Consider the following 57,671-nt stretch of genomic DNA (forward strand, 5'->3'; position numbering starts at 1 on the left):
CCACATTGGATAATTAGGGTATTCGGGTAAAAAACGGTCACCTCGGAACAGCTGAAACGGATTCCAAGGTACTTGAAGCATTTCCGCAGTTTCTGTCACTACAACACCAAGCATTATCAAGAAGCCGGTCAACATGACGGTTGAAAATGAACTTCTCAGCTGCGTGCCCATTACGAGTAAGAACGCGAAAAGAAAAGCACCCGCCCCGATGAACAGCAATGCGAGACGTCCCGCATATTGCCATGCTGGGATTATGGTGAATGCGTCTCCAGTTTCCAGGAAAACAGGATAATTCCAGTCATTGAATGAATCCGCGATCAATGAAGGAACAGTCCATCCTACTAGGAATACAATCCCCACAAACAGAAATGTGACCCATAGGAGACTGGTATACTTAGTAAGAAGGAACGATCTTCTTAATACCGGCTGTGTCCGTATCGTAAGCACCGTCTGTTGCTCTTTTTCATTCGTGTAAGTGCTTCCGAACAAGAGAAGAAGCAACAACAGCCCAGCAGGTCCGAGCAATATCATTGCCAGCTTATTCAGTTGCAAGAACGGAGAAATTGGGTACGTTTCGTTAGCATACGGCAATTGATGCTCGATCAGATATTTGTTTTTCACGATAGCCTTCTCTCTTTCTAGACCTTGCAACTTACTAAAGGAGCCTCCAGCCTCCTCTAATGTCTCTAAATTCGCCAGAAACTCTTTCTCCTGCTCAGGGATGTCTCCCCAGCGCTTTTCATAAATCGCACTTTTCCAATGAAAGATAGCATTCGCCATGTTATTTAAACTAGTAAACTGATGCCTTTGTTCTTCCGTCAAGCTGTTCTCCCGGTCAAGCGGCCTCAGCTTTGCATATAATTGATCGGTCTCCATCACAATTGGAAAAATTTTTTCTTCCGCTTCTCTGACCATCAAATCCTGCTCTAACAAGTTTTGATAAAAGACCCACCCAGCACACAACAAAACGACTAACAGCAACCAAATAAGCTTCTTCTGCCGCCAAATTTTCTTTAGCTCAAACTTCAACAAGCTCATTGGACTTCGTCTCTTCCGTAAAGATTTTCCGGTATCGTTCTTCGGAGCCGAATACTTTCTTGTCGATATCAATTATCGTGACACCTTGAAAGCCAAATAAGCGCAACACCCGATCGAGTTCGGCATCAGCTTGATAGACATGCAACCTCCCACTGATGTTCTCAAAAGGAATAGCTGCTGCCCGCAATGCTCGTTCCGCCTCTTCCGGCTTATCGACCAGAATCTGATAGCGGATCTGTTCAAAGGCGGCCATATCTTCTTGAATCAAATTCCCCTTCTTTAAGAACAAAATGGATGAAGTTACCCGATCGATTTCCGCCAAGTTATGCGAGGATAAAAGAATCGTCGTTCCTTCCTCACGCAACGCCAGCAACAGCTCCCGGACTCTGATGGCACTTGTCGGATCCAAGCCATTCAACGGTTCATCGAGAATCATCAATTTCGGTTGATTGACAACAGCCATTGCCAGCAAGAGATGTTGCTTCATGCCAAGCGAATAGTTCTTCACTTTCTTATTTAAATAGCTTGTGATGCCAATTCGATCTGCGGTTTTTAGCAGCTGTTTCTTTTTAAGCCCCTGCACATCACAAATGAACTGAAGATGATCGTAACCTGTCAAATACTCATACAGCACCGTATTGTCTTGCATGAAGGAAATCTCCCGGAAGATGTTTGGATCCCGGTTGTTCTTTCCTAAGACAGTCACTTCCCCTTTGTCTGCCGGCAATAAGTTTGTAATGATATTGAGCAATGTCGATTTCCCCGACCCGTTCGGTCCGACTAGCGCAATAATTTGAGGCTCTGCAAGTTCAAATGTGATCCCCTTTAACACCTGTTCCTTGCCGTATGATTTATACACATCTTTTATTGATAAAATCATTTCCATCCCCCTTACAAATCAGTTACTATCATCCTACCATAATTTTGAAGTTAACGGGTGTAATTTTTAGATAATTCTTTGTTTATAAGACTATATAAGTTGAAACAACTAGCTTTATCTAACAGTTGATTTCCGTTCCGAGCGGACGCTATCCTCGGGCACGACCGCAGCCAATCGAACAGCGAAGGGTTCAATTTGATGTATTTCTGGGTTTTACAGAAACTAAGGCAGCCTCACTTCCTGCTCGTAACGCTACGCTTTTACTCGCAAACGCCCTTCTTCGTAACGACGTTCGCTGGAGTGGCCGCTCTGCACTCCAATCAACTAAGTGATAGGTAAAATACTTAGGCAAACTTATATAACTAATTACACAAATAAAATTGTTGATAAATATACTATAAAAGTAACCGTAACCCCACTTAAAATGGTTGAAAATAGAACGGTCTGGGCTGCCAAATCGGGATAGACATCATATTCCAACGCAAGGCCTGAGCTATTGCGGGATGTCGGGAATGAACTTGCTATAAAAAGGGATTGGGCTACAATGCCATCCAGTCCGATGAGAAAAATTAGCATCAATGAAACAGCCGGCCCAATGACCAGCCTCCCAATACTGCTAACGATAATTGTCCGATTAAATATTGTGCGGATTTGAATCTGTGCCAACTGTGCTCCCAACAAGATGAGAGCAATCGCCAAAAACGCATCTGATAGATGAGAGATCGGAGTCCAAAGAAAACCTGGAATAGGAACATGCAGACCATTTAGCAATCCGCCAAGCAACATCGCGTGTGTGACAGGCATTTTTAATAACGATTTCATAATGTCCCATCCCGATTTCGTTGCAGCAATCAAATTATAGAGACCATATGTATACGTTAAAATATTTTGGAACACCATGACGATTATTTGAATGGATATGCCAAGAGGGGTAGCTTGAAAGAGTAGCTGGCTGACCGGTATTCCATAATTCCCTGAGTTAATTAACGAAATGCTGTTTTTAAAAATGGCCGCTTCTCCTTTGTCTAGCCTCAAAAACTTACTTAAGACACTAGTAACCAAAATCAGCAACAAACTAAATACCACTAAGTAACCCATGATTTCAAGCAAGACTTGGCCATCAATCTCCGTCTCATACAAGTTAATAAAAACAGCGGCCGGCATTAGACAGTAAGTTAACAAATTAGAAATGGCGCGTAAGTTAAACGAAAATTTTCTTTGCAAACAAGCTCCTATCACAACAAGGATTAAAATAGGCACTATTACTTGAATAAAAATAGTTCCGATGAACATGGCAACCTCCAATGATGCGGTTTTCTGAAATCTCTTCCTTTGAGTATACAAGAAAATAAGATTCCGAGGGTTCCCTCTCTTGATTACATTGGCCATAAATAAAAAGAGACAGACTCGACGGATACGAGTTTGCCTCCAATGACAGCTTATCAACTAGCTTGATATTCCTTCACACTCCTCTCGATCACAGGCTTGCTTAACGTAACAATCCTCATTTCCCCAAGACCCCCTTTGTTCAAGCTCCAATTATTTGGAATTAACCAGACAACAGAAAACCCTCCAGACTTGTTTATCCTTTACGAGAAAGATGCGTATGCATCGATATGTCATGTCGCCCTTAGGAATGAAACAGAAGCGAAGCGGCTGAGTTCATTAGCGGTTGAGAATATAGCGAGCATGCCGCACACTCCTTATAAGGACTTTATTATGGAGACATACGAGTCAATTTGTCAGACGTAATAGGGTCCGAGCTTCTACCATGCAAAAAGGCAGCTCCACTTACAGGAGGCTGCCTTGGCATTACGCGGCTACTCTTTTACTTTTAGCATAGAATCCAAGGAGACCCAGCAGGAACAAGAAACAACCCAAGATGCCTAATATTGCCGCACCATTGTGCAAACTAATGTCGGGATTGAAAGCAATTGCAGCAAGCTCACCATTCAGCACACGGTGCATGTCCACATACGTTAATGGATTATAAGCGGACTCAGGGATCGCTTTCATGCCGCCAAACAGGATAGCCCCTGTCACAAGGAATATAATGATAGGGTTCCGGATAGCGAGCGCAAGCAGGAAGTACAGGGAGTAGACGACGAATGTCAGAATAACGCCTAATAATAGGACTTCCTTTACATATTTGCTGACCGGGATGAAGTGAAACTGGTCTTTATCCGGATTGAGTGCGTTAAATTCACTGCCGTATGGGTTAGGCTCTCCTCCTTCATAGATAAGAACAGGATACTTTGCGCTGCCTATCCCATTGCCAAACTCACCACTTAGAATGATAGCGCCAAGCATCATGCCAACAAAAGCGATTGTTACAAACAAACCGCTAAAATATTTTGATAGAAAAATAGTTGTCCGTGGCACTGGCTGGACAAAGTGAAGCTGCATACTCCTCCTCTTCTTTCCATTTTCTGACGAGACGCTGTTTGCAAAGAGCAAACAGCCGAACAATATGATGATAGGTATGACGAACTTCGGGATTAGGCTATAAAAATAGGTAAACCCGGTGTCACCATAACGAGCCGTTAGCTGTTCCCACGCAGTTTGCGCTCTTCCCGTGAATTGGTCATAGATGGTAGGATGCAGTAAAAAGAATGATGTTGTTTGTACAACTGGCTCAATTCTATTTTTCTCCAACCATTGCAGCTCCTCCATTGTCGCCCGCAATGTGAATGACTGAACGAGCTGATCCTCGACACCGAGACTCCCCCTGTCGGTAAGAAAGACATCTAAATCGGCGATCTCTTCAGCAAGAATTGGTTCCCAATTTCTGTTTGTGTAATCAGCGATAAAGCGTTCCTGATTTTCGATAGATTGTTTGAACCTTTCTATATGTCCATCCAAAGCAGCTGACGCCTCTTCATCGCCCTGTTTTTCAGCAGCGGCTTTTTCAGCTTCCGCATCCTCTATATACAAATGATATTGGCTAATCGAAGTTTCCTTTTTCTTTATATTCCCCTCGCGCATACTTTCAGCCACTTTGAAATGGTAATAAGAAAAAATAAGAATCGCGAGCAACGACAAGGCTGTCGCTATCCAAATCGACTTTTTCTTCATCAGCTTTTTAAGTTCAAACGTGAATTGTCTCATTTTGCAACCCCCCGCCTTTGATTACTCCACATCGCAGCAAACAAGAGGACAATCGAAACGATAAGCAGAACAAGTATACCGCCAGGATAAAAGGCTGGCTGTGAAAGAATTACCTGATTTCCACTTACATATGTAAAGGGATTTAGGAATACATCCATTCCATTACGCGCCAGCATCCATCCTCCTGTAAAGAGTGCTGTAATGATGACACTTGAAACAATCGTCTGCCTGAATCCGAAACCGATCAAGGTCACCATGGCCGCGGCAAAAAACAGGGTGCCGGCACTGTAAAGAACCGCTTCATTAATATAGGAGCCTACACGCATTAATTCCCCTGATGTAAGCAATAATGGATAATCAAAGATCTGTTCCCTCGTTTCCATCACGAGTGTAGGAAGCAGATAGGAAAGAAGTAAGAAATAGACGAGCCAGGCCATAGCCACGAGCAGCAAAGAGGTAAACTTGACGAGTACAACCCTCCATCTAGGCACGGGGAACGCGTACACCATTCGCATATTCCGGTCTTCAAACTCTCGCGTAATCGATATGCCCAGCAATAGAAAAAGCACGGTATAGCCAACCGGATTGAGGACAAGAACCATCATTTGCTTCATGAATAATGGCGGCTGGTTAGAACGGTCAGGATCCTCCTTTGGCAAACCGAGCGCCAACAGCTGTTCGTTAAGCCGAATCGTATCCTCCAGATCGGCGTGACTCATCGTGTATCTCCCTCGTGCATCTTTATAAGCTATTGCACTTCGAGATACTTCAATTTCCCCTTGCAGTTCGTCTTCCCTTAGACCCTTACTAATAGAATCGATCAGCTCATTCAGCTTGTCTTGAAGATCAAGACCCTTATTTAAACGAAGTTCCAGTTCATCGCTCGGCTCGTCCTCCATCATCATAAGATCCGTTCTGTTTTGACTACTTACGTCTTGCAGATGATTTGAGAATGACTCAACTTTTTCAGCAGTAACCATATCCTGTTGAAGAACGTTGCGGATGAATATCGCGCCAATTAATAGAAGTGTTCCGGCAGCAAGGAAGAATAGGAGTCTCGTCCGTGTCATTTTCTTCATCTCAAATAGCAGCAGTCTCATAGCGACCCCACTTCGAATACTTCTTCATACCGCTTTTCTGATCCAGTAATCTCCTTCTGCATATCAAGCACATCGACATCCGACTGTTGAAGCAGATCCAGGAGGGATTGAAATTCATGTGAACCTAGAAGTATCCGAAAACCAGATCCCGTTTCATCGAAAACAAAAGCCTTTTCTGTGAGCAGTTCTTTCAAAGGGGATTTCTTCTTAACTGTAACTTGGTAATAAACTTGCTCGTATTGATCCATATTTTCCTCAATGAGCTTTCCATCTTTCAGAAAAATGATTTGTTTCGTGACCCGATCGACTTCCGATAGATTATGGGAAGATAAGATGATGGTCGTTCCCTTGTCAGCCAGCTCTAGCAGGATTCTCCTCATCATGATCGCACTCGTCGGATCCAGACCATTCAGTGGTTCATCGAGCAACAGCAACTTCGGCTCGTTAATAATGGCCATCGCAAGCAAGAGATGCTGTTTCATCCCAAGTGAATAATTCCCCACTGTTTTGCGCAAATAATTTTCCATACCAACGTAACTTGCCACTTCTCGAATTCGTTTAGCCGGTAGTCGATGCATATCACAAACATATTTCAAATGATCATAGCCAGTCAGGTAGTCGAACAAAACCGTATTGTCCTGGAGATATGAGACCTCCTTGAAAACCTTGTAATTCTTATTCGACTTACCGACCAGCTCCACACTTCCGGAAGTAGCAGGGATTAAGTTCGTCACGATATTCAAGAATGTCGTCTTTCCAACACCGTTCGGTCCAACGAGCGCCCAAATGCCGGGAGAATCAATTGACAGGGAAATATCCCGCAACACTTGCTGCTTTTTGTATTGTTTAGAGAGGTTCTTTATCGCTACTATCACTAGTCATCACCCTTTTCCTTTATTGAATGTGCGAGTGGATCTCATTCTCAACATTCGGTTATACTGTCGGTTCAGTATTTTTTGGTTATAATTAACAATAGGTTACCATGTAAATGGAAGGAAGTGAAGGGAAACACCAACATTTTTCATACTAGTAGAAATAAAACATTTTATTTCACTAGAACTCTAGACTCCCATCCAGTTAAATGAAATAATCTAGCTAACTGTAAATTAATTAGAAAAGAAGGGACGCTATGAGAAAATATAAAAAGTGGGTCATTGTTCTCGCCCTCTTGTGTAGTTCCCTAGGTATCTATTATTTTTCCACTACCAACTCATGTATGCGGAAGGCCCCCTACTACAATTCCTTTGTATTCGTCAATCAGCCGCTAGCCAATAGCAATTTTGAAGTGAGTCAAAATGTAAGTAATGAAGCGGTGGATAAAAGTGAATACAAGCGATTTAAACAGACGGAAAAGGCGATGAAGGAGTTTGGAAAGTATGTGCCGCTGACAAAAGATGAGCCGTATCTTATTCAGTGCACTTTTGGAGAAGTGACGTATTCGGATGGGGAACCGATACAGTTTACGCATTATGTTGAGTATCGGGACGATATTAAAATGGATGTCCGTAAAGGGGCTAATTGGGAATATGACAAGATGCTTGTGTTCGCAATGTATTATTATCGTATCAGTAAGGAACCTTTCGACTATTCTTTGCAAGACTCGGGACTAGAAGAGGTTAGGACCATTCGTTTAGATGATGGAGTGGAAGCACTCGTTACTAGAAATCTAGTGGAATGGAAGGATGATCGGCTTTATTATCAACTCTTTATTAGAAACGGTTTTTATTCCGATACCGAGTTAACTTTTTTGGTCAATTCCTCTAGGGCCAATATTAGTACTGTGCCTGAATGGGTGAATGAGATCAAATAAGCATTGTTTTAGAACTAGTCGCAAATTCAATCGAAATTCCTCACTTAACGCAAGTTTTAATTTAACAACAAAAAGCAGCCTCCCCATGGTGGAAGGCTGCTACTCATTTTCTATACATCGATATGCTGTTGGTTACTTCAGGTTCACCATCTCCAAAAACTGGCGTGTCCGTTCATTTGATGAATGATTAAAGAATGTGTCCGGATCAGCATTTTCAATAATGCGCCCTTCGTCGAGCATGATGATACGGCTGGCGACCTCTCGGGCGAATTTCATTTCATGTGTGACGACGACCATGGTCATCCCTTCGTTCGCGAGGTCTTGCATGACTTGCAAAACTTCCCCGACGAGTTCAGGGTCAAGCGCCGATGTCGGTTCGTCGAACAAGAGTGCTTTCGGTTCCATTGCCAGTGCTCTGGCAATGGCTACCCGTTGTTTTTGACCGCCTGATAGCTTGTTCGGGTAGACATCCGCCTTGTCAGACAAGCCTACTTTCTCAAGAAGTTGGCGCGCAAGCTGTTCTGCTTTGGACTTGTCCATCTTTTTGACAATCATCGGCGCTTCTATAATATTTTCGAGAACCGTTTTATGTGGAAACAGGTTGAAATGTTGAAACACCATTCCGACTTCCTCGCGTACCTTTGGCAAGTTATCCTTCTTCCGATCTATTTTCCGGCCATCGATATAAATGTTGCCCTCTTGTGCTTTTTCCAGGAAGTTCAGGCAGCGGAGCAATGTACTTTTCCCAGAGCCGCTGACACCGACCAATACAACGACTTCTCCCGGATGGATGTTCAAATCGATCCCTTTCAGCACTTCTAGTTTGCCGAATTTTTTATGGAGATTTTCTGTCTTGATCATGCTGTTTGCCTCCCTTATGTTTTATCTACATTCAATTTATTCTCATACAATCTGAGCAGTCCTGTAAAAATGAGAACAAGAACGAGATAGTAGAGTCCAACGACCATAAACGTTTCGAATGGCAAAAAGGATGAGGCCGCTTCCCGGTTTGCCAAGCCGAATAATTCTGTAACACCAATAACGTAAACGAGGGACGAGTCCTTCAGCGTTATGATGAATTGGTTGCCGAGGGGCGGAATTGCAATACGCAATGCTTGAGGGAAAATAATCCGGCGCATCGTCTGATTCTTATTCATACCGAGTGCAAGGCTAGCTTCCCGCTGGCCGCGATCCACTCCTTGGATCGCTCCCCTAAAAATTTCGGCGATGTAAGCACCATTATGGACTCCAAGCGCGATGGCCCCTGCCCAGAAATTGGACAACACAATGATCGATGTAATCCCATAATACAAGAACATAATTTGTACTATAAGCGGTGTTCCCCGGATGACCGATATATAAATGTTGGCGATCGTACTAAGAATTTTCGATTTTGAAATTCTCATTAAGGCGAACAAAATTCCGAGTACTATTCCAATTACAAGTGCAATTGCTGTTATTTTCAACGTGACGAGTGCCGCTTTCAAGAAGCCTTCGTACGTCCGCATGAATACTTCATATATAGTTACTAATGTTTCTGGCACTGGTCACTCCCTCTTTCTTTTCCAAGTCTATTGTTATTCCAGCAGTTCTGCATCTTCCAAATCGATCTCTAACAGATTTCGTTTAAACCATTTTTGAGAAATCTCTTCGTACGTGCCATCATTGATGATTTCCTTCAACGCTTTATCAATTTCATCACGCAATTTATCATTATCCTTGCGAACGGCAATGGATGGCTGTTCGACCCATAACGGGTTACCGACTTCCTTGATCGCGAAACCACTATCCTTCGCTTCAAACCCTACAATGTCGGAAGTTATAACTGCATCAAGGCGTCCCTTTACCGTTAAGTCTTTCAATGCGACTACGTCACTGCTGTAATATTGCAGATTGTCTGATACGGTTTTTGCCGGTTCTTCATACGTTGATTGGGCGACAACACCGATCTTCTTACCTTTCAAATCTTCTGGTGATGTTACGTCGTTATTATCTGCAGATACCCAGATCATGCCGCCAGAGTAATAGTATGGCTCAGTAAAAGCAGCCTGCTCTGCACGTTTCTTTGTGTAGGCCATAGACCCGATGATGGCATCATATTTTTTGGCGACCAAGCCTTGCAAGATCGTTTCAAATGGGTTTGTTACCGGATTCGGCTCCAATCCCATCTTTTCCGCAATCGCTTTACCGATCTCCACGTCAAAACCCGTCAGTTCCCCATTCTCTTCAAAGTTAAAAGGTTTATAAAGTCCACTTGCGGCATATGTTAACTTCCCTTTATTTACGAGCTCATAGCCTTCTTCTGTCGTAGTTGTGCTCCCCTTCTCCTCTTTTTTTGTTCCGCACGCTGTTAGTACCAACATAGCAGCTGCTAAGATGATTACCCAATTCTTCCATTTACTCATGATGAGTCTCCCCTTTTTGTTTCGGCATTTCACCGTTTTTTAGGTCACTAACTCACTTTCCCTATTGTTCTCTTGCTAAACATCTAATTTGAGTTTGTTTTCTTCTGGCCTATTTAGGGAAGAAGGGCTTGTAAGAGTTTCATTGAGAGAATAGTAAAAGTGAGGTGGAGCAAATGCCAGTGAATGGGAACCGAGATGAAATCTCACGAGCGCTCATTCAGCTGCTAAGAGAAGGAAAAAAAGATAAGTTCAAAAAGGCAATTGAAGAGCTGCCTCCGTTTGAGGTTGCGGCCCAATACCGCTGTCTCCCGAAAAAGCGCCGTCCATTATTTCTTGAAATTATCAGCACAGAAAATGTGGTTACGCTGCTTCGGTATTTAACAAAGAATGAGCAACTGAATGTGCTGAAATTAATCGGTCCGAAACGGTCGTACGAGTTGCTCGATTTGATGAAGAGCGAGGATTTGTCCTACCTTCTGTCTGACCTGCCCGATAAAGAAATCGAGCATTTGATTGCAGAATTGCGACAAGAGGAAAAACGAGATATACGGAAGATGATGAAGTATCCGAAACGTTCGGCCGGACGAATCATGACAAGCCGATATGTTTGGGTGCATGAATCATATTCGGTGGAAAAAACCATCGACAAATTAAAGAACTTCAAGGAGTTCGCCCACTATTTAAACTACGTCTATATTATTACAGACGATAAAAAATTGGCCGGCGTCTTATCCTACCGGGATTTATTGCTCGCCAAACCGGACGAATGTGTGAAGGACATTATGACATCTGATGTAATGAGTGTACACGAGACGACCCAGCAGCGGGATGTTGCAAAAATGATTGGAAGATATGATTTCGTTTCCGTTCCGGTAGTGAACGATCAAAACGTACTCGTCGGGATTATTACAGCGGATGATGTACTTGATATTGTGGTCCGGGAAGCGAATGAAGACATTGAGATGCTGTTTGCCTCAGGTAAGTCAATCGATTTTAACACGCCTCCATTCATCGCTGCGTATCGCCGCTTGCCTTGGCTCATACTTCTATTGTTTATTGGCCTCGTCTCGGGGAGTATCATCTCCAAGTTCGAAGATACATTGCAGGCCGTTGTTGCTTTGGCCTTCTTCATGCCCATGATTGCCGGGATGACCGGGAATACAGGAACCCAGTCGCTCGCTGTCGTGGTCCGCGGACTCGCATCCGATGATATGGATTTGAAGAGAGGATTAAAACTGGTCTTCCGAGAACTGATTGTCGGCGTTCTTCTCGGCGTCGTCTGCGGTGCCGTCATTTCTATCATCGCTTATATTTGGCAAGGCAGCTTCACGCTCGGCCTCGTCGTCGGATCTTCCCTCGTCGCTACGCTGATTATCGGTACACTCGCTGGAACCGTCATTCCACTTATTTTAAATAAATTCAAAGTGGACCCCGCAGTGGCATCCGGTCCGTTAATCACAACAATTAACGATATCCTGTCATTGCTCATTTATTTCGGCATCGCTACGATGTTTATTTCAAAACTAATGTAATATGTGAACGCACACGCAAAAAGGAGTCCCGCAATCGGGACTCCTTTTCATCTACAGGTTGGTACTATGTCAACAGGCTTTCACCTGATGGCACTCATTGTGCTGTTTCTTCCACTTTCGGACGCATCGTGCCGTGTTCCATAAGATTCAAATGCCAGGAGAACGCCTTTTCAAGGACATGCGGCGTATGCCCGCCACGCCCGAGCGCTTCCTCGTAATATGCCCAAAGGGGTTCACGATAGTCGGGATGCGCACAGTTCTCGATGATCAACCCAACCCGCTCCCGCGGGGCAAGCCCGCGTAAATCAGCATAGCCGTGTTCTGTTACGATGACATCGACATCATGCTCGGTATGGTCGACATGCGAAACGAACGGCACAATACTCGAAATATCGCCGCCTTTAGCGACAGATTTGGTCACGAAGATCGCAAGCCTGGCGTTTCGCGCAAAGTCGCCGGAGCCGCCGATGCCATTCATCATTTTCGTTCCTGTCACATGTGTTGAATTGACATTCCCATAAATATCAAGTTCAAGCGCCGTATTGATCGAGATCAAACCAAGTCGGCGAATAATTTCCGGGTGGTTGGAAATTTCCTGTGGCCGCATAACAAGTTTGTCACGATATTTTTCAAAATTAGAGAAGACCTGTTCCATCTTCTCTTGTGACAATGTAATGGAAGCGCATGACGCATAACGGACTTTTCCGGCGTCTATCAAGTCAAATACAGCATCCTGCAACACTTCGGAGTAGACTTCCAGCTCCTCAAATTCTGAGTGCAGCATCCCATGAAGTACCGCATTCGCCTGTGACCCAATGCCGGATTGCAAAGGTGCCAGCTTATTCGTCAATCGGCCAGCCTTTATTTCTGACCGCAGGAATTCGAGAAGATGCCCCGCCATCATTTGCGTCTCTTCGTCTGGCTGCGTGATAAGCGAAGGGGAATCCTGCTGGTTCGTAAAGACGATACCCTTGATTTTTTCCAGCGCTACAGGAATTCCAATTGAACCGATTCGGTCATCTGTGTTAGCCAGCGGAATCGGCCGACGTTCGCCTTGCTTGCCCGGATCATAGAGATCGTGAACGCCTTCCAGTTCCGCAGCATGCGCTAAATTAATTTCAATGATAACTGACTTTGCATGCTGGGCAAACGAATAGGAATTGCCGATGGACGTCGATGGAATCACCATTCCGTCCTCCGTAATTGCAACCGCTTCCAATATTGCGAAGTCGATCGAATCAATCACATTGGAACGAATCCATTCAGCCGTATGCGATAAATGATGATCGCAGAATAGCACATCTCCTTCGTTAATGCTCCTGCGCATTGCCGGCTCCGCTTGGAAAGGCAACCGCTTATGTACAATCCCGGCTTCCGCAAATAGCTTATCAACATCCGAACCAAGGGAAGCTCCCGTGTAGACATTCACTTTAAATGTTTCTGTTTCCGCCCGTTTTACTAATGCCATTGGAACTGCTTTGGCATCACCTGCCCGAGTAAACCCGCTGAGCCCTAGCGTCATCCCGTCCGAAATCCATGACGCTGCCTCTTCGGGGGACACGACCAAGTTTTTCAATTCATCGATTCGAATCCGATCCATTTGCTGCCCCATACCGCCTAGCCCCTTTTCGTAACTTTTAGATAATCGTAAATCTATCGTATCGCAACCGCTTTCACGATAGGAGAATGGGGTGCATTTAAGGAAATATGAAGACGAATCGGGACAATCTCAGGGTCAAGCAGAAGATTTTTGTTTTATAGTCTGCAGGCAGCTTGTGGAAGTGTTCTTATCAAACCGCCTGCAGAAGGAGGTTATTAGAATCCGAGCATTTTCCGGAAGTAGCTGGAATAGGATTGACTGACCGGAATCTTTGCGCCGTTCGCCATACCAAGCACAAATGTAGAATGGGTATCGGGATAGATCTCCTTTATGTGATGAACATTTACAATGAAGGAACGGTGGCAGCGGACAAATAAATCACGCGGCAAACTGAACTCGAAGTTTTGTAGGGAATTCTTATGCGTGCCTGTCAGCTGATCCGCAATGACATATGTTTTTCGGTCCTTCACTTCAATATAATGCACATCACCGAAAGGAACCGGGACCCAGCCATCTTGCGTCCGGATTGTAACGACGGACTTTCCTTCCGTAAACGCCGGATAAATCGCAACAACACAACCCGCCAGCTGGCCTTCCTGATGGAAAGGCACTGCCATCCCTTGGTATGGGACTCCGAAGACATCCCGCTGGATAAACTCGGACACCCGCTGATCCTCGTGGAGCGCCTTGTATGCAATCGTTCCTTCTTTTACGGGATCGCCCGGTTTTATTTTTAAATCGACTCGCTTACTCGGCCGATAATAGACATATTCCTTCGTATTTGCCACGACGATGGAGATTTCGTCTGCGAACAATTCCCCCACAATATCGAGGAGGGCCGCATGTTGCAATGTTTCCAAATGGATCACTCCTTTTCCTGTGAACCTATACAAATAGTATAAATTCACTTGTCAAAGAATCAAGCTCTCACTTATAATAAATTTTAATCAATATTTTGATTTAACTGAAATGACTGTAGATAAGGGGGATTGACGATGCATATTCGAGACTTGACGCTGGAACGTTTAGCAGTGGCAACTGTTTCTATTGAAGAGACTGTAAAAGATGCATTGAAAAAAATTAATGAGACGGGGTACCGTTGCATACCAGTTGTAGACTCGCAGGATGCCTACAAAGGAATGTTATACAAAGTGGACTTGATCGAATATCTGTACGAAGAGAAAGGGGATGAGCAATCATCTATCGATTCTCTCGTCAAGCATGCGGACATCTTTATTACAGAAGACGAGTCCTTCTTAAATGCGTTATTGCAAATCAAGGCATTGCCATTTATCAGCGTCGTAAAAGACGGGAAGCTATTTGGCATTTTAACACACAATAAAGTCGAAAGCGTACTGGAAGATGCGTTTGGATTGAAAACAGGCGGCATTAACATCACCCTTGCATCAACAGAGGCAAAAGGGATGATCAACCGTCTGACGAAAACCCTGCGCGATGACAATATCGAAGGCTTGCTGACACTCGATAACGGTTCCTCCCTTGCACGCCGCGTCGTCATTACTCTCGAAGATACCCGAAGTGATGAGGAAGTCGCCAAACTTCGTGAAAAGCTGGAAAAGAACGGTTTCCGTATTCTGCAGGTTTCCAGATTGAATAAAAAATAAGCATAGAGAAGCGCCATCCATTTATTTGGATGGCGCTTCAGAGTGTAGACAAAGTCGATTTTAACTTTGTCTACACTTTTGTAATTGCTTTTTCGACTAATTAGCACACACCTCAGCCTGGCTTGAAAACGCTTGCCAGACTAGGCGCGAAGGCGAGCGAAGACTCGAATAGAACTAAAGTTCATGAGAGGACGAGCGAGCCGAGCAACAACGTATGAAAGCGTTTGTCAACAGGCTGAAGCGCCATCCATTTATTTGGATGGCGCTTTTTATTACCGCGCGGCAAGCTCTGATTCAGGTTTGGGAACGAGATAAAGAATCGTTCCGCCGATAATAAACAAGATGACCAAGCTGAAAACACCGTATGCGGAACTACCTGTTAGCTGAGCTGTGACACCAAGCAATAATGGGCCCATAACAGACGCAAATTTACCAAAAATATTATAGAATCCGAAAAACTCATTCGCTTTTTCCTTTGGTACAAGCTGCGCATAATAAGAACGGCTCAATGCCTGAATGCCGCCCTGCGACGAAGCGACTAACATGGCCAATATCCAGAAGTCGAGCGTCGTTTCAAGAAAAAAGGCGTACACACACACTGCGATGTAGACAAAAATGCCGACATAGAGCATTCGTTTTACAGAAAATCTCTTAGCCAGCCGGCCATATAAAATGGCAAATGGCGCAGCAACGACCTGTGTAACAAATAAGATGATCAGAAGACTCGTTGCATCAATGCCCAAGTCCGTCCCATACGCGGTTGACATCGAAATGATCGTACCTACCCCATCAATGTAGAAAAAGTACGCGAGCAAAAACAGAAAAACCGTCCGATACTTCCGGATCTCTTTGAACGTCACTCCTAAGCGGCGAAAACTCCCCGCCAGCAGTCGGGGCTCTCGTTCAATCCCATACTGTTGCACAACATTTTTAAGCATCGGAATCGTAAAGCTGAACCACCAGATACCTGTAATGACAAAGGCAATCCGGCTCGCCATGGACGTTTCAATCGGCAGCACGCCCTTTTGCGCCAGCAGAATAACTGCGATGCTTATAATAAATGGAATGGTACTCCCGATATACCCTAAACCAAAGCCCCTAGCAGACACATCATCCATTTTATCTTCCGACGTTACATCCACAAGAAAGGCGTCGTAGAATATATTCGCCCCATGAAAGCCTACCGCCGTGATTGTATATAAAACAAGTAACATGAACCAATTGTCTCCCGGAACGAACGCCAATGAAATGGTCGATAGCGATCCCAATAGGAAAAAGGCGAAGAAAAATTTCTTTTTTAATCCTTGATAATCTGCAATTGTGCCAAGAATCGGGCCAATCATCGCCAGAATGAATGTCGCAATGGCCACCGTGTAGCCCAAATAGGCCGTAGAATGTGCAAGACTCACTCCCGCATCAGTGGCCACCGCTTTGTAGTAGAGCGGAAAAACTGCTGTCGTAATGATAATGGAATAAGCTGAGTTGGCCCAATCATAGTACATCCAACTCTTCTCCGTTTTCGTATATTTCTTTTTCACAATGCTCCCCCTTCCCTCTTACTCTCAGTTTACATTCAAAACGACAAGAACAGTAGAGAAAACTTGTTTTTATTTGTAAAAATTCCGTCAATCTTCTTCCGGACTGCAAGTAGATAACGAGATAGTAAGATGGTATAATCGGATAAACTGCAAATAAGAAAAAGGTCATTATAATTTCATAAAAATTATATATGAATTATCATTCATAGTTCCAACGGATTACTCGCATTGCCACCCATCTAGTGGAAAGGAATAGAAGCTATGATCATAGAGGAATTAAAAAAACATCCATCTATTTATCTGCTCGTCAATCAAAAATTTTGCATATCCACGGCAGACCGGGACGGGATCCTTCTTCATGTAAATGAAAACTTTTGTACTCTTTCGCAGTATGATGCATCTGAATTGATTGGAAAAGATTTTGGATTATTAAACCCCGACTATGATAAAGACATATTCTTTGCCGAGATGAACGAGGCTTTTCAGAGCAATCGCTACTGGCATCGCAAAATTAAAAGTGTGGCTAAAGACGGTTCCCCCTACTGGGTGGAGGCGATCATTTCCCCCATCTTTAATGAGCAAGGCGAATTTGATGGGTTCATTTCCGTAGATACGGACGTGACGGCATCGGAACTTACAAGCAAGCAATATATCGAGACTGTTGAGAATCTACGAAATATCGAAAATGCACTCGATCACTCTTCCGTTGTGGCAATCACCGATTCAAAAGGGATTATCACGTATGTAAATGAGAAATTCTGTGAGCTATCGCAATACTCGCAAGCAGAGCTAATCGGCAAAACACACCGCGTCATCAACTCGGCCTATCATCCCAAACTCTTTTTCCAAGACATGTGGGAAACGATCAGAAACGGTCAAGTGTGGCAAGGGGATATCCAAAATCGAGCGAAAGACGGGTCACTATATTGGGTGGCGACCACTATCGTCCCATTCGTGGGCAAAGATGGGAGACCAGTTCAATATATTTCCATCCGCCATGATATCACTGCACGGAAGCAGGCGGAGCAATCACTTGAAATTGCATTGCTCAATGATTTCAGGCAAACAGTTAAAAATCTCCAAAACGCGATTTTTAAATACAAACCGGATAAAACTGGAGCCATCACGTTTACGCTAATGGAAGGAAAAATTGCTGAAGAATTAGGGGTTACTGCTGACTCATTAAATAATGGAAAACTTGGCGGGGAGTACAGCGAAGAAGAGCTATCACGGCTCTCTCAATTGTTCCATCAAGCACTTGTTGGGGAAACCGTTCAATTCGAACTCCCTTTTTCATTCATGACGTTTCTCGTGTATCTCTCCCCTATTTTTAGAGAGGGACAAGTGGAGGAAGTGGTCGGCACGGCGATCGACATTACAGAACGCATGGAAGCGGAACGGGTCATTGAACATATGGCTTATTACGATTACCTGACCGGATTGCCAAACCGCCGGATGCTTCAGGAACAGGTGGCAGATTGGATCCATTATGCCCAAGAGGGCAACTCAGAATTTGCATTGCTCTTCATGGACTTGGATCGGTTTAAAATGATTAACGATACGCTAGGGCACCATGTTGGGGATGAATTGTTACAAGCAGTCGGCAAAAGATTGTCTCTCTCTGTGGGTGAAAAGGATTTTGTTGCACGGCTAAGCGGTGATGAATTCGTCGTACTCGTTCGTTCAGGCGATCGTCCTGCCGTGCAAGCCATTTCTGAACGAATCGTGGAAGATCTGTCTTATCCGTACTTGCTGGGGCAGCACGAAGTCTTCGTGGCGCCGAGCATTGGCATCAACTTCTACCCGGCAGATGCAACGGATTACAATACCCTAATGAGAAATGCGGATTCCGCGATGTATCTGGCAAAGGAATCCGGACGTGGCACCTATCAATTTTTCACAAAAAAACTGCACGATGAATTAGTGGAGCAGACCATGGTAGAAATGGAATTGCGACAAGCCTTGCAACGCAATCAGTTATCTCTTGCCTACCAGCCCCAATTCGATTTGAAAACCGGTCGGATGAAAGGCATGGAAGCCTTGCTCCGCTGGCAACATCCAATACGCGGATTTATTTCACCCGCCTATTTCATACCGATTGCGGAGGACAACGGATTCATCCTGCCCATCGGCGAATGGGTGCTGAAAACCGCCTGCCGCGACGCAAAGGAATGGCAGCAGACAGGCTTGCCCCCCATGCGGGTTAGCGTCAACGTATCCATCCGTCAATTCAGGCAACCTTCTTTCGTATCCGATGTAAAAGCAATTCTGGATGAAACAGGACTTGAACCGCAATATCTCAACTTAGAAATCACCGAAACCATTATGTCCGATGTCCATCATGGCAAATTAATATTGCAAGAACTGCGCAACCTGGGCGTCAACGCAAGCATCGACGACTTCGGAACGGGCTACTCATCCTTGATCTATTTAAGTAAATTTCCACTCACCCACTTAAAAATCGATCAAGCATTCATTCGTGAGCTGGACGAAAACAACACAATGATCGTCAAAGCCATTATCGACCTTGCCAAAAATCTGAATCTGCAAGTCGTCGCAGAAGGCGTGGAAACCCAAGACCAAGCCTGCTTCCTTAACAAGCTGCACTGTGACGAAGTTCAAGGCTATCTATACGCCAAACCCCTCTCCAAGGCAGACTTCACCCGCTTGCTGGAGGAACAAAAAAATTAACATTGAGCCGCGCCCTCTATAGCAGAGGGCCGGCTTTTTTTGATGAGCATCTGCTGACGGATTGGCGGATGGCGGAGCGTTGGTATGAAAGGCGGCTTGCTGGTATGCGATGGAGTGATTGGAGATACGAGCGGTTCGCTGGATTATACGAGAGGTTCCGGAAGTTTACGAGCGGTCTTCGGGATATATGAGGGAATTGTAGAAGTTACGAGCGGTCACGGGATTATATGAGCGGTTGGCAACAGGATACGAGAGGTTGCTGGAATTATACGAGCGGTTTAGCGAAAAGACCGGGTATTAAACTTTTTATGCGTCGATTATTCAAAGACTTTCAATACGCGGCGAACCGTCATGCCTCGAAACACTCCATTCCGCGCTGAATGCTTTTAACAATTTAAGGTTTTTCATAGATACTGCAAATGTGTCCCCACCTCAACGTTAAAGCATCTGCCTATATTTTCACTGAACCTTCTAATTTATCTATCATTATATAGTCAGGCAGAATACTTTTATGGTATAGTAGCACCTAATTAATTGTTTCGTAACCTAGAGTAAGTGCTTGGGGAGGTTGGTGTTATGCATGAGGGCTAGTCTATCCGTCACACTGCTGGCGGGATTTCAATGGTTATTTTTCATGTTTGCGAATACGGTGGTCATTCCGATATCGATCGGCAGTGCATTTGATTTGGAGCAGGTAGAAATTGTGTCAGCGATTCAGCGGTCATTCATCCTTACGGGGCTCGCTTGTGTTCTGCAAGGTTGGATCGGCCATAAGCTTCCATTGATGGAAGGACAGTCAGGGCTGTGGTGGGGTGTCATTTTGAGTTTGGCGGGAACTGCGGATGCGCTCGGAATGGAATTGACAACGGTCGGCGGTAGCATTGCAGTGGGTGCCATGATTTCGGGAGCACTTGTAGCGGTTTTCGGTCTGCTGGGCATAGGTGAATTGTTGAAGAAGTGGTTCACGCCAGCCGTCATGTTCGTGTTTCTTTTATTGCTAGCCAATCAATTGATTTCGATCTTCCTGAAAGGGATGATCGGCTTGAATGAAGGGTCTGTCATCGATATGAAAATGGCCGGCTTTTCCTTTCTGCTCGCTACCTTCACGATCCTCATCCATGTAAAGGGCAAAGGCATAATCAGCCGGTTGAATCTTTTGATCGGCATGGTGGCAGGCTGGATGGCGTCATCTTTCTTTTTCCCGTCAGAGACGGAGGAAGCGATACATACGACGCCATTTCTGCAGTGGTTTCCCTGGGGCGAGCCGACATTGGAGTGGGGCATTGTCCTGACTGTTATTATGGCGGGATTGCTGAATACGACAAATACGGTCGCTACCTTAAAGGAATCCGAGGATCTATTCGGCAAAGTGACAACCCGATTTCAATATAAGTCTTCTTTCTTCTTAACAGGAATCCTGACAACCTTATCCGGAATGCTTGGTCTTGTCCCCTTTGCGCCGTACGCCTCTTCTCTTGGCTTTCTCCAGTCGACCGGCATCCGTGAACGCACTCCTTTTTTTCTTGGGGCCGCCTTGTTCATTATTCTAGGTCTCTCCCCTTCCCTGACAGCTTTCTTTTCCACCATCCCGCACAGTGTCGGCAACACCGTCCTGTTCGTCGCTTATTTGCAATTATTCCGCTCTTCGCTACGCAATATTGAAGGGTTATCATTCGAACCGAAAACGGTATACCGTGTTGCTTTGCCGGCGCTCGTCGGCCTGGCCGTTATGACCTTTCCGGTAACAGTGTTTACTCCCTTGCCGGAACTCGTCCAGCCTTTACTCTCGAATGGACTGCTTATGGGCATTCTATCAGCACTCATCTTAGAACTCTTCTACTGGTTCGGGCCACGGATCAAGCACTTGCCGATTGGAAAATGAGTTATAATGGAGGGAAGCTGAAACAACGAGGTGTACACGATGTTTAAAACGATAGGAATTCTTGCGCATGTTGATGCGGGCAAAACAACATTTTCAGAGCAGTTGCTCTTTCACACGAACAGCATCCGGACGCGGGGACGGGTCGATCATCAAGATACTTTCCTCGATAACCATGAAATCGAGCGAACCCGCGGCATCACCATCTTTGCAGAGCAAGGAAATTTCACATACAACGATTCCATTTATACAATAATTGACACGCCCGGCCATGTCGATTTTTCACCGGAAATGGAACGGGCCATTCAAGTAATGGATTTTGCCATCGTTTTGATCAGCGCAGCAGATGGCGTGGAAGGACATACCGAAACGGTTTGGCAACTCCTGCAGAAACATCGGATTCCGACCTTCTTTTTTCTCAATAAAATCGATCGGGAAGGCACTGATATTCCCGGCATCTTAAATGAAATGAGCATGTCCTTTACAACGGAACTTCTGGATTTATCCCAATTAAAAGATGGAACCTTAACTAACGAACTCATAGAGTTTATTGCAGAAAGAGACGAAGAGCTTTTGGAGCGTTATATGGATGGGGAGTATGATGAGGATGCATGGATGAAGGCACTGAGCCGCATGATCCAGGAGCTTCAAGTTTTTCCGTATGGCTGCGGCTCCGCGTTAAGAGATATTGGAATCCAAGAGTTTTTTGACGCTTTTGACCGCCTTACCGAGACAAATTACTCCGCGGAAGGTGAATTGGCGGCAAGGGTCTATAAAATTCGGCATGACGAGAACGGCAGCCGGGTAACATTTTTAAAGCTAAAGAGCGGCACACTCCATGTGCGTGATGAAATTACTACCGCCACAGCGGTTGAAAAAGTGACCCAGTTGAGACGCTACAACGGGAAGAAATATACGAATGACGATCATGCGGTTGCGGGTGAATTGATTGCCGTGACGGGGCTGGCTGAATCCGCCATCGGGGATGGAATCGGAACAATGCAAGACTCCGCTTCCTATGATTTGATTCCCACGCTGCGATCCAGCGTCCGTTTTGATCCGTCCATCCCCCTGAAGGATATGCTGCACGCCTTCCGCACATTGGATGCGGAGGATCCATCCTTGCAAGCCGTCTGGGATGAGCATGTTCAGGAATTGCATGTCCATGTGATGGGCGTCATTCAACTGGAAGTGCTGAAGCAAGTCGTTCGTGACCGGTTCGGCTACGCCATTGATTTTGGCCAGCCGACTATTCTTTATAAGGAAACAATCTCAGCACCCGTGAACGGCTACGGGCATTTTGAACCGCTCAAACATTACGCGGAAGTGCATCTTAGAATCGAACCAGCAGAACGGGGTGCAGGCATTTCCTTTGCAAATGAATGCCACGCGAACGACCTATCCGTTGGCAATCAAAACCTGATCAAGCATCACATCTTTGAACAGGATCATCATGGTTTATTGACAGGTTCGGCACTTACTGACGTGAAAATTACATTGCTGACCGGAAAAGGCCATAATGAGCATACATCCGGGGGCGATTTTCGGGAAGCCACATTCCGTGCGTTACGCCAAGGGCTTGAGAAAGCGGCCAATGTCCTGCTCGAACCGTATTATGACGTAAAAATCAAAATAGACATGGATCACATCGGACGTGTCCTTTCGGATATCCAGCAGGCGCACGGCACGTTTGATCCTCCTGAAACACTCGGAGACAAAACCATCATCACCGCCCGCGTTCCCGTCGCTACCTTCATGAATTACAGCACAGTATTCGCTTCGTTCACGAATGGCAAAGGTGCGATGACACTAAGGTTCAGCGGCTACGACGTCTGTCATAATCAAGAAGAGGTCATTGAACGGATTGGCTACAATAAAGATGCCGATCCAGAGTACACGTCGTCATCCATTTTCTGTGCTAAAGGGAAAGGCTATGCAGTCCCTTGGGATGAAGCAGAGGAAGCGATGCATTTATTATGAAACGAGGCCACCTTTCCTTAGGTGGCCTTTTCTGTATTGAACAAAACGAACTTATGTTCTATTATATGAAGAGGAGGTACGTTCATGAGACCAATCTTACATATAGATCTTTCAGTTGAAGAGTTCTTGGATTATTACTGGCTAAAAGCAGAACTTCAGGAGTTTTGCCGGGGAAACGGACTGAGCGCGGCAGGATCAAAAGGGGAAATAACCGACCGCATCAGTACGTTCCTGCGAACCGGGGAAATAATAAATCCGATACGCCAGGCAACTGCTCGGCCAAAGAAACAACAAGAATTAAACCTTGATACGGTCATCACAGCAAACCACCGATGCAGTCAAAATGTACGGGCTTTTTTTAAAACGGTCATCCCGGCTTTTCATTTTTCAACGTTCATTCAACATTACTTTAAGCAAAATATCGGTAAAACGTATCGGGATGCAGTGACGGCTTGGCGCGAGGAAGAGGAACGAAAAAAAGACCCTTCCTACAAAAGGGACATTGCTCCCCAATTTGAATACAACCGATTCATACGCGACTACTTCGCGGATCCGAATAACAAGGGCAAAAGCCAGGCGGAAGCCATTAAAGCGTGGGATAACTGTAAACGCCTGCCAGGAAGCCGTACATACCATTCTTTTTCTTCAACTGTCATGACTGAAGCCGATAAATGAGAAAGCGTTCGTCCTCATTATGTTCATAGATTCCGCCCAATTTGATTTCTTTGAGCAAATTGAAAGCTGTTTTGGTTTCAAGGTATTGTACGTAATCCATGGATGGGTAATACAAGATGAGATCGACCGGCCGCCCGTGATCCTCAACTGATTCCAATATGCGGCCGACGACCTTAGTGAAGACTTGCACAGAAAACGGATTGAAGAAGTAGAAGCGGTTATCGGTCGGTTCCACTTCAAACGCTTCCGCGTAACAACGTTCAAAATGAAGCTGCCCATCCTTTTTTCTTTGCACCTTGCCGCGATAGTGATATAGATTCGTCAAGACATCCTCGTACAATCGGCCATTCATCTCAATGCCGGTCACTTTACATTGAAAACGGTTGTGGACGTAGAAGGAGACCCGTCCTTTGCCACATCCATAATCGACGAATCCATCCGCTTTCAGAAGCTCGTAGGCGCAGAACAATTCGTCTAATGCATCATACGGAGTCGCTTCATACCGGTTATAGTGCGGGGACTGACTTAGCAATTCAAGCGTCCCCTCTGTTTTGATACGGAGTTGATTGTCCATTTCCTTGGCATTCATCACAGGCGCCTCCCTTTCTTCTTTTCATTGTACAGAGGGAACCACCTGGCGGTCGAGTTTGGGACAATAAAAAAAGCGCTTGGAACTTTTCATTCCAAACACTTTTTTGAATCAAAGAACTTCTTCTAGAAAATCAAGGAATTCTTGACGATTTAAATAGCCAATAAACGTTTTGACAACTTCACCGTTTTTGAAAAGATACAACGATGGGAAAGAGTTGATGTCATATTTTAATTGTACCGGGTTTGATTTCGCTTCGAAATCTTCATATGTAACCCAGTGTTTAACGAACTTTACTTTATCGGATAAATCTTCTGCCACATCTTCTAAAACCGGTTCGAATGCTTGGCATGGACCGCATTCATCTGTGAAGAAGTCAACAAATACCGGTAATTCGCTTTCCAATACTTCTTTTTGAAAATCCTCTGCTTTAACTGTCAATACGTGAGACATTATAATTTCCCCCTATTCCAAAATCACTTTGAGTGTTTCCTTGAATCCGGATTTCTCAATACTTGTACTCTAACGGGAATTGAATCGGACTACAATAGAGTGCGTTAAAGTCATCCTTTTTTAGGTTAATTCGGTCAGAAAGGACAGCTTTCCTGGCGTTTGTTCCGTTCATATGGCATCTCTATTTTATGGACTTAAACATATATTTGGCGTCCGGGGTTGTTATTTGGCGCGGGTCAAAGGTTTATCTGGAATTAAACCGGTTTCTGGCGTTCGTTTTGACATTCTGGCGTTCAACCTGGTTTTCTGGCGTTCGCCCCGATATTCTGGCGTTCAGCTCGACTTTCTGGCGTTCGCCCTGATATTCTGGCGTTCAACTATTATTTGGCGCCTCTTGAACTCGATTCACTCAAGAGAACCAACCTAACCCCTGCCTGCACAAAATGGCAGGCAGGGGCTGTAAGATGAGTTATTTCACAAATTCCGGCACGCTATTCGATAGCGCTTTGTCTGTCACCTTCTCTGTTTCTTTCACGGCGACTGTGCGTCTAGTGACAAGACGGTAGACTGCCGGAATCAACAGCAAGGTAATGATAGTGGCAAACAGTAATCCGGAGATGAGCACTGTAGCGAGCGGTGCCTGGTAATTGCCGGACGCGCCGGATGCCAGGGCGAGTGGGAGCATGCCGCCTACTGTTGTCAGTGTCGTCATGAAGATGGGACGGATCCGCTGCTTCCCTGCTGCGACAAGCGCTTCCTCTACTTGCATGCCTTCTCTGCGTAATTGATTCGTCCGGTCAATGAGCAGGATGGCATTGTTCAGGACGATGCCGATGAGCATAATGACGCCCATTCCGGATAATAGATTGAGTTCCCGCTGCGTCAGGAAGAGGCCGACAATGACCCCGATAATGGCCATTGGAATGACGGACATGACAATCAGCGGATGGCCGAGGTGATTGAATTGAACTGCCATGACGAAGTAGACAAGGAACATAGCGATGCCAAGCACGATTGCCATTTCCATCATCAGCTGCTGTTGTTGCTCGATGTCGCCGCCCGCGTCGATTGCATAGCCAGCTGGCAGATCGAACGCATTGATTACCTTTTGGACGTCCCGATTAATCGTGCCTAAGTCTTTGCCTTCGATATCAGCGCCAATTACGATAAAACGCTCTCCATCCATATGTGTGATTTCTTTTGGTGTCTGAACCGATTGGAATTCAATTAATGAGGAGAGCTTCCTATCTCCCGCCGCTGTCGGAATCTCCATGTTCAAAACATCATTTGCGGAGTTTGTTTTGGTTGCCCATCTGACCATCAGAGGGATTTGTTCCTCGTTATAGGCCATTTCACCGACTGGCATGTCAATGAATGCTTGCTGTAGAAATTGTTTCACCTGCATTCTGGTTAATCCCGCTTCTTCAATTGCGGACTCTTTCAAAACGACCTGTTGCTGCTTCTGGCTGTTCTCCATGGAATCCGTGATGCCGACAAGCCCTTCAATAGATGAGAGCTTTTTTATGAATTCCTTCCCGATTGATTGCAGCTTCGAATAGTCTTCCCCTTTAATCACCACTTGGACAGGTGAGCCGCCTGAACCATCCATTGCACTTTGGACATTCTTAATTGGCATTTGTTCCGTTAATGCCCGTAATGATTTTAGAATTTCTTCGTTTACTTGTTTTTGTTCCGTCTTGATCGCTTCGCCTTTTGTCATATTAATTATTCCGATGAGCAGATTCCCGTTGTCGATAAGGAACGTAGAGTCTACATCGTCGATGGCGCCTAACTGCTGTGATACTTTTTGTACGACTTGCTCTTTTTCATTGCCTTCCACACCAGGTTCCAATTCGATGAGGATTTCTGCATATCGATTGAAGATATCCGGCATAACGGTCATCGGGATTTTATTCACTAGCGTGAGCGAACCTCCAAATAAGAGTAGGAAAAGGACAATGACAAGACCGCTTCTCCACTTCTTACCGACAATCCAGGAAATCGAGGCACCATACTGCCTCATGACTTTGCCCTCCGCCTTTCCTTTCGTCGATTTTCGGTAGCGTAAAAACCGTTCTGAAAGCGTCGGAATGATGGTAAAAGCGACAAGGACGGAACTGATCAATGTCACCGCCACAACGATGGACAAAATGATCATGAACTGCCCCATATCTCCTCCGATGAAACCGATCGGCAGGAATACAACAATTGTTGTCAGCATGGAGGAAATGACAGCGCCTGCGACCTCTTTTGTTCCAACCAGAACGGCATCGAGTTTGCCTAAACCGAGTTCCTTCTGCCGATAAATGGACTCCAATATGACAATTGAGGAGTCGACCATCATGCCAATGCCAAGCCCAAGACCGATAAGCGTCAGCATATTCAAGCTATAGCCCAGCAGGTAGACCGTCAAAAATGTCAGCAAAACAGACGTCGGGATGGAGATGCCGATAATGAGCGTCGCGCGGACGTTTCTCAAAAACAGCAATAAGATGGCTACCGCCACAATACTTCCGATCAAAATATTATCTGCCACGCCATCAATCGACTCTTGAACGAAGTCGGCTTGCGCCACCATTTCATTCAACTCAAAGTCTTTAACCAGTCCTTCCTCCTGGATTTTATCCACTTCCGCCCGGACAGCCTTTGCCATATCGAGCTGGGTGGCGCCGTTCGCCCTTCCGATTTGAATAAAAATCAAGTCTTTGGAGCCGTTCTTCCATACATAGGATGCATTCTCAAGCGGCTCAATGGAGATCGAAGCGATGTCGCCAAGAGGGATGTTCCCTGTAGCAGTTGGTATCTCCACTTTGCGTAAATCCTCTACATCCTCCACTTTTGTTTGCCAGCGAAGCAAGGAACCATTCCCATCCTCGGCCTCCAGCTCGCCAAGTGTCATTTCCGAATTCCCTTCCGAGATGCTTCCAATTACATAAGAGGCATCTATACCAAGCTCCGCCATCTTTTTACGATCCAATTGGATAGACACTTCCCGCTCCACTGTTCCAGATACATTGACTTCCTGTACTTCTTTCAAGCTTTCCAATCTAGGTTTTAACACTTGCCGTGCGAAAGAGGACATTTCCTCCATCTCACCGCCGGAAGCTTCCATGAAGAACTCATACCCTTGCCGCACCCCATATTGGCCCGTGTAAGCTTCTTTAATTTCCGGATGCTCCGCACGGAGGCTGCTCACAACCCGCTCCACTTCCTGAATGGCTTCCGCTCCTTTTCCTCTGGCGAAAACCATATCCAACTGCGTGCCACCTAGTTTTGTCGTGGACTGAACCTTCTCCACATCACCGAGCGCCTGCAATTTCTGTTCTAGCGTGTTAGTAATTCGCTCTTCTATGTCAATCGCAGCCATATCTCCCGCCTCGATGACGATATATCCGCCGTCCGTTCCGACAGATGGCATGATCTCTTTGTCGAGACGGAAAACGGCTAAGACCCCTAACAAAATGATCATGGTGGATAATAACCCGACCAACACCTTTTTTTGTACGATGCTTTCTAAAATTTTCACAAGTAAACCCCTTCCATTCATTATCAACTGACTGACTTAACCGTACCACCTGCGGCCAGCACTCTATAACGAGCCACCGTCCGATTTCTCATTCAGCCTTAGGTCGTAGATTCAGATAAGTGACACTTTCTCGTATAATGGGTCTACTCAGAAAGGCACTTTCCAGTTAAGATTAGGAAAAGGAGGGGTTCGTCATGGAAGTGGATTTTGGAAAAGTGGCAAAAAGTTATGCGCAGTCTCGAAACGATTTGCCGGCTGAACTGATATCCGGCTTGCACGCAAGAGGCGTGGATTTTCCCAAGAAGCGAATAGCAGATTTAGGTTCCGGAACAGGCGTACTGACTCGTTTGTTGCAGAACCAAGGAGCCTATGTCACTGGTATTGAACCCTCTAGCGAATTGATTGCAGAAGCCCAGCGGATTGATGCAGAGAAGGGAAATGAAATTGAGTATGAGAATCAATTTTCTGAGGCCACGGGGCTGCCGGACTCTTCATGCGATATGACCGTTGCGTTACGCGCTTGGCATTGGTTCGACCGTGAAGCCTCCTTGCGTGAAATCAAGCGAATCCTGAAACCACATGGACAGCTGATTGTCATGGACTCGGGGTTTATGACCATCGATCCGATTGTCACCCAATCCATGGACATTCTAAAAGACCAGGTACCTGCGGGTCTTATCAAACCGGCTGGTTCAAAAGCAGAGGCCTCCCAGTTCATCAACAGCTTCCCTGTTGAGTGGTTTGAAGAATGGAAGCAGCACGGTTTTGATTTAATGGACACGTACAATTTTGAGTACACCGTTTCCTTCACAGCGGCTGAATGGGGAGAAAGGCTACGTTCCCTTTCCTGGTTTGTGAATTTGATGGAAGAGGAACGGTTGTCCCTTACTGAAAAAGTGAGCTCAGCTCTTTCATCTGTTCACGGTACCCAGCCTTTCACTATTCGACATCGTTTTTATATCGCCATACTCCAGAATTAATGACAAGTAGGTTGGTGCCCGAAACATGAAAAAAGACGAATCGACCAATTTCATACTTCATGCCAAAAGTGATGAGTACTATTGGGAAGGAGATGGGCAGCTCTCCATCAAAACCTTCTCTGGAGGACGAGCCCTATACAAGACAGATACAGGATTTTTCGCCGTGGAGGAAAATCGTTATTTATTGCTGAATGAAGGGGACTATACAATCGCCATTGACGAGGTGGAAGAGATCGAATCGTTCTGTCTCTTTTTTAGGCATGGTTTTGCCGAGGAAGTTTGCCGGACGCTCACAGACACCACTGATCAGCTATTGTCCGATCCGTTTCGAACGAAAGACATGATTGGATTTTTCGAGAAAACATACGAAATGAATGCCGGCTTCTTCCGCCATCTTCAAATAATGAAACAACACTATCCAGATAACAAACACGACCCGCTTTGGCTGGAGGAGCAGTTTCATCGGACCATGCTTCACCTTGTATCGGCTCACCAGTTTGCAGGGAAAGAGATGGAATCGCTACAAATGCAGCGAACCTCCACTAAAGAGGAATTGTACAGACGGATTGCGATCGCCGATGATTTCATCCGTGCATTTTACAAGGAGCCGATTCAGTTACAGGATATTGCTCAGGCCGCATACATGTCGACGAATCATCTACTGCGGTCCTACAAGCAGGTTTATGGTAGAACGCCTTACCAACAACTGTCCGCGCTGCGCATTGCAGAGGCGAAGAAACGATTGGCTGAGCTTGAATGGACGGTCACCGCCATCGCACACGAACTCAGTTTTCAATCTTCCGCTTCCTTCAGCAAAGCATTTAAACTAGCTACCGGCCACTCCCCTATCGACTATCGAAAAAAGGTGATTTTGGACAAGTAGGCTTTAAAATAATTCAGTAAGATAAACATAAGAAGGAAAGGAGTGATGAGGATGAATCAAACAATTAATAAAATCGGGCAGATTGCTGTACCGGTGAAAAATTTTGAAAGAGCGGTCTCTTTCTACGAAAACGTCCTCGGCGTGCCGAAGCTGTTCGAGGCAGGCCAATTGGCGTTTTTTGATTGCGGGGGCGTGCGTTTGCTACTGAGCCCTCCAGAAAAAGAGAAATTTGCGAATGCCAGCTCCGTTATTTATTTTCACGTGGAACATATTGACGAAGCGTATGCTGATTTCAAGGAAAAAGGCGTTCATTTTACAGATGAACCACACTTAATCGCCAAAATGGGCCAAACGGAAACATGGATGGTCTTCTTTACGGATACAGAAGATAACACGCTTGCCTTAATGAGTGAAAAGGTTGTAGCTGAATAACAAAAAGGAGCCCGATCGATGGATGGGCTCCTTTTTGTTTATGCTTCTTCCGCAGTCTCGAAGTATGTCTTTTGTTTTTGTTCATCAAAACGGCCTTCCCATTTCGACATGACAACCGATGCCAGCGAGTTGCCGACAACATTGACGACGGTACGGGCCATGTCGAGAATCCGGTCGATTCCCGCAATAAATGCCAACCCTTCAAGCGGAATACCAACAGTACCGAGGGTTGCGAGCAAGACGACGAAGGAAACACCCGGGACTCCTGCGATCCCTTTTGATGTGATCATTAAGACGAGCACGAGTGTAATCTGCTGCATGATGCTCAAATCGATATTATACATTTGTGCAATGAAGATGGCCGCGATGGCCTGATACAAGGTGGACCCATCGAGGTTAAATGAGTAACCTGTCGGCACGACAAAGGATACAACATCCTTTGGACAGCCGATCTTCTCCATTTTCTCAAGCACTTTCGGCAAAACTGTTTCCGAGCTTGATGTCGAATAGGCGAGAATCAACTCGTCCTTCAATACTTTAAAGAGGAAGAAAATGTTGAACCCTACAAGTTTCGCTATTCCGCCAAGCACAACGATGATGAAGAACGCCATAGCTGCATAGACGAGGATAAGCAATTTTCCAAGCGGCAGCAATGAAGATAAACCGAACTTCGAAATCGTTACACCAATTAAAGCGAATACGCCAAATGGAGCAAATCGCATGATCAAGTTGGTTACCCAGAACATCGTATCCGCAACACCTGAGAAGAACGCCAGCACCGGCTTTCCTTTTTCTCCGATCGCTGCTACGCCAAGACCGAAAAGAACCGAGAAGAAAATGATCGACAGCATATTGCCTTCCGCCATTGCTTGAATGATGTTACTTGGCACAATATTGACAAGTACATCCAAGAAGCTTTCATGCTGCACTTGCTCTGTCGTCTGGACATATTGGTCGATATTCCCCTTGGAAAGGGCTGACATATCTACCCCAACACCCGGTTTAACAATATTTGCAGCCAACAGACCGACCACAATCGCTATCGTTGTGACAATTTCAAAATAGATGAGTGTTTTCCCGCCCAGTTTCCCAAGCTGCTTAATATCACCTGTTCCAGCAACCCCAAGGATGAGCGTCGAAATGATGATTGGCACTACAATCATCTTAATCATATTAATAAACATCTTACCGATTGGATCTAAATATGTCTCTACAGCCGGATTTCCGTAAAAAATGGCACCTACTATGATACCTAACACGAGACCGATTAAGATCTGATACGCCAGTGGAAGTTTGAACAACTTTTTCATCTATAGGTCACCTCTTTCGTTTTGCAAACGCTTTCTTTTCAAAAGAATCTTATATACTACAATAAAGGTAACCTACAAAAAACGACGCAATCCGACAAATCAGGATTGCGTCGCTTATTATATTTTTTCAAATCGGGAGGCTCCGCTTTGCTTTTCCATTGCCTCAATACTTAGCACTTGAATGAATTTCTTGCTGTTCACTTTGATTTTCGGGAGTGGATCATTCTCTTCCATCGCATTTACGAGCAAACGGATATCCTGCAAGTCGAAGTAGCGAGGCCCATAATACTCGAATTCCGGCAGCGTGTAGTCTAGTACAGCGAGCGACGCGATATGTTCCATTGCTGCGTGGACAGCCCGCCGGATGCGCTGCTCAATCGCTTTGCTTTCTTTATGCAACGCTTCGCCCTCATATCCTTTTTGACGGGCGGATTGTTCGTATAACTCCTTCAAAGGAGGAAAAGAAACAGTGGATTCATCGCGAGATACCGCTAATTCTACTAATGAAATCAAATCGTCACTCCCCGCTTCCCCGGCGATTCCCATATCTTTCAATATGGATAATACGGTTCCTCTAAGCTGGACCGGTTGGCGGGCATTTTGATTTGTACCAAGATGAGATAGCGATTGCTGAATCGTCAGTAAGGATTGCTTGAGCCTCGCTTGCTCCGCTGTCCTGTTCAAGACACTTTGCACCTCGACCCGATTAATCGGCTTATGGATAAAAAACTCGATGCCAAGTTGATAGGCCTGGCCAACCATTTCTTTATTATCCACTTGGGAAATCATGATGAATTGTCCCCTGTAGCCCAGTTCCTGCAAGCGTTCGATCATTTCCAAACCGTCCATATCAGGCATGAGCAAGTCGATCAACACGATATCAGGCTGAAGCGTCATCACCGTTTGGATGGTAGAAGAGCCACCGCCTTCTTCCCCAATGACCATGCCAAGACCGCCCTCAATTATGATCTGCTTCAACATGGCACGGCTCGCCCGGTCATCGTCGATAATGAAATAACGCATTGTCTACTCAACCCGTTTCTGAATGTTTTTACAAGGTAATGCTATAGTAAAGACGGTTCCCTGTCCATTCGACTGTACTTCTATTGTTCCCTCTAAAGATTTGACAATATCCTTTGCGTGGGAAAGACCAATTCCCGTCGCCGCCACGCCTTGCTCATTGTATTTAGTCGTAAAACCGGGTTCAAAAATGATTGGCAGCAAATCCTCCGGAATGCCTTTCCCCGTATCCTGAACACGAATTACGAGCTGGCCTTCATCCATTTTTGCGGCAATACGAACCTGCCCTTCAGCAGGCATTGCTTCCACCGCATTCGCCACTAAATTATTGATGAGGGCGAGCAGTGCTGTCGCTGAATCTGTCTCCATATCTATAGTGGAGTCCACTTGGAACGATACTTGCTTGCCTAAATATTCGGCGTATGTTCCGTTTGCGTTGACGACAAAACGGAGCAGTTCCGACAACTGGTAGTTGTTTTTGCTATCTGGCCGATTCAGCTTCGTCAGTCCAGTCAACACGCGTTGCGCATCCTTTTTCACTTCATGGATTTCCTGCGCAATTGACAGCGCCTGCCTGCTATACGCGGCCAGTCCATCTGTTTTCAATTTTTGATATAGATCATGGCTTGCCAGCGTCACTTGTTCTATATGTTTCATCGACTTTTCAATATAAAGCGTTTCTGTATAAAGACCTGAATTCACTTCCATCATTTCTTGGATGCGCTTTTTTTGTTCATTCACTATCAACGCACTGTAAAGCCCGATGGCAAAATAATTCCGGATGATCGCGACTCCAATCAACAATAACCATTCTCCCATTCCAAACGAATAATGCGCCACCCATACTGAACGGATCAGGTGCTCTGTCGTATTTCCAGCCAGTTCTACGAAAGCTGCCAATCCACCTAAACGCAATGGGGATGTCTGGGGGAATCTTTTTATTAACAAATGCAGACCCGCCGCATATATGAAGTAGAAAGCGAAGGCAGGCAAATGTTCCCGCACACTTTCTGCAAGCTCAAGGTGGCCGGACATCCCGTCCCCTGCCACCCGCAATAGAACGACAACAACCCCGGTCATGATTCCTGTCTGAATCAAAGACCGGGGAGGCCGTATGAGAATGTATAAGAAAAACGAAATGCTGCCCAGCCCGAAACGGAACAGCTCCCCATTAAACGGGATGACTTTAATTTCACTTGCAAAAGCCGTCAAGAAAGCAATGACAGCCATCTGCAGAATCTCTTTACGCCGGGTTGGCCGCGCATGGTCTCTCATGTTTTTCACCTGTCTATCCTAAACTTATTGCTACGCTTCCATCGTACCTTTTCCACGTCTCCCGAACAACAAAACAAAGACGAACAAGGAAAAAAGCACAACGGCAGTCAACGTCAAATACATGCCGCTATAGCCTGTGTGAGGGATGACCTGACCTAAGAAATAGGGGCCAAAACCGAAGCCGCAATCCAAAAAGATATAGAACGTCGAAGTGGCTACACCGATTCGATCCATTTCAATCCCTTTCAAGGCGATAGCTTGGGCACATGATTGGAAGTTCCCAAAGCCAAGCCCGATAATCGCGCCTGCCGCAAGCAGCATGAAGCCATTATGTGCTTGGCTCAGCAGCAATAGACCTCCAGCAAACAAGATCAATGCAGGATAGACAATAAATTTCGCACCCTTTTCATCCAATAGTTTGCCTGAAAAAGGTCGTGACAGCAAGACAACGAATGCATACACAAGGAAGAAAAAGCTTGCCGCTTTTACGACATCAATTTCCTTCGCGTAGAACGACAGGAACGAAAGAACACCTGAATAGGATAGTCCAACGAATAAAGTAATAACCGAAATAGGCAATGCTCTTTTTTCGATAAACTGGGAATGGCTTTTTTCCTTTACACGAACAGTAGCCGGTGCAGTTTCTTCTTCTCTTACAAAGAAAAACATGAGCATATTAATAACACTCAACACGAGGCAAAGCCAAAATATCACTTGGAATGGATAGTGCTGGCTCATGAAAATTCCGAGGAATGGACCGATGGCTGTGGAAAGAACTGTACTCATACTAAAATAACCGATTCCCTCCCCGCGGCGGGTCGGCGGAATAATTTTTGCCACCATCGTTCCAGTCGCTGTGGAGGCAAATCCGAGTCCGATACCGTGAATGAGACGTGCAGCCAGAAGAAAAGGCAATGTAACCGCGCCAAAATAAAGACCGGTCCCAATTAAAAAAACCACTAATCCGATAAATAGCAGTTTCTTGCTGCCGATTTTGGCAATTAAATTACCTGAGCCAATTCTTGCAATCAATGTTCCGATGATAAAAATTCCTGACACGAGACCCGCTGTACTCGTAGAAGCTCCAAACTCTTCAACTGCGTAAGGTGCTATAGTCACCATGAGTAAATACATGACAAGCATGATAAAGAAATTGATGATCGAAATAATAATAAAATCCTTTGTCCATAAACTTTGTTTTTCCATCGACTCACTCTTTCGTTAGTTTAGATTTTCTTGGATGTTTTTCAAGACGGCCGTGGCGATTTCTATGTTGTCAGCAGGAACGCCCTTTAAAAAACCTTTGTATAACGTATCCAGTTTCCCCATAATCTCATGGCATGCTGAACTGCCGGATTCCGTCAATCGGATCCATTTTTCGCGCTTGTCCTGCCCCGGATGTACTTCGATATATGTCAGCTCCTCCAGACGCTGCAGAATTTTGGTGACACTCGGTTTTTCCACCTGCTGCCTTGTTGCAATTTCTGCCGGTGTCATGTCGCCCTCTTGGAAAAGTAATTTTAGGATGGTCCACTGCGAATTAAATAATCTGTATTCCGCAAGGACGGCATTTATTTCATTTAGCATCGGACGATGCACTTTGGCGTATTGCCCGAAAAACTGCAATTCCCTTGTTGTAATGTTCAACGCCCCCTCATAAATAAAATCATTAGTTAGCCTAATTAACTATACTAGTTAATCATAATTCAATTTTATTGTCCAGTATTAAATATTTCCTGCAGTAACAGTTAGTTAAGCAATACTCTGATGATGAATCCCTATCTATTTCTACTCATAGCTATTGACAAATTTTATTTATCGTATTATTTTTAACTTACTAATAGTTTCCTTTGGGAAACTTATTACATTACCTAAAGGAGTGATGATCTTCGACTGTTTACGAAATAAACGATACCGCACGCACAGAAAAGCTTACTACTCTCAATTGTGCTTTTCACAAGTCTCCATAATCCGACATATAGTAAAGACAGTCATTACAAATGTGGAGGCCTTAGGTTTTCTTCTCAAAAAAGCTAGGCAGTAATACCGGCTGGCTGACTGCTTCATCTACTATTCAACAACCTTTCAAAGTGTTTCCCTGTCAGCGGCTTGATTCCTATATATTGCCCTCGCTTTTCGTTCGTGGTACAAAACTTTCGATCCTATTCCCAAAATGAGACCGGCCATTCCGTAATGAAATATAAAGAAGAAGAATCTTCGTTCAGTCGTTTTGTTCGTCTTTGAAATTCCGAAAATGAATTTCGGCCTGTAAATTTTTTTATTGTATTTGTTGCACAAGGGAAACACTATGACCATTGCTGTTAGGAGGAACGGAAATGAAGAAGAAGTACGGCGTATTATTAAGTGCCCTATTCTCAGCGCTGCTTATGTTAGGGGCTTGTGCAGAGAAAAAAACGGATGAAGTTGACACAGAGGGGAAAATCCATATTGTAACGACTATCGCTCAAATCGCAGAGCCGCTTTCCATTATCGGAGGCGAGCATGTCGCTATAGAAAGCTTGATGGGTCCCGGCGTTGATCCCCATTTGTATAAGGCAACGCAGGGAGATATTAAGAAGTTGGAAGACAGCGATATGGTGCTGTACAGTGGCTTGAATTTGGAGGGGAATTTGATCCAGGCATTTGAAAAAATCGGCCAAAAGAAGCCCGTTCTTGCCATTTCCGAAGCTATTCCCAAAGAAAAGTTGTTGCATGATGAAAATGGAGCCATTGATCCACACGTCTGGTTCGATATTGAACTATGGAAGATTTCATTGGAATCCGCGACGGAGGAGCTGAAGAAATTTGCACCAGATCATGCTGACGAATTTGAAGCCAACAAAGAGAAGTATTTTATAGAGCTGAATGACTTGCTTGATGAATCCAAAGGAAAAATCGCCGAAATCCCGCAAGAAAAACGGGTACTTGTGACTGCTCATGACGCATTCGGCTATTTCGGCAGAGCATATGATTTGGACGTTGTCGGCCTGCAAGGGTTAAGCACAGAAGATGAAATCGGCATTTCCGACATTGATGATACGATTGCCATCCTGCTCGATTATAAAATCCCTGCGGTTTTTGTGGAAAGCAGCATTAACCAAAACTCCATTAAAGCCGTAGTTGAAGGGGCTGGCAAAAAAGGGCTGGATGTCAAATTAGGGGGGGAAATATATTCTGACGCGATGGGTGATGCGGGTACGCCAGAAGGCACGTATATCGGAATGTATCGACATAACATTACGACCATTCATAAGGCACTATTAGGGGAGGGAAATTGATGTCAGTCCTGAAAGTGGAAGATTTATCTGCTTCCTACCGAAAAAACAAAGTGTTATCTGATGTGAATTTTAATGTGAAACCTGGATCTCTGACCGGTATCATCGGTCCGAACGGTGCGGGCAAATCAACCTTGCTGAAAGTGATGCTGGAATTGCATCCTTCGCTATCGGGCAAAGTTTCGTTTTTTGATTCAACATTGGCAAAGACCAAAAGGCGAGTCGGTTATGTACCGCAACGGGGTTCCGTCGACTGGGATTTCCCAACGAATGCCCTTGATGTTGTGTTAATGGGACTGTATGGGAAAATCGGCTGGTTCAAGTGGCCGTCTAAACAAGATAAGGAATTGGCATTGGAAGCCCTGGCTCAAATGGGTATGGCCGACTATGCCGACCGCCAGATCAGCCAATTGTCGGGCGGGCAGCAACAGCGTGTCTTTCTAGCACGGGCTCTTGTTCAGGATGCCGATCTCTATTTCATGGATGAACCGTTGGTCGGTGTGGACGCAGCGACGGAAACGGCCATCATGACGACGTTAAAACGCTTGAAATCTGCGGGCAAAACAGTCATGGTCGTCCATCATGATTTATTGACAGTGGAGGATTATTTCGATCATGTCATGCTGCTCAATCGGACGATCGTAGAATATGGGAAAACCGATGAAGTCTTCACGAAAGATAATGTCCAAAAGACATACGGTGGCTCCCTGCGCTGGATGAAGGAGGCGTAATAATGCTGGACATATTTTTATCTCCCAACGCCCAATGGGTTCTTTTCAGCACGTTGATTCTTGGAACGGCAGCCGGCATGGTCGGGTGTCTGTCCTATTGGAAAAGGCAGAGCCTTATGAGCGACGCCTTATCCCACGCGGCTCTCCCTGGAGTTGTGATCGCTTTTTCCATACTCGGGTATAAAAATCTGCCATTCATGATTTTCGGCGCAGCCGTCAGTGCATTTATCGGTGCTTGGCTTATCCAGTTGATCCGTTCCTCCAGCCGGGTGAAGGAAGATGCCGCTATGGGGCTTATCCTATCCGTCTTTTTCGGACTCGGCATCATGTTGCTGACAGTTGTCAGCCGAAAAGGCGGTGGAAATCAGGCAGGACTGGATAGCTTCATCTTCGGTCAAGCGGCTTCGATGGTACGGACGGATGTTTATACGATGATGGCGGTCGCCATCGTTATCATTGCAGTTGTCATTATCGGGTTCAAGGAATGGAAGCTGTTCCTGTTTGATCCGGATTTCGCAAAAGGACTGGGCTTGTCGAGCCGCCTCATGGATGGCCTTTATTTAGCGATGCTGGTGCTCGTGATCGTAATCGGCATCCAGGCAGTCGGCGTAATCTTAATGGCTGCCTTGCTCATTATTCCACCGGTCAGTGCCCATTATTGGACTATGTCCTTCAAACGGATGCTCGTGCTTTCCGCAATTTTTGGCGGTGGCTCCGGCTTGCTCGGCACATTGATCAGCACAATGGGGAAAGGATGGCCGACCGGTCCTTTCATCGTCATTGCCTCCGCTTCCATCTTCCTCGTATCGGTACTAGCAGGCACGCAGCGCGGTCTTTTGGTCCGGGCTCTTCAATTGCAATTGCAGCGGAAGCAACATCGTTTGGAAAGTCGGCCCATCCCTCGCCAGCCCGTCAAGGAGGGTAAATAACAATGAGCTATGAAGGATGGATTTTACTTACCGCAGCCTTAGTCGGCATTTCGTGCGGAGTTATGGGAGTCTTTCTCATCTTGCGCCGGATGGCGATGATGGCGGACGCTATCAGCCATACCGTCCTGCTTGGTATTGTCACCGCCTATTTGATCACCCGTGAGCTGAGTGGATGGCATATGCTTGTTGGGGCTATCATCGCAGGGCTGCTGACTGCCGTTTTCGTTCAGTGGCTTCACTCACTCGGCGTGCAGCAAGATGCATCCATCGGCGTTGTCTTTACGACCTTATTTGCAATAGGCGTCATTATGATAGCCACGAAAACAGGAAACGTCCATTTGGATGTCCAGCATGCTTTGATGGGCGAAATCACCTTTGTCCCTTGGCAGACAATGGAGATCCCACTGCTTGGCGAAGTGCCGCAGGCGACTTTCATACTAAGCATTGTCCTTGCGATTGTATTGGTGATGATTTTGGCATTTTATAAGGAATGGAAGATTACGACGTTCGATGCAGCGCTTGCGGCTAGTCTCGGTATTCCGGTCATGCTCATGCATTACGTCTTCATGACTCTTGTCTCGATTACAACAGTAGCCTCCTTTGATGCAGTCGGTGCCATTATGGTCGTCGCTATGCTAATCACGCCAGCTGCCGCCGCTTATCTCTGGACCGATAAACTGTCAATCATGCTCGTTCTCAGCGCCGTCTTCGGCGTCCTTTCCGCAATCGGCGGATATTACATCGCTTCATGGATCGACACATCCATTTCCGGATCCATGGCGTTCGCGACCGGCATCCTATTCCTAATCAGCTTTATCGGCTCGCCGCGTCACGGATTCATTTCCCGCTATATCCGTCCTGTCACACTGGCGAAGGAATAAAAAAAGATGAAGGGGATTTGTTCGAATCCCTTTCATCTTTTTGTAGTAACGCTCATTGGCAGGCCGTGCCATCCGTTGCGCATAGTTCCTTATACGCGAACGCTTTCAAAGCAAGCAGCTCCTCTTCGGACAGGCGGCTTTGCAACTTGTTCATCAATTGCTGCTGTTCTGCCGCTGTCATCCCGTTTCTTGCCTGGCTTTGCAGTTCATTGAGCTCAGACACATTGAACTTCTTCAAGAGAGCCCTTGTCGCCTCCTCCTTCGTTTGGAAAGGCAACTTCGACGGATCCGCATTTTTTCCTTCCTCAATGAACGCCCGCAGCTCCGGATCGTTCTTCACTTCCTGTCTGATGACATCCATCTGGCCACTTGATTCCAGTTCCGTCGTCACCTTGTCCATCACCTGGTCGGCAATAAGGTTAGTTCCAATAAAATACACACCAATGGCGAGAAGGCCCAAGACGATGACAGTGGTAATGAGAGCTTTTAGAAATCTCATATCCGTTCTCCTTTACTGCTTCATTCACGTTAACAATTCCACAATGTCTTCCTCAGTCAAGGACATTACCGAATTTCCTTGCGAATCAATGATTTCTTCAATTAAGTTCCGTTTCTTCTCCTGCAGTTCATTCATCTTGTCCTCAATCGTGCCACGGGCAACGAGTTTGATCACTTGTACCACCTGTTCTTGGCCAATCCGGTGGGCCCGGTCTGCCGCTTGTTCTTCCACCGCCGGATTCCACCATAAATCATACAAAATGACGGTATCAGCCCCGGTCAGATTGAGGCCTGTTCCGCCTGCTTTCAATGAAATCAAAAACAAATCACGCTCTCCAGCATTGAATCGCTGGCATAGCTCGAGCCGTTCTTCAGCAGGCGTCTGGCCATCGAGGTAGAAAAAGGGCACCCCTTGAAAAGCCAAATCCCTGCCGATCAAATCGAGCATTTTGGTGAACTGAGAGAAGATGAGAACCCGTCTTCCAGCCAGTTGAGATTCCTGGATGATCCGCTTTAGCTGTTCGAATTTTGCCGAGCTCCCTTTATAGCCGTCGACGAATAAAGCGGGATGGCAGCAAATTTGTCGCAGCCTCGTCAAACCGGCAAGAATCCTAATTTTATTCTTCCGGAGTGTGTCCTTATCGAGATGCTTTAGCGTATCATGCCGCAATTTTGCCAAGTAGGCCGCATAGAGCTTCTTCTGCTCTGGCAGCAGTTCCGCAGAATCAATCGTTTCTATTTTCTCCGGCAGCTCTTGCACAACATCTCGTTTCATCCGACGAAGAAGGAACGGACGAATCCGACGGGCGACATCTTTTCGCTGCAGCTCACTGAACTCACGCAATCCCCCGAATAATTCGGGCAAGATGACATGGAAAATGGACCATAGTTCTTCCAGCGCATTTTCCACGGGCGTTCCAGTCAACGCAAAACGATGCGTTGCCCGTATTCGTTTCACTGACCTCGCCGTCATCGTAATCGGATTTTTGATTGCCTGCGCTTCATCCAGAAAGATCGCATGGAACGTCAACTTTTCAATCCACTGGATATCCCTTCGCACCAGGGGATAGGAAGTGATGATGACATCTGCCTCTTCGTCCAGCTGCCATAACTTCATCCGCTTTTTGCGGTCACCGTCCACGATGACAGCTTTCAAGGCAGGTGCGAACTTCTCCACTTCTTGCTTCCAATTATAGGTGAGAGAAGAAGGGCACACTATGAGGACAGGCTGTTTCCTGCGGCGGATTGCAGCTTGCTCAGATAGGATGAAAGCAATGCTTTGCACCGTCTTGCCTAGCCCCATGTCATCTGCTAAAATGCCGCCTGCTCCGAAAGCAGCTAATGTTTTCATCCAGCGATAGCCTTGCTTTTGGTACGGCCGTAAAACGGAATCCAGTAATTCAGGAACAACAATGCTTTCTTCCGGATTTTTCAGCTTGTCGAGGAATGCCCTAGCGGATTCCTCAACTGAAAATGCCTCCGCCTCTTCTCCGGAATGCAGCAACCGGATGCCACGGACAAAAGGAACCGTCAGCCCTTTCTCCAAGTCTTCCAGGCTTTCCGGGAGTTCATTCATCATCTGCTGCAATCGCTCAAATTCTTTGGTTTCCAATGAAAGAAGCGTACCGTCCCGCAACCGGTAGTATTTTCGCTTCTCTTCAAGAGCCGCCAACAAAGAACGGATATCCCGGTCTGCAATGCCATCCATCTCAAATTTGAATTCCAGCCAATTGGTCCGGTCCTCAAAGGCTTTCACACGGATCCGCGGCTGCGGGTGCCCTTTGAAAATCCGGTTTCGGATCGCGGTTGTTGCATAGACACGAACATGTTGTTGGAGCTTCGGCAGGATATGATAAAGAAAGGCATACTCCAATTCTTCATTATGCAGGAAATAGCCTTCGTCTGTTTCTGCAAACTGGCTTTCTTCCATGTGCCGTAAAATGACCTCTTCCTTTTCAATGTCCCGCAGGACTGTCGCCTTTTTCGGCAGCTCTCGATCCGCAACAGGATTAATGACAATGTGGCCATACTGAAACTCCAAACCGGCCAATAGGCGGTTATTTAACCGGTCGATGTACAGCTTCGCCACTAATGGGGATTGGACCAACCGGCTCGTAATCGACGCATCAATCTCAACATGGCCAATGCTTCGAAGACCCGGAACGACTTTCTCTAGGAAGAACCCGACTTGTTCATCCGGAATGGCTATATGCCTCGCTTGCGCGGTCTTCAGCATCCGTTCCAAATCTGCAAGCCGTTTGCAATCTTCGGGCGCAAGCCGAAAAATATTTCCTCTTTGTACGACTGTTCGGTATGCTTCCAAAATGACCACTTCATCCATACCGTCTATTTTCAGCAAATGGGCATTGGTTTTTGATTGTCCGAAATGAAAACGAATCGGCAACGTGCCTTCCTTACGCTGAAATGGGTACCTATCTTCTGCCGTCTCTACGTGAACCTCGGTCTTATCCAGCAACGGCAGTAATGCATCCCATGCATAAGGAGGAAGAACCAGCAAGGAATCAGGGATCGTGATGTCCTCATGTTGATCTATTTGAATCGCAATAAGCTGTTGCAATACGGCATCCGTTTCTGCCAGGAAGCAGTGGATATGCGGATCGTACAACTCACTCGGCAGGCCTCTGTCCAGTTGACGGAGAAAACGCCCAATGGGTTCCACCTTATGATCACCAAACCAGATTTCCACACCGAGAAGCGGCCCTTGGCTTGTCACGTTCGGTTTAAGGATAAATTGCAATGACTTTACCTGGCGTCTTTCAAAATGCCGTTGATGTTTACTAGGCGGGGCGGCAGGTTCTTTAAAAAGAGTGATCAATTCATCCGCCAGTTTTGCGCCATTCCCTTCCTGTTGCGCAATGGCAAGCAGGACGGCAGCGACATGCTGGCATTCGTATTTGTACGAAGTACCAAGCGAAGGACAGCTACATGACGTTTTCATTTCATTGCCAGCAGTGAATTCAATCTTCACTTGGAACGGCTCGTTGCCGTGTACAATTGCTTCACAGCGACCGGAATCCAGAATGGCAATGGAGACTTTACCTGACTGAACATACGACTTCCCTCGCCGATATGACACAGTACCGCATAAATCCGTCACCTTTTTATCTGTAATGACTGGAATCATTCTTCTCGCCCCCTGCTCCGTCCTATTTCAGTATCCTTCATTATACGCGAACAAAGGCTCCCTTTACAGTCCTAGGAACAAGGCAGACGTGTCACTGATTCATAGATCTTTTACTAAATGCGAAACGCCATGTTATGGCGCCGGCAACAAGCAGCAGGGCAATGTACACATAGATCCCAAAATCAAAACGATTGGCAAATGTATGCGCAGCAACAAACAACAACGTTAGTAAACCAATCAAAAACATTTTAAACGAACCGCCATCCTGAGCGAATTGGAAGGACAACGAGAAGGGAAACGAATCCCGGTCCATCAACAGATAAACAATCGCGGTAAACAGTACACCTCCAACAGCTACTGCAATGAGATCCGGAATAACAGAAGTTGAGAAAATACCGATGAAAATAACCGATAAGAATAGAAAAACTGGTGCATACATAGTCGTCAAAAACGCCTTCAATGTCCCGCTAAATACGATGTGAGGCTGTTCTATCGGTGCGGCCTTAAAAATCCAACCGCCTTTATAACTGCCCGAATATCGAAGCATATGGACGACAGTCGGGATAATGAAATTTAGGAAATAGATAAACAAAAACATGCTTCCTGTGCCGATGTCTGCCAGAGACCGTTCCCTGAGCTCCATAATGATAAAAATGAAAGGAAACACAACTCCCATCGCCAGTACAGGATAGACTTTCAGTTTAAATTCCCTCTCCTGTCGCATCATTAATGTGGCAAACCGGAAAAATACCCTCTCCTCTTTGGAGCGGCACGTCAACTTGGCCAGCATTTCAATGATCCGATGGGGCTTCCTCTTCCGTTCCTTCGCCACGCCCATCAATTTATCAAGACTCCGCTCAAAAGCAGGCATTAAACGAATATACAACAGGACAGCGAGGACCGGCACAAGCACTCCGAGAATGGAACCGAGGACAATGCCAGCGGAGTAATTTCCATTAAGAAGCATTTCAAATGTGGAGCCGTACCACAAAGGCGGCAGTAACAGATGCCACCAGTTGAATGTATAAGAGATATCAAAATTTACTATATCAAAGGATCGGGCTACGACTTGATAACCGATAATTGTCCCGACAGATAGAAGGATCTGCACATAATTAATGATATCCTTCAGCTTTTCCCCATCGAAAAATCGCAGCACGGCCAAGTAAAGCAAGGAAGTGATGACAATGACAAGCGCGATGGTCAACCCGATATCTACGAGAAACAGCAACGTAAATAGAATACCTTTTTTAAAGAGGCTGACCAAAAGCGGCAATAGCAGAAGCGAGCCGCTGACAAAAAACATGTAAATGAGAATATGCAGTATTTTAGCTGCATTGATTGTCTTGCTGTCGACCGGTTTTGTATGCAAAATGTTTTTATCCCGGATGTCCAGCAGCACGGAAGAGAAATCCGCAATCATCGTCGTGGATAATATGAAAATGATAATGCCGAAGCTGATGCCCATTTGAAAGACTAATTGATTCCCAAAAAATAAAAAAGGAGTGATCAACAGACCGTATAGTGCGTAAATCCACAATGATTTCAGGAACTGATTGCCTTCCTTTTTCCCCCGCGTATCATTAAAAATCGTCGGCACTCTTCTGCCATCCATCGTCAATTTCATTCGCAATATGATCAGAAGAGCGTTATAATCGATACCCAGTTTTATTAACAAGGGCTTGAACAGCGAAATGACTTGAAGGGATCGGTACTCACGCATCGGCATCCCCGTCCTGCATAATGGAGATGAAACGGGACGCCCGTTCCCCATGATCTGTGAAGCCCGTCAATTGATTGAAAATGCCGGACAAGGTGCCTTCCTGGCTTAATTCCTGCAACTCCTCAAATGTCCCGTCCGCGACCACCTCTCCCTTAACGAGAAGAACAATCCGATTGCTGATCTTTTCAACGACATCCATAATATGCGACGAATAGAAAATCGTCTTTCCTTGTTCCGCGAGCTGCGCCAGCATCTCCCTGATAATCATCATACTGTTGGCATCCAAGCCGCTCAGCGGTTCATCAAGAAATAATAGATCGGGATTATGCAGCAAACTCGATGTGATGAGCACTTTCTGCCTCATTCCTTTCGAAAAGGATGAAAGTCTCGTATCCATCACACTGAAGAGATCGAATTCCTTCAGCAGTTTTTCTGCCTTCTGCTCTGCGTAGTGGCGTTCCATCCCATAGAGCTCCCCTGTAAACACTAAGAACTCCATCGCCGTCAAATTATCGTAAAGTTCCGCCTGTTCAGGCACATATCCGATTCTTCGCTTATAAGAAATATCCCCTTGGGCAATATCCTCGCCGAACAGCTCAACCGTCCCTTGATAGTTTTGGATCAAACCAAGCATTATCTTTACCGTCGTACTCTTCCCCGCCCCATTCGGTCCAATATACCCGATGATTTGGCCGCGCTTCACTTCCAAATTAACTCGGTTCAGGACCAGCTTTCCGCCATAATCCATCGTCAAATCCCGCAGGACTAAAATGTTTTCGGTTGTTTCCATGCACCCACCCCACTCCTAAAGATTCTTTCTTGTTAGTTTATACGAACCAAATTGGAAATGGTTCCCTGAGGAAACGATGAGAAACTTCTTATGAAACTCTCATTTTCCTCACAGAGTCCTCTCAAAATGCGGAGGTATGATAAGGACATACCAAAACAAAGGAGACGATGAACATGAACAAATTACTAGCAACTACACTAACCGCAGCACTTTTATCAGCAGGAGGATTCAGCGCAGCCAACGTACTACATACGGACAAAGTGGAAGCGGCGCAAACGCAGAAAGTAACCGGGGCATCCCAATATGGCTCCAACTATCAACTACAAATCGCAGCCGATACGCTTACACAACTTCCTGAGTACGCAACAGTGGCAAGCAAAGTCGATGTATCTGGATTGCAAGCGAAAATTACAGAGGACTCCAACTACAAGCGCGTCATCCTCTTTAAGGAAGCGAACGGACAAGGCAAATATAAATCCATCTTTGTAAAAAACACTAACACGCTAGAAGTGATCGACTTGAAAGCAGGACAAGTATTCTACGGCACTATCACAACTGACGACACAACACCGGCACCAGAAGCAAAACCGGAACAACCGGTTCAAAGCGCGATCAGTTCATTACCGGAATACGCAACGCTCACTTCTAAAGTCGACGTCGCCAGCTACAAAGCAGCAGTTGTCGAAGACAACTTCAACAAACGAGTAATTGTTTTGAAAGACGACAATGGCCGTGAGCAGTTTAAGTCCATCTTTGTGAAAGAAACAAACACCTTGAAAATCATCGACACTAAAGGCGGCCAAATCTTCTATGGCGTTATCACTGCAGAATCAACACCGAGTGCGGCTCAACCAGTTGAACAACAGGCAGCTCCAGCAGTCTCTGTGCAACAAGTGAAACAACAAGCAGCTCCAGCAGCAAGCGGCATCAGCGCGTTGCCTGAATACAACAAGCTCGCTTCCGTCGTGGATGTCGCAAGCTACACGGCACAAATCGCCGAAGATAACTACAGCACACGCACCATCCTATTAAAGGATGCGAAAGGTAGCGTCCAATACAAATCCATCTTCGTGAAACGGACTAACATGCTCAAAGTCATCAATACACGTGGCGGCATGGTATTCTACGGATCTCTATAAGAGAATATGATAAGGAAGGAAGCAGGCGCTCTTATGCGTCTGCTTTTTTAGGGTATCTGGATCAGATTAGCTGGAGGTATCGTTCACTTCGCAAGAGGTTTCGAGCAACTCTGGATTCATCATACAGTCAGCGGTGTTTCTGGAAGTCTGTTTTTCTGTCATTCTCCAAACAGCACAATCCTTCCAGTTTTGATTTCCACTAGACGGGTAATGAATGATTACATAATTGATTGTCTCTGTAGCATTACCATTTTAGCAGGAAGGAGGTTGTTGTATGGCTGATCACCAAAAGCGTGACCAAGAAGATTATTTCGAGGATCGGGCTGGTACAGATGATGCCCGGTTCCACGTTGTTCCGCATGATGAGGACGGCTGGGCTGTGAAGAAAGAAGGAAACGAAGACCCGGCTTACACGTCGGGATCGCGCGATGAAGCTGTTGAGGAAGCAAAGCGGATGGCGCAAGAAGCCGGCACGATGGTCTATCTTCATGGTGAGGATGGCAAGATTGAGAAACAGCTTGAATATGGTGATTGAATAGAAAATGCCCAGGGTGCACGCCCTGGGCATTTCTTATTGCAATTCCTGGTAGTCTTTCATAAAACGGCCGCCGTCTTTTACGTCAGAATGATATAATGCTTTTAACGCAAAGCTCTTTTCGAGTTCATGTTCCTTCATAATTTGCTGCAGTCGCTTCGACAGCTCCGCATTGTTTTTTACGAGACGCTCCATTTTCGGTTTGGAGTATTGCATTCGGCATCCCTCCTACCCCTTACCTTACCATGAATCCTTATTTATAAACGGTCTTGGCGTAAATATTTTCTTAAGAATTGTCATTGACCGCTTCAGTGGTGAATGATTGATTGAGAAGCAACCAGGTTTCGTTGGTTTAGAGGTCCTTCTGAAAGAAGTGCGCCGCGGCGATGAGGAAGTTCTTATTGTCGTCCGTTGGCAATCAAAAGAGGATTGGAAAAATTGGGAGAAGAGTCCCGAACATATCGCTGGCCACAAAGCGAATGCCGGCAAGCCGAAGTCCGATCACATAATCGAAGTGCAGCAGTCTACTTATGAAACTAAAGTGTCCAAATAATTAAAGCTCTTTTGAACAAAAAGCCAGCCGGCCCTTGAGAAAGCGACCGGCTGGGTTCATTATTTCAAATATCTTCTTGCACCCGCGTAATTCGTTTTATAAATCCCTGCGTTAATCGAGATGATTTCAATCTTCCTTGAGGAATTCGGTGCGTGTATCATTTTCCCGTCTCCGACGTAAATGGAAACATGATATACCTTCCCCGTCCCGCCGTTATATGCAAAGAACATCAGGTCACCTGGCTGCAAATTGCTTCGTTTCACCGGCGTACCATGTGTCGCTTGGACAAACGAATCTCGGGGAATCAAAATTCCATGGTTCCGGTACACGGCATACATTAACCCGGAGCAATCATACCCGTACGCAGATGCACCGGCCCATACATATGGCAAGCCAAGATACCGCTTGGCACTGTCGACGATGTCCTTTTGAGTCGGTTTCGGTATAGCCGCGTAGGCATCATACACTTTTACGTCCGCTTTACGAATATATTTGATTCCATCCGTGTTCGTGTTCACTTTCAGCCAATCTCCTTCCTCACTTAGGACAGTTAGGATTGTCGAATAGCTGATGTCCATGAATTTATATTTATTATGGAGTTTTGGCTCCTTGTACAATGACGCAATTTTTGCTTCCACGATGGCAATCGCGCAATCTTCATAGTTAGAATAATATTCCTTCACATGTGATTTTGGCACCCAGCCTTGATAGCCATTTTTGTGCCCGGTCTTTGCTTGGCTCTTCACCGCAATGTACAGCCAATCGCCCTCCGACTTGATGACTTCTACTTCATCCCCATACAACGCCTGAGTATCCGTCCGTCCGACCAGCCACAATTTTTGCACGATGTTCATACTCCTTGACCACTTTGCCATATCCGGCATCGGAGCGATGGAAATACGGTCCATAGCACGAGCCTGATTCGGTTTATTCCACACATTGGTCACCGGAACACGTATCGCATAATGCTTCTGGTTTGAAGGACGATAACATGCTTCGAACTTCGGCTTTAAATCAGGATTGAGAATACGCGCTAAAAATACAGCAAAATGCGATTTAGTTAAAAATCCGGTCGGCTTGTATGTATTGTCCTCGTATCCCTTCGTCACACCGTTCGCAAACAGTGTCTGAATGGATGGTGCTGCCCAATAAGTCGGGTTTACGTCCCTGAAAAGATAGTCGCTCGTCCCCTTCAACTCAAATGCGTTCACTAAGATGGAAGCCATCTGCCCTCTTGTCAAATTGTCTTGCGGTTTAAATTCTCTTTGTTCGTTTCCACCCATGATTCCGGCAGCCACTATAGCTTGAACAGTTGCATACCCTTCATCCCCGGGGCTCACGTCGGCAAATGTAACATCCGGCAAGTCTTCGACAGGCAGCTGCAACGCTTTCACGATCATTTCAGAAGCTTCCAGTCTTGTAATTAACTTTCCTGCTCCAAATGTTCCGTCCGGCATGGCTGTAACGATCCCTTGACTCGCTAGATATTCAATTTCCGCCTTGGATGGATGAGATTCACCGACGTCTGGAAATAATGGAGCGGCTGATGCTTGAACAGTGTAGGCCACAGTACACAACACAACTACGAGCGACAGGAATAATTTTTTCAGCAGGTTCGCCTCCCTAAGATGATGTTCATTTCCATAATTATACTGTACATCATAAAAGGTAGATATCTATTTTCATAAAATTTTTAAAATTATTTGTGGTTGAAACCGAATGATAGGAACCCAACAAAATATACCCCTGATTGCGGGCACTTTTGTTAGTGTCCGCTATCAAGGGTACAGGGAGACAGTTTTTTCTTAATCAATAAATATCGTTTTCAACGCAGCATCCCAGCGTACGGAACCATTATAAGATTCCTCCACTAATTGTAACGGTATCATTGCATTCCCTTTAATCAGTTTTGACGCTGCCGGCAACGTTATGGACTTTCCTCCGACAGTTGCAACTTTCGAGTTGATCGTTATCTTGACGGCTGGGTTCGAGATCGTAATGACATCACCTTTTTTCGTCAGCTTCATTTCAGGATTGATGTTCTCAAAAACGCCTCTTACCGGGACATACACGATATTGTTTTGAATGACCGGCTGCTGCGATAGGGCGATCCATTTCCCTTTCATCATTATTTGCGGTTCGCCGAGATCCGGAATGAGATCACTGAATGTAATGCCTTCACCGAAGTAGTTTTTGCGTGCATCCGAAATTTCCTGCAAAGTCTTTTGGCGCTGTTCTAAAATGCCGTTGACCGTTTTAGACTTTTGGCTCAAGATATCATTTGATGTCGTTGTACTAATTGTCGTAATGTCTTTTTTCGTTTTGTCTGCAATCGTTTGAATTGATTTATTTTCCTTCTTCAGAATTGCACTCCACTCGGCAAGCGCCTGCTTTTGAGTTAATTTTCCATGTTTATAGTTTTGCATTACGCTCGCTAAAGACGTTGGACTGCTTTGATGTCGCAGTTCAGACATGGGGCTGGCCAGGCTGTTTGCGCTGACCGCTTGACGATAATAGCTCATCGGACTCGCCAATGAATGTTCGTTCACAGCATTTCTGTATTTCATCATCGGACTTGCCAACGATGTTTCATTAATCGCACTCTTATATTGCGACATCAGGCTCGCTAAAGAGGTCGGGTTAATACTTTGCGCATAGTTTTGCATCGGGCTGCTCAATGAATTGGCATTAATCAAACTTTTGTAAGTCCGAAGTTTTGATGAATATTCTTTATTGGAACCAAATTGGCCTTCCAACTTCGCCACATCCGCATCAAGTATCTGCTTTAACTGCGACAAGTCTTGACCCGTCTGTTTTACAAATGTGTCGAATGAGGCTTGCTCCTTGTCCCGATATGCCCGATATTCTTTATTCGTATCGTCTCGATATTTTTCATAAGCTTTGACCGTCTTCTTTTCAAAGGACGTATATTCATTTCGGACCTGATTCAGCACCTTATTACTTGCTGCAGCCGATGCATTGGCAGTCAGCCCAAGAAATAAAGTGCATGCCAAAACAAGGCTGGCTGCCTTACGAATGCTTTTCATCTTACCATCTCCTCACCAATGATTTACTATTAAGAATAAATGAACGCTTCCTTGTTTGGAATATGTAGGAAGTCTCATTACATGACCTATGTTTTTCGTCTCATCTAAACAAAAACATGCTCGCCTTCTTATTAGGCGAGCATGTAAATCAACTTATATTCCATTCCGTTTGCAGTAGAGCATACATATAGACATCCTCGAACTTGTCCCCGGTCCGCTCGTAGTTGCGCAGCAAACCTTCCCGAAGAAAACCGAACTTTTCTACAAGCTTCTGGGAAGCCACATTGGCTGGATCAATCAACCCTTGAATGCGCATCAGATTCATTTCCTTGAATCCATATTCTAAAACGGCCCCAAAAGCTTCTGTCATGATTCCGCTCCGCCAATATTCCTTTGCAAGTTCTGCCCCGACCTCCGTACGTGCGTGCTGATGGGCATATGCCAAGAAACCACAACTGCCGATCACTTGCTCCGGCTGGTTCTTCAACGTGATCCCCCAGCGGATGCCGGTTCCATTTTCAAAGATGGAACGATACCATTCGATCTCTTCTTCTGCCTCACTGACGTGTTTGAATGGAAGCAATCCATAATATTTCATAACTTCCACATCGGACAGGTAACGGAAGATTGACGGTGCGTCCTCTTTTGTCACTTGCCGTAATAAAAGCCGTTCCGTTTCTAGTACTGGAAACTGTTTAACGTTTATCATTTCCCCACTCCGAACTTAGATCTTTTTCACAAATTCCGTCTTTAGTTGCATCGGGCCAAAGCCGTCAATTTTGCAGTCAATATCATGATCTCCGTCGATGAGCCGAATGTTTTTCACCTTCGTCCCCATTTTCACGACAGAAGAACTTCCTTTTACTTTCAAGTCTTTGATGACCGTAACGGTATCTCCATCTTGCAAGATATTTCCGTTTGCATCTTTAAATACTTTCTCTTCTTCCTGTTCAGATCTTTCAGCACCAGGCATCCATTCATAGGCACATTCCGGGCAAACGAGCTGGTTTCCGTCTTCATATGTATATTCCGAGTTGCATTTCGGACAGTTTGGCAAAGTTGTCATGCCTTATTCCCCCTCACCTGTATATATGGTCCCATCGTACCATGTTCCTTTTGCTTGGTCTACATCACTATAGATAGAACCACTTTTGGATATAATGAGCGGCCACTTGTTGCAAGCGCGGTGCCTGATGATTCATCTTTAAGGCGAAGAAGAATGCCGTCATGAAATGAAGCGTATTTGTCCTCGCTTGAAAGAAGGGGCGGCTATATCCAGACCTGGACTTTTCAAGCGCCAGCCGATCAAATACTTGCTCTATCCATTCCACAAGCACCTCTTCAGGATATTCTTGTTTTACCAGTGCCATAATAACCTCAACAAGACGCTTGTCCTCATCGTCCGTATAGACAGTGCCTTTCCAAAAGCTGTCACTCACCCCTTGTAACAGGATCGGCATAAGCCGTTTTTCGGTAAGTGGATGCCCTGCAATTACTGCAGCGAGGTCTGCTCCATGTGCGATACTATGCGCCCAGCCCTTTTCCTCTACGAATCCACGGACATCGCGCTCCTGTTGCAAATACGTTGAACACCGCTCCATAACCAAACGTCTTACGCCTTCCTCCAAATAAGGAGTCTCTTGATCGATTGTGAGCAATCCAGCTAACCACAGGGAGGCGAAGGCGCGTGTGAATACGCTGTCTGTATTTGTTTCTCCTATGGAGCAAAATAATTGTCTGTCACTGATCAGCTCAATTGCCAAGTTCTCCATCACATCGTTTTCTATCAGTCTCTCAGTCAGCAATGTGATGAACAGCCCGTAAATTTGCTCATCCCGCAAAACAGGATCGATCGAACCGATCTCTCCCAGCATTTGTTCCACCAATTGCCCGCCACTTTCTTTCATATAGTCCTTTCGCTCTTCCGGACTCATAGCAATCACTTCTTGCAGTGTTGTCTGTAACATCTCTCCATCCCCTTCACCTTGTTCCTCCTATTATAGACTTTACCTGTAAACAGGTGTAGGAATTTTCAACAAATGTTTCACCCGTAAAACGGTTGACTTCAGTTACAAAATGATGTAAATTACAAAAGTACGAACGTTAACAATTAAATTTAAAATAATATTCGCCTTTAGGAGTGTTATATATGGATGCAGTATTTGATTATGAAGATATTCAATTGATTCCCGCAAAATGTATTGTCAACAGCCGCTCGGAATGTGATACATCGGTCAAGCTAGGAAAACATACTTTCGTGTTGCCAGTCGTTCCTGCAAATATGCAGACGATCATTGATGAGAAGATTGCATTGCAGCTAGCTGAAAACGGTTACTTCTATATTATGCATCGCTTTAACCCAGAGACGCGCGCTGCCTTTGTAAAAGATATGCATAGCAAAGGATTGATCGCTTCCATCAGCGTCGGAGTAAAAGAGGAAGAGTACGGATTTGTGGAGCAGCTTGCAGCAGATGGTTTGGTTCCTGACTACATTACGATCGATATTGCCCACGGCCATTCTAATGCGGTCATCCAGATGATTCAGCACATTAAAAAACATCTTCCAGAAACATTCGTCATCGCTGGGAACGTCGGCACGCCGGAAGCGGTACGTGAACTGGAGAATGCTGGAGCTGACGCAACAAAGGTCGGCATTGGGCCTGGAAAAGTATGTATCACAAAAATCAAAACAGGCTTCGGCACAGGCGGCTGGCAGTTGGCGGCATTACGCTGGTGTGCAAAAGCCGCTTCCAAGCCGGTCATCGCGGACGGCGGAATCCGGACGCACGGAGATATTGCCAAGTCTGTCCGATTCGGTGCCTCAATGGTCATGATCGGTTCCCTTTTTGCAGGTCATGAAGAGTCCCCTGGCCAAACAGTCGAAAAGGATGGCAAGCTATACAAGGAATACTTCGGTTCCGCTTCTGAATACCAAAAGGGCGAGAAGAAGAATGTGGAAGGCAAAAAAATGTACGTCGAGCACAAAGGCAAACTGCAAGATACGCTGACTGAAATGCAGCAGGATCTACAGTCATCCATCTCTTATGCTGGCGGAACGAAACTTGAAGCTATCCGTACTGTCGATTATGTGATCGTGAAAAACTCCATTTTCAACGGAGATAAAGTCTATTAATAGAAAGAGCTGCCTTTTGACGGGCAGCTCTCTTTTTTGTTGGAACAAACAAAAAGGCAGAGGGGGGACCCCTCCACCTGTTCTTTATACGTTTTGCTTCGTTTGGCCAATCGTCCGATTCCGCCCGGTCTTTTTCGCTTCGTAAAGCGATTCATCGGCGAGTTCCAGCAATTCCGCAGGATGCAATGCATGCTCTGGAAAAGCGGCGACACCTGCAGAGATGGTGACTATTTCACCACAAGGACTGACGGTGGATTCCATTTTTTTGCGAAGCCGCTCGGCCACTTGATACGCGCCTGCTGCATCTGTTTCAGGCAAGAGAATAACAAATTCCTCTCCGCCAAACCGGCAGCAACGATCTTGCTCGCGTGACACGGCTTTCATTTCGGTAGCCAGGAACTTCAGCACTTCGTCGCCTGTCGCATGGCCGTACGTATCATTAACCCGCTTGAATTTATCCATGTCCAAAATAATAAGGGCATACGGCATCCCTTGTTCTGTCCATTTTTTCATCGTTTCGTCCATCGACCGCCGGTTCCACACTTTCGTCAGCGGATCCGTCGTGGACTGATGAATGAAGTAGTTTACACGATCTTGGAAGAAATTCAAGCTGAAGTTTAACGCCTTCTTCAATTGATTGGCTTCATAATACCACGTTTGCACTTTGTTGATTTTCTCTTCCTGGCTGTTCTCTGTACTCGTTTCCGTATAGTACGCAAGTTTCTGAAGCGGTAGTGCAATCTGCTTGGAGATTACGAATAACAGGACAAGCACGACAAGAATGAAGGGCAATGTCTTCCCAATCATTTCATTTGTCATAGAGAAGGATGGCGCTATGGCAGACTTTTTCTCTTTCTGGGATACGACACCCCATTTTGCAGTCGGGATGGTGGCATAGCCCGCCAGCATCACTTTATCCTGAGAGTTTGTCACTTCCATGGCTCCGTCGAACCCAGCCATCAATTCCTTAATTACTTTGTTATCATCTATAACCTCGTTAACTCTCTTTGGATCAGGATGGTAAATAATTCGGCCCGATTGATCGACTACATAAACGTATGATCCATCTTTATAAAAATGTTCCCCTAGAACGGTTTGTAGTATATTTTCTTCTTTAAGGTAAATTGTTCCTCCGACTAATCCAAGATACCGGCCCTTCTCATCAAAAATTGGCTGGGAGATGAATATTATCAGTCTGCCGGTCAATGAAGTATACGGCTGGGAAATGAAGGCGCTCCTTTTTTCCAACGCCTCTTTGCCCCCAACCGAGACCAGTTTCTCTCCCTTCAATCCTAAGGTCTGAGGGGACGTGGCTAAAATCTCAGCGTCTTTATTTACAATCAGCACAGAGTTGAATGTATCTGTCTGCTTTTTTAAACGCTCCGCTTCCGCAGCGAGAGCTTCTTCATTTCCTGTTTCTTGAATAAGGTTAGAGAGGCTCTCTGCGCTAGTTTCAAGGATTTGCAATGTCATCATTAAGTATGTTTCAGTCGAATTGGCCAGTTTATCCGCATAAGCTTGGTTCGTTGCCAGAGTACTATCGATGAGCGTTTGTTTGCTCACCCGATACCCTGAATAGATACTACTCACCAATGTAAGAATCACAGACATCAACGCAACCAACGAAATTAAATATTTCAAGGACAGCCTCATGGCCAGTTATAATCTCCTTCTATTCCTAAAATCGCATAATGAATCTACTATACCATTTCTCTTCCTATTTAGCAGTACTTTTTTGCCAGAATAGAAGAGTCCTCTTCCGATTAGTTTCAGAAGAGGACTCTTTTTTATGCTACTAGCACTTCCACTTTCATATCGAGTTCACACATTTTAAAGTAGTTGGCAAAACGTCTTGTCAAAGCGCTTTCCAATTCCTCACCGGTTTCATCAGAAAAGGCCTTTTGCGTAAACGCTTGGATGCCGCAGAAACAATCTTCCACCGGATTGAGAGCGGTTCCTTCTCCACCTTCCCCCTTGCTCACAACGATAAGCGATATGGTCATCGCCGTCATATGGACAACGGTCACATCCAAAATTTTTTGTGTCTGTTCATCCAATCCCATTTGATCGAACACTTTTACTGTAACACTTTGCTTCATTTATTCTACCCCTTTAATTTGAAATCACTTCCAATTATTACGTAAAGCAACAGGTAAAGCAATGGATTTCTGTATTTTCTTTCATCTAACCAAAACAAGTGTAGGAGTCAGCAACCTGCTGTAGGGGTATATACAACCAACTGAGATAAGTTGGAGGGATAGTGGATGTTCAAAAATAAACTTAGACATTCAAAAAGGATGCAGGAGATCATCAATGCTTTTGTAAAAAATGGCCTTCGTCATTTCCTTTTCAGGCTCGGATTAACCAAGCAAGATTCAGCGGACACAGAACCTATCGATCATATAAACCTTCAAGATATCGGAGTGAAATTAAGGCAGACATTGCAGGAGCTCGGCCCAACTTTCATTAAACTCGGCCAGATTGCGAGTACCCGGCGTGATCTCGTGCCATCAGAAATTTCATTTGAACTGGCAAAACTGCAAGACCATGTTGCCCCCTTCCCTTTTGAACAAGTGAAGGAAATCATTGAAAATGAACTTGACGCACCGATCGAGGAATTGTTTTCAACTTTCGATCCAGAGCCATTGGCTACTGCTTCCATCGGCCAAGTGCATGCAGCGCGCCTGTCCAGCGGCGAACAGGTCGCTGTTAAAGTGCAGCGCCCTAATATCCGTCCCGTCGTCGACACGGACCTTTCCATCTTGGCGGATTTCGCACGCTTTCTGGAAGCCAATACGGATTGGGCGGAAACGTACCATCTTCGTGATATGATTGACGAATTTTCTTCTTCGTTGACCGATGAGCTGGATTACCGGATTGAAGGTCGCAACGGGGAAAGGATCGCCAAACAGTTTGCGGAACAGCCAGACATCCGCATACCTGCCGTCTTTTGGGATTACTCG

Annotated in this window: 52 protein-coding genes (1 of these 52 cut by a window edge); 20 read left to right on the forward strand and 32 right to left on the reverse strand. The window is 45.5% G+C overall.

Annotation, left to right across the window (positions count from 1 at the left end):
- The 6 genes from NCCP2222_RS06335 to NCCP2222_RS06360 form a co-directional block, all read right to left on the reverse strand.
- A partial coding sequence (locus tag NCCP2222_RS06335) for an ABC transporter permease subunit (RefSeq protein ID WP_248510662.1) occupies positions 1-1,038 on the reverse strand: 1,038 nt, incomplete at its 3' end.
- Positions 1,019-1,918: an ABC transporter ATP-binding protein gene (locus NCCP2222_RS06340; RefSeq protein WP_248510664.1), complete on the reverse strand. Its 900-nt coding sequence runs from the start codon at positions 1,916-1,918 to the stop codon at positions 1,019-1,021. The genes NCCP2222_RS06335 and NCCP2222_RS06340, both read right to left, overlap by 20 nt.
- Before the next feature lie 366 nt (positions 1,919-2,284).
- Positions 2,285-3,211 carry an AEC family transporter gene (locus tag NCCP2222_RS06345; RefSeq protein ID WP_248510665.1) on the reverse strand — a complete coding sequence of 309 codons (927 nt, stop codon included), beginning with the start codon at positions 3,209-3,211 and terminating at the stop codon, positions 2,285-2,287.
- A 519-nt stretch (positions 3,212-3,730) separates the two neighbouring features.
- Positions 3,731-5,026, reverse strand: coding sequence for an ABC transporter permease subunit (locus tag NCCP2222_RS06350; RefSeq protein ID WP_248510667.1), 1,296 nt, complete (start codon positions 5,024-5,026; stop codon positions 3,731-3,733).
- Positions 5,023-6,126, reverse strand: a complete 1,104-nt coding sequence (locus tag NCCP2222_RS06355) for an ABC transporter permease subunit (RefSeq protein WP_248510668.1) — start codon at positions 6,124-6,126, stop codon at positions 5,023-5,025. The genes NCCP2222_RS06350 and NCCP2222_RS06355 overlap by 4 nt, the downstream gene beginning before the upstream one ends.
- Positions 6,123-7,001, reverse strand: coding sequence for an ABC transporter ATP-binding protein (locus NCCP2222_RS06360; protein WP_248510669.1), 879 nt, complete (start codon positions 6,999-7,001; stop codon positions 6,123-6,125). Before NCCP2222_RS06360 ends, NCCP2222_RS06355 begins: the two co-directional genes overlap by 4 nt.
- Before the next feature lie 254 nt (positions 7,002-7,255).
- On the opposite strand from NCCP2222_RS06360, the gene NCCP2222_RS06365 reads away from it, so the two are divergent.
- On the forward strand, positions 7,256-7,936 hold the full coding sequence (locus NCCP2222_RS06365; RefSeq protein WP_248510671.1) for a hypothetical protein: 681 nt from the start codon (positions 7,256-7,258) through the stop codon (positions 7,934-7,936).
- 132 nt (positions 7,937-8,068) lie between these two features.
- On the opposite strand, the gene NCCP2222_RS06370 is transcribed toward NCCP2222_RS06365, so the two are convergent.
- The 3 genes from NCCP2222_RS06370 to NCCP2222_RS06380 all read right to left on the reverse strand — a co-directional run bounded on the left by NCCP2222_RS06370 (position 8,069) and on the right by NCCP2222_RS06380 (position 10,341).
- Positions 8,069-8,797 carry an amino acid ABC transporter ATP-binding protein gene (locus NCCP2222_RS06370; protein ID WP_248510673.1) on the reverse strand — a complete coding sequence of 243 codons (729 nt, stop codon included), beginning with the start codon at positions 8,795-8,797 and terminating at the stop codon, positions 8,069-8,071.
- Between the two features lie 14 nt (positions 8,798-8,811).
- Positions 8,812-9,444 (reverse strand): amino acid ABC transporter permease, encoded by a 633-nt coding sequence (locus tag NCCP2222_RS06375; RefSeq protein ID WP_248510869.1) that lies wholly within the window; start codon positions 9,442-9,444, stop codon positions 8,812-8,814.
- A gap of 69 nt (positions 9,445-9,513) precedes the next feature.
- Positions 9,514-10,341 carry a transporter substrate-binding domain-containing protein gene (locus NCCP2222_RS06380; RefSeq protein ID WP_248510675.1) on the reverse strand — a complete coding sequence of 276 codons (828 nt, stop codon included), beginning with the start codon at positions 10,339-10,341 and terminating at the stop codon, positions 9,514-9,516.
- Between the two features lie 173 nt (positions 10,342-10,514).
- Here NCCP2222_RS06380 and mgtE point away from each other — a divergent pair, with 173 nt between their 5' ends.
- Complete coding sequence (gene mgtE, locus NCCP2222_RS06385; protein ID WP_248510677.1) at positions 10,515-11,873, forward strand: magnesium transporter; 1,359 nt, start codon at positions 10,515-10,517, stop codon at positions 11,871-11,873.
- A 94-nt stretch (positions 11,874-11,967) separates the two neighbouring features.
- Here mgtE and scpC read toward each other — a convergent pair whose 3' ends face one another.
- Positions 11,968-13,485, reverse strand: coding sequence for a succinyl-CoA:acetate CoA-transferase ScpC (scpC, locus tag NCCP2222_RS06390; RefSeq protein ID WP_248510679.1), 1,518 nt, complete (start codon positions 13,483-13,485; stop codon positions 11,968-11,970).
- A gap of 203 nt (positions 13,486-13,688) precedes the next feature.
- Positions 13,689-14,333 carry a LytTR family DNA-binding domain-containing protein gene (locus NCCP2222_RS06395; protein WP_248510681.1) on the reverse strand — a complete coding sequence of 215 codons (645 nt, stop codon included), beginning with the start codon at positions 14,331-14,333 and terminating at the stop codon, positions 13,689-13,691.
- 135 nt (positions 14,334-14,468) lie between these two features.
- On the opposite strand from NCCP2222_RS06395, the gene NCCP2222_RS06400 reads away from it, so the two are divergent.
- Entirely contained in the window at positions 14,469-15,098 is a 630-nt protein-coding gene (locus NCCP2222_RS06400; RefSeq protein WP_248510682.1) for a CBS domain-containing protein, read from the forward strand.
- 272 nt (positions 15,099-15,370) lie between these two features.
- On the opposite strand, the gene NCCP2222_RS06405 is transcribed toward NCCP2222_RS06400, so the two are convergent.
- A complete protein-coding gene (locus NCCP2222_RS06405; RefSeq protein WP_248510870.1) occupies positions 15,371-16,600 on the reverse strand; it encodes an MFS transporter in 1,230 nt (409 codons plus the stop codon).
- Between the two features lie 297 nt (positions 16,601-16,897).
- Here NCCP2222_RS06405 and NCCP2222_RS06410 point away from each other — a divergent pair, with 297 nt between their 5' ends.
- From NCCP2222_RS06410 to NCCP2222_RS06425, 4 genes are all read left to right on the forward strand, one after another.
- On the forward strand, positions 16,898-19,327 hold the full coding sequence (locus NCCP2222_RS06410) for an EAL domain-containing protein (protein ID WP_248510683.1): 2,430 nt from the start codon (positions 16,898-16,900) through the stop codon (positions 19,325-19,327).
- A gap of 580 nt (positions 19,328-19,907) precedes the next feature.
- The gene (locus NCCP2222_RS06415) at positions 19,908-21,209 is read left to right on the forward strand and encodes a uracil/xanthine transporter (RefSeq protein ID WP_248510684.1); all 1,302 of its coding nucleotides are present in this window, start codon (positions 19,908-19,910) and stop codon (positions 21,207-21,209) included.
- A gap of 39 nt (positions 21,210-21,248) precedes the next feature.
- Complete coding sequence (locus tag NCCP2222_RS06420) at positions 21,249-23,186, forward strand: elongation factor G (protein WP_248510685.1); 1,938 nt, start codon at positions 21,249-21,251, stop codon at positions 23,184-23,186.
- A gap of 84 nt (positions 23,187-23,270) precedes the next feature.
- Complete coding sequence (locus tag NCCP2222_RS06425) at positions 23,271-23,861, forward strand: DUF6434 domain-containing protein (protein WP_248510686.1); 591 nt, start codon at positions 23,271-23,273, stop codon at positions 23,859-23,861.
- Here NCCP2222_RS06425 and NCCP2222_RS06430 read toward each other — a convergent pair.
- Both NCCP2222_RS06430 and NCCP2222_RS06435 read right to left on the reverse strand, forming a co-directional pair.
- Positions 23,839-24,450: a class I SAM-dependent methyltransferase gene (locus NCCP2222_RS06430; protein WP_248510687.1), complete on the reverse strand. Its 612-nt coding sequence runs from the start codon at positions 24,448-24,450 to the stop codon at positions 23,839-23,841. The two genes, NCCP2222_RS06425 and NCCP2222_RS06430, sit on opposite strands and share 23 nt — an antisense overlap.
- 111 nt (positions 24,451-24,561) lie before the next feature.
- On the reverse strand, positions 24,562-24,903 hold the full coding sequence (locus NCCP2222_RS06435; RefSeq protein WP_248510688.1) for a thioredoxin family protein: 342 nt from the start codon (positions 24,901-24,903) through the stop codon (positions 24,562-24,564).
- Positions 24,904-25,129: 226 nt separating this feature from the next.
- Between NCCP2222_RS06435 and NCCP2222_RS06440 the strand changes: the two genes are divergently transcribed.
- Positions 25,130-25,330: a hypothetical protein gene (locus tag NCCP2222_RS06440; RefSeq protein ID WP_248510689.1), complete on the forward strand. Its 201-nt coding sequence runs from the start codon at positions 25,130-25,132 to the stop codon at positions 25,328-25,330.
- Between the two features lie 42 nt (positions 25,331-25,372).
- Here the strand turns inward: NCCP2222_RS06440 and NCCP2222_RS06445 are convergent, their stop codons facing one another.
- Positions 25,373-28,429, reverse strand: a complete 3,057-nt coding sequence (locus tag NCCP2222_RS06445; RefSeq protein WP_248510690.1) for an efflux RND transporter permease subunit — start codon at positions 28,427-28,429, stop codon at positions 25,373-25,375.
- Between the two features lie 194 nt (positions 28,430-28,623).
- On the opposite strand from NCCP2222_RS06445, the gene NCCP2222_RS06450 reads away from it, so the two are divergent.
- Genes NCCP2222_RS06450 through NCCP2222_RS06460 form a run of 3 tightly spaced genes read left to right on the forward strand, consistent with a single transcriptional unit; the run spans position 28,624 to position 30,724 of the window.
- Complete coding sequence (locus NCCP2222_RS06450; protein ID WP_248510691.1) at positions 28,624-29,409, forward strand: class I SAM-dependent methyltransferase; 786 nt, start codon at positions 28,624-28,626, stop codon at positions 29,407-29,409.
- A gap of 25 nt (positions 29,410-29,434) precedes the next feature.
- On the forward strand, positions 29,435-30,292 hold the full coding sequence (locus NCCP2222_RS06455) for a helix-turn-helix domain-containing protein (RefSeq protein ID WP_248510692.1): 858 nt from the start codon (positions 29,435-29,437) through the stop codon (positions 30,290-30,292).
- Between the two features lie 51 nt (positions 30,293-30,343).
- On the forward strand, positions 30,344-30,724 hold the full coding sequence (locus tag NCCP2222_RS06460; RefSeq protein ID WP_375709163.1) for a VOC family protein: 381 nt from the start codon (positions 30,344-30,346) through the stop codon (positions 30,722-30,724).
- Positions 30,725-30,762: 38 nt separating this feature from the next.
- On the opposite strand, the gene NCCP2222_RS06465 is transcribed toward NCCP2222_RS06460, so the two are convergent.
- The 5 genes from NCCP2222_RS06465 to NCCP2222_RS06485 all read right to left on the reverse strand — a co-directional run bounded on the left by NCCP2222_RS06465 (position 30,763) and on the right by NCCP2222_RS06485 (position 35,976).
- A complete protein-coding gene (locus NCCP2222_RS06465; protein WP_248510694.1) occupies positions 30,763-32,034 on the reverse strand; it encodes a cation:dicarboxylate symporter family transporter in 1,272 nt (423 codons plus the stop codon).
- 117 nt (positions 32,035-32,151) lie between these two features.
- The gene (locus tag NCCP2222_RS06470; protein ID WP_248510696.1) at positions 32,152-33,057 is read right to left on the reverse strand and encodes a response regulator; all 906 of its coding nucleotides are present in this window, start codon (positions 33,055-33,057) and stop codon (positions 32,152-32,154) included.
- A gap of 3 nt (positions 33,058-33,060) precedes the next feature.
- Complete coding sequence (locus tag NCCP2222_RS06475; RefSeq protein ID WP_248510698.1) at positions 33,061-34,329, reverse strand: sensor histidine kinase; 1,269 nt, start codon at positions 34,327-34,329, stop codon at positions 33,061-33,063.
- 30 nt (positions 34,330-34,359) lie between these two features.
- Positions 34,360-35,535: an MFS transporter gene (locus NCCP2222_RS06480; RefSeq protein WP_248510700.1), complete on the reverse strand. Its 1,176-nt coding sequence runs from the start codon at positions 35,533-35,535 to the stop codon at positions 34,360-34,362.
- A gap of 15 nt (positions 35,536-35,550) precedes the next feature.
- A complete protein-coding gene (locus tag NCCP2222_RS06485; protein ID WP_248510706.1) occupies positions 35,551-35,976 on the reverse strand; it encodes a MarR family winged helix-turn-helix transcriptional regulator in 426 nt (141 codons plus the stop codon).
- Positions 35,977-36,665: 689 nt separating this feature from the next.
- Here NCCP2222_RS06485 and NCCP2222_RS06490 point away from each other — a divergent pair.
- The 4 genes from NCCP2222_RS06490 to NCCP2222_RS06505 are packed head-to-tail and all read left to right on the forward strand — an operon-like array spanning position 36,666 to position 40,145.
- Positions 36,666-37,607, forward strand: a complete 942-nt coding sequence (locus tag NCCP2222_RS06490; protein WP_248510715.1) for a metal ABC transporter solute-binding protein, Zn/Mn family — start codon at positions 36,666-36,668, stop codon at positions 37,605-37,607.
- Positions 37,607-38,335, forward strand: coding sequence for a metal ABC transporter ATP-binding protein (locus tag NCCP2222_RS06495; protein WP_248510717.1), 729 nt, complete (start codon positions 37,607-37,609; stop codon positions 38,333-38,335). The genes NCCP2222_RS06490 and NCCP2222_RS06495 overlap by 1 nt, the downstream gene beginning before the upstream one ends.
- Positions 38,336-38,337: 2 nt before the next feature.
- Complete coding sequence (locus NCCP2222_RS06500) at positions 38,338-39,264, forward strand: metal ABC transporter permease (RefSeq protein ID WP_248510719.1); 927 nt, start codon at positions 38,338-38,340, stop codon at positions 39,262-39,264.
- Positions 39,265-39,266: 2 nt separating this feature from the next.
- Positions 39,267-40,145, forward strand: coding sequence for a metal ABC transporter permease (locus NCCP2222_RS06505; protein ID WP_248510722.1), 879 nt, complete (start codon positions 39,267-39,269; stop codon positions 40,143-40,145).
- 52 nt (positions 40,146-40,197) lie between these two features.
- Here NCCP2222_RS06505 and NCCP2222_RS06510 read toward each other — a convergent pair whose 3' ends face one another.
- From NCCP2222_RS06510 to NCCP2222_RS06525, 4 genes are all read right to left on the reverse strand, one after another.
- Positions 40,198-40,644 carry a hypothetical protein gene (locus NCCP2222_RS06510; protein ID WP_248510724.1) on the reverse strand — a complete coding sequence of 149 codons (447 nt, stop codon included), beginning with the start codon at positions 40,642-40,644 and terminating at the stop codon, positions 40,198-40,200.
- A gap of 24 nt (positions 40,645-40,668) precedes the next feature.
- Positions 40,669-43,788, reverse strand: coding sequence for a DEAD/DEAH box helicase (locus tag NCCP2222_RS06515; protein ID WP_248510726.1), 3,120 nt, complete (start codon positions 43,786-43,788; stop codon positions 40,669-40,671).
- A 91-nt stretch (positions 43,789-43,879) separates the two neighbouring features.
- Positions 43,880-45,511 (reverse strand): hypothetical protein, encoded by a 1,632-nt coding sequence (locus NCCP2222_RS06520; protein WP_248510728.1) that lies wholly within the window; start codon positions 45,509-45,511, stop codon positions 43,880-43,882.
- Positions 45,504-46,301 carry an ABC transporter ATP-binding protein gene (locus NCCP2222_RS06525; RefSeq protein ID WP_248510729.1) on the reverse strand — a complete coding sequence of 266 codons (798 nt, stop codon included), beginning with the start codon at positions 46,299-46,301 and terminating at the stop codon, positions 45,504-45,506. The genes NCCP2222_RS06520 and NCCP2222_RS06525 overlap by 8 nt, the downstream gene beginning before the upstream one ends.
- 173 nt (positions 46,302-46,474) lie before the next feature.
- Here NCCP2222_RS06525 and NCCP2222_RS06530 point away from each other — a divergent pair, with 173 nt between their 5' ends.
- Both NCCP2222_RS06530 and NCCP2222_RS06535 read left to right on the forward strand, forming a co-directional pair.
- Entirely contained in the window at positions 46,475-47,440 is a 966-nt protein-coding gene (locus NCCP2222_RS06530; protein WP_248510730.1) for a hypothetical protein, read from the forward strand.
- Positions 47,441-47,714: 274 nt separating this feature from the next.
- Entirely contained in the window at positions 47,715-47,975 is a 261-nt protein-coding gene (locus NCCP2222_RS06535) for a DUF2188 domain-containing protein (protein ID WP_248510731.1), read from the forward strand.
- 36 nt (positions 47,976-48,011) lie between these two features.
- On the opposite strand, the gene NCCP2222_RS06540 is transcribed toward NCCP2222_RS06535, so the two are convergent.
- Complete coding sequence (locus tag NCCP2222_RS06540) at positions 48,012-48,191, reverse strand: hypothetical protein (protein ID WP_248510733.1); 180 nt, start codon at positions 48,189-48,191, stop codon at positions 48,012-48,014.
- Positions 48,192-48,297: 106 nt separating this feature from the next.
- Here NCCP2222_RS06540 and NCCP2222_RS06545 point away from each other — a divergent pair, with 106 nt between their 5' ends.
- Positions 48,298-48,528, forward strand: a complete 231-nt coding sequence (locus NCCP2222_RS06545; RefSeq protein ID WP_375709164.1) for an antibiotic biosynthesis monooxygenase — start codon at positions 48,298-48,300, stop codon at positions 48,526-48,528.
- 59 nt (positions 48,529-48,587) lie between these two features.
- Here NCCP2222_RS06545 and NCCP2222_RS06550 read toward each other — a convergent pair whose 3' ends face one another.
- The 5 genes from NCCP2222_RS06550 to NCCP2222_RS06570 form a co-directional block, all read right to left on the reverse strand.
- On the reverse strand, positions 48,588-50,096 hold the full coding sequence (locus tag NCCP2222_RS06550; RefSeq protein WP_248510735.1) for an S-layer homology domain-containing protein: 1,509 nt from the start codon (positions 50,094-50,096) through the stop codon (positions 48,588-48,590).
- Positions 50,097-50,333: 237 nt separating this feature from the next.
- Complete coding sequence (locus NCCP2222_RS06555) at positions 50,334-51,575, reverse strand: copper amine oxidase N-terminal domain-containing protein (RefSeq protein WP_248510737.1); 1,242 nt, start codon at positions 51,573-51,575, stop codon at positions 50,334-50,336.
- A 148-nt stretch (positions 51,576-51,723) separates the two neighbouring features.
- Positions 51,724-52,284 carry a GNAT family N-acetyltransferase gene (locus NCCP2222_RS06560; protein ID WP_248510738.1) on the reverse strand — a complete coding sequence of 187 codons (561 nt, stop codon included), beginning with the start codon at positions 52,282-52,284 and terminating at the stop codon, positions 51,724-51,726.
- 15 nt (positions 52,285-52,299) lie between these two features.
- Positions 52,300-52,641, reverse strand: a complete 342-nt coding sequence (locus tag NCCP2222_RS06565; RefSeq protein WP_248510740.1) for a zinc ribbon domain-containing protein YjdM — start codon at positions 52,639-52,641, stop codon at positions 52,300-52,302.
- 67 nt (positions 52,642-52,708) lie between these two features.
- Positions 52,709-53,542, reverse strand: a complete 834-nt coding sequence (locus tag NCCP2222_RS06570) for a DUF2785 domain-containing protein (RefSeq protein ID WP_248510742.1) — start codon at positions 53,540-53,542, stop codon at positions 52,709-52,711.
- A 182-nt stretch (positions 53,543-53,724) separates the two neighbouring features.
- On the opposite strand from NCCP2222_RS06570, the gene guaC reads away from it, so the two are divergent.
- A complete protein-coding gene (guaC, locus tag NCCP2222_RS06575; protein WP_248510743.1) occupies positions 53,725-54,708 on the forward strand; it encodes a GMP reductase in 984 nt (327 codons plus the stop codon).
- Between the two features lie 84 nt (positions 54,709-54,792).
- Here guaC and NCCP2222_RS06580 read toward each other — a convergent pair whose 3' ends face one another.
- Together NCCP2222_RS06580 and NCCP2222_RS06585 are read right to left on the reverse strand one after the other, a co-directional pair.
- Positions 54,793-56,349 carry a sensor domain-containing diguanylate cyclase gene (locus NCCP2222_RS06580; protein ID WP_248510744.1) on the reverse strand — a complete coding sequence of 519 codons (1,557 nt, stop codon included), beginning with the start codon at positions 56,347-56,349 and terminating at the stop codon, positions 54,793-54,795.
- Between the two features lie 146 nt (positions 56,350-56,495).
- On the reverse strand, positions 56,496-56,807 hold the full coding sequence (locus NCCP2222_RS06585; RefSeq protein WP_248510746.1) for a hypothetical protein: 312 nt from the start codon (positions 56,805-56,807) through the stop codon (positions 56,496-56,498).
- A 165-nt stretch (positions 56,808-56,972) separates the two neighbouring features.
- On the opposite strand from NCCP2222_RS06585, the gene NCCP2222_RS06590 reads away from it, so the two are divergent.
- A protein-coding gene (locus NCCP2222_RS06590) for an ABC1 kinase family protein (RefSeq protein WP_248510748.1) crosses the window boundary here: on the forward strand, positions 56,973-57,671 show its 5' portion. The gene runs 969 nt beyond the window's last position; only the first 699 of its 1,668 coding nucleotides appear in the window; it begins with the start codon at positions 56,973-56,975; its stop codon lies off the right edge, out of view.

Source organism: Sporosarcina sp. NCCP-2222, assembly GCF_023168145.1.
Taxonomy (GTDB): domain Bacteria; phylum Bacillota; class Bacilli; order Bacillales_A; family Planococcaceae; genus Sporosarcina.

Coding starts and splice junctions, on each gene's coding strand:
- NCCP2222_RS06340 (WP_248510664.1), bottom strand. CDS start 1,918: ATGATTTTATCAATAAAAGATGTGTATAAATCATACGGCAAGGAACAG.
- NCCP2222_RS06345 (WP_248510665.1), bottom strand. CDS start 3,211: ATGTTCATCGGAACTATTTTTATTCAAGTAATAGTGCCTATTTTAATC.
- NCCP2222_RS06350 (WP_248510667.1), bottom strand. CDS start 5,026: ATGAGACAATTCACGTTTGAACTTAAAAAGCTGATGAAGAAAAAGTCG.
- NCCP2222_RS06355 (WP_248510668.1), bottom strand. CDS start 6,126: ATGAGACTGCTGCTATTTGAGATGAAGAAAATGACACGGACGAGACTC.
- NCCP2222_RS06365 (WP_248510671.1), top strand. CDS start 7,256: ATGAGAAAATATAAAAAGTGGGTCATTGTTCTCGCCCTCTTGTGTAGT.
- NCCP2222_RS06370 (WP_248510673.1), bottom strand. CDS start 8,797: ATGATCAAGACAGAAAATCTCCATAAAAAATTCGGCAAACTAGAAGTG.
- NCCP2222_RS06375 (WP_248510869.1), bottom strand. CDS start 9,444: ATGCGGACGTACGAAGGCTTCTTGAAAGCGGCACTCGTCACGTTGAAA.
- NCCP2222_RS06380 (WP_248510675.1), bottom strand. CDS start 10,341: ATGAGTAAATGGAAGAATTGGGTAATCATCTTAGCAGCTGCTATGTTG.
- mgtE (WP_248510677.1), top strand. CDS start 10,515: ATGCCAGTGAATGGGAACCGAGATGAAATCTCACGAGCGCTCATTCAG.
- scpC (WP_248510679.1), bottom strand. CDS start 13,485: ATGGGGCAGCAAATGGATCGGATTCGAATCGATGAATTGAAAAACTTG.
- NCCP2222_RS06400 (WP_248510682.1), top strand. CDS start 14,469: ATGCATATTCGAGACTTGACGCTGGAACGTTTAGCAGTGGCAACTGTT.
- NCCP2222_RS06405 (WP_248510870.1), bottom strand. CDS start 16,600: ATGTACTATGATTGGGCCAACTCAGCTTATTCCATTATCATTACGACA.
- NCCP2222_RS06410 (WP_248510683.1), top strand. CDS start 16,898: ATGATCATAGAGGAATTAAAAAAACATCCATCTATTTATCTGCTCGTC.
- NCCP2222_RS06415 (WP_248510684.1), top strand. CDS start 19,908: ATGAGGGCTAGTCTATCCGTCACACTGCTGGCGGGATTTCAATGGTTA.
- NCCP2222_RS06420 (WP_248510685.1), top strand. CDS start 21,249: ATGTTTAAAACGATAGGAATTCTTGCGCATGTTGATGCGGGCAAAACA.
- NCCP2222_RS06425 (WP_248510686.1), top strand. CDS start 23,271: ATGAGACCAATCTTACATATAGATCTTTCAGTTGAAGAGTTCTTGGAT.
- NCCP2222_RS06430 (WP_248510687.1), bottom strand. CDS start 24,450: ATGAATGCCAAGGAAATGGACAATCAACTCCGTATCAAAACAGAGGGG.
- NCCP2222_RS06435 (WP_248510688.1), bottom strand. CDS start 24,903: ATGTCTCACGTATTGACAGTTAAAGCAGAGGATTTTCAAAAAGAAGTA.
- NCCP2222_RS06450 (WP_248510691.1), top strand. CDS start 28,624: ATGGAAGTGGATTTTGGAAAAGTGGCAAAAAGTTATGCGCAGTCTCGA.
- NCCP2222_RS06455 (WP_248510692.1), top strand. CDS start 29,435: ATGAAAAAAGACGAATCGACCAATTTCATACTTCATGCCAAAAGTGAT.
- NCCP2222_RS06460 (WP_375709163.1), top strand. CDS start 30,344: ATGAATCAAACAATTAATAAAATCGGGCAGATTGCTGTACCGGTGAAA.
- NCCP2222_RS06465 (WP_248510694.1), bottom strand. CDS start 32,034: ATGAAAAAGTTGTTCAAACTTCCACTGGCGTATCAGATCTTAATCGGT.
- NCCP2222_RS06470 (WP_248510696.1), bottom strand. CDS start 33,057: ATGCGTTATTTCATTATCGACGATGACCGGGCGAGCCGTGCCATGTTG.
- NCCP2222_RS06475 (WP_248510698.1), bottom strand. CDS start 34,329: ATGAGAGACCATGCGCGGCCAACCCGGCGTAAAGAGATTCTGCAGATG.
- NCCP2222_RS06480 (WP_248510700.1), bottom strand. CDS start 35,535: ATGGAAAAACAAAGTTTATGGACAAAGGATTTTATTATTATTTCGATC.
- NCCP2222_RS06490 (WP_248510715.1), top strand. CDS start 36,666: ATGAAGAAGAAGTACGGCGTATTATTAAGTGCCCTATTCTCAGCGCTG.
- NCCP2222_RS06495 (WP_248510717.1), top strand. CDS start 37,607: ATGTCAGTCCTGAAAGTGGAAGATTTATCTGCTTCCTACCGAAAAAAC.
- NCCP2222_RS06500 (WP_248510719.1), top strand. CDS start 38,338: ATGCTGGACATATTTTTATCTCCCAACGCCCAATGGGTTCTTTTCAGC.
- NCCP2222_RS06505 (WP_248510722.1), top strand. CDS start 39,267: ATGAGCTATGAAGGATGGATTTTACTTACCGCAGCCTTAGTCGGCATT.
- NCCP2222_RS06510 (WP_248510724.1), bottom strand. CDS start 40,644: ATGAGATTTCTAAAAGCTCTCATTACCACTGTCATCGTCTTGGGCCTT.
- NCCP2222_RS06515 (WP_248510726.1), bottom strand. CDS start 43,788: ATGATTCCAGTCATTACAGATAAAAAGGTGACGGATTTATGCGGTACT.
- NCCP2222_RS06520 (WP_248510728.1), bottom strand. CDS start 45,511: ATGCGTGAGTACCGATCCCTTCAAGTCATTTCGCTGTTCAAGCCCTTG.
- NCCP2222_RS06525 (WP_248510729.1), bottom strand. CDS start 46,301: ATGGAAACAACCGAAAACATTTTAGTCCTGCGGGATTTGACGATGGAT.
- NCCP2222_RS06530 (WP_248510730.1), top strand. CDS start 46,475: ATGAACAAATTACTAGCAACTACACTAACCGCAGCACTTTTATCAGCA.
- NCCP2222_RS06535 (WP_248510731.1), top strand. CDS start 47,715: ATGGCTGATCACCAAAAGCGTGACCAAGAAGATTATTTCGAGGATCGG.
- NCCP2222_RS06540 (WP_248510733.1), bottom strand. CDS start 48,191: ATGCAATACTCCAAACCGAAAATGGAGCGTCTCGTAAAAAACAATGCG.
- NCCP2222_RS06555 (WP_248510737.1), bottom strand. CDS start 51,575: ATGAAAAGCATTCGTAAGGCAGCCAGCCTTGTTTTGGCATGCACTTTA.
- NCCP2222_RS06560 (WP_248510738.1), bottom strand. CDS start 52,284: ATGATAAACGTTAAACAGTTTCCAGTACTAGAAACGGAACGGCTTTTA.
- NCCP2222_RS06565 (WP_248510740.1), bottom strand. CDS start 52,641: ATGACAACTTTGCCAAACTGTCCGAAATGCAACTCGGAATATACATAT.
- NCCP2222_RS06570 (WP_248510742.1), bottom strand. CDS start 53,542: ATGTTACAGACAACACTGCAAGAAGTGATTGCTATGAGTCCGGAAGAG.
- guaC (WP_248510743.1), top strand. CDS start 53,725: ATGGATGCAGTATTTGATTATGAAGATATTCAATTGATTCCCGCAAAA.
- NCCP2222_RS06585 (WP_248510746.1), bottom strand. CDS start 56,807: ATGAAGCAAAGTGTTACAGTAAAAGTGTTCGATCAAATGGGATTGGAT.